General features: G+C 71.0%; 46 protein-coding genes and 3 pseudogenes (2 of these 49 cut by a window edge). 19 read left to right on the forward strand and 30 right to left on the reverse strand.

Going from position 1 to position 57,671, the window contains the following annotated elements; translation table 11 throughout:
• The 3 genes in view from WN71_RS20375 to WN71_RS20385 are tightly spaced (each overlapping or abutting the next) and all read right to left on the reverse strand, a layout consistent with a single transcriptional unit that may run on beyond the window.
• Positions 1–1,882 carry the 5' end (the start) of a TIGR02680 family protein gene (locus tag WN71_RS20375; protein WP_046581951.1) on the reverse strand. It extends 2,276 nt beyond the left edge of the window, so 1,882 of the gene's 4,158 nt are visible here — the first part of the coding sequence; its start codon is at positions 1,880–1,882; its stop codon lies beyond the left edge, outside the window.
• Complete coding sequence (locus WN71_RS20380; protein ID WP_046581954.1) at positions 1,879–3,231, reverse strand: TIGR02678 family protein; 1,353 nt, start codon at positions 3,229–3,231, stop codon at positions 1,879–1,881. The genes WN71_RS20375 and WN71_RS20380 overlap by 4 nt, the downstream gene beginning before the upstream one ends.
• On the reverse strand, positions 3,228–4,760 hold the full coding sequence (locus WN71_RS20385) for a TIGR02677 family protein (RefSeq protein WP_206300107.1): 1,533 nt from the start codon (positions 4,758–4,760) through the stop codon (positions 3,228–3,230). Before WN71_RS20385 ends, WN71_RS20380 begins: the two co-directional genes overlap by 4 nt.
• A gap of 655 nt (positions 4,761–5,415) precedes the next feature.
• Here WN71_RS20385 and WN71_RS20390 point away from each other — a divergent pair.
• Positions 5,416–6,024, forward strand: coding sequence for a hypothetical protein (locus tag WN71_RS20390; RefSeq protein ID WP_046581957.1), 609 nt, complete (start codon positions 5,416–5,418; stop codon positions 6,022–6,024).
• 498 nt (positions 6,025–6,522) lie between these two features.
• Here WN71_RS20390 and WN71_RS20395 read toward each other — a convergent pair whose 3' ends face one another.
• Positions 6,523–7,881 carry a Fic family protein gene (locus WN71_RS20395; RefSeq protein ID WP_046581958.1) on the reverse strand — a complete coding sequence of 453 codons (1,359 nt, stop codon included), beginning with the start codon at positions 7,879–7,881 and terminating at the stop codon, positions 6,523–6,525.
• Between the two features lie 250 nt (positions 7,882–8,131).
• Here WN71_RS20395 and WN71_RS39945 point away from each other — a divergent pair.
• From WN71_RS39945 to WN71_RS41965, 3 genes and pseudogenes are all read left to right on the forward strand, one after another.
• Positions 8,132–8,837, forward strand: a pseudogene (locus WN71_RS39945) (serine/threonine-protein kinase); the annotation flags it as partial.
• Positions 8,838–8,894: 57 nt separating this feature from the next.
• Entirely contained in the window at positions 8,895–10,316 is a 1,422-nt protein-coding gene (locus WN71_RS42780; protein ID WP_420856511.1) for a penicillin-binding transpeptidase domain-containing protein, read from the forward strand.
• A 578-nt stretch (positions 10,317–10,894) separates the two neighbouring features.
• Positions 10,895–11,053, forward strand: a complete 159-nt coding sequence (locus tag WN71_RS41965) for a hypothetical protein (protein WP_167382939.1) — start codon at positions 10,895–10,897, stop codon at positions 11,051–11,053.
• A 303-nt stretch (positions 11,054–11,356) separates the two neighbouring features.
• Here WN71_RS41965 and WN71_RS20410 read toward each other — a convergent pair whose 3' ends face one another.
• A complete protein-coding gene (locus WN71_RS20410) occupies positions 11,357–11,761 on the reverse strand; it encodes a hypothetical protein (RefSeq protein ID WP_240529702.1) in 405 nt (134 codons plus the stop codon).
• A 454-nt stretch (positions 11,762–12,215) separates the two neighbouring features.
• Positions 12,216–12,674, reverse strand: coding sequence for a hypothetical protein (locus tag WN71_RS20415; protein WP_046581964.1), 459 nt, complete (start codon positions 12,672–12,674; stop codon positions 12,216–12,218).
• 117 nt (positions 12,675–12,791) lie between these two features.
• Here WN71_RS20415 and WN71_RS20420 point away from each other — a divergent pair, with 117 nt between their 5' ends.
• Entirely contained in the window at positions 12,792–13,100 is a 309-nt protein-coding gene (locus WN71_RS20420) for a hypothetical protein (protein WP_046581966.1), read from the forward strand.
• An 822-nt stretch (positions 13,101–13,922) separates the two neighbouring features.
• Here WN71_RS20420 and WN71_RS20425 read toward each other — a convergent pair.
• The 11 genes from WN71_RS20425 to WN71_RS20475 form a co-directional block, all read right to left on the reverse strand.
• Entirely contained in the window at positions 13,923–16,820 is a 2,898-nt protein-coding gene (locus tag WN71_RS20425; protein WP_046581967.1) for a polysaccharide lyase family 8 super-sandwich domain-containing protein, read from the reverse strand.
• Between the two features lie 97 nt (positions 16,821–16,917).
• Positions 16,918–17,772, reverse strand: a complete 855-nt coding sequence (locus tag WN71_RS20430; protein ID WP_046581968.1) for a class II fructose-bisphosphate aldolase — start codon at positions 17,770–17,772, stop codon at positions 16,918–16,920.
• Between the two features lie 152 nt (positions 17,773–17,924).
• The gene (locus WN71_RS43355; RefSeq protein ID WP_046581969.1) at positions 17,925–18,266 is read right to left on the reverse strand and encodes a hypothetical protein; all 342 of its coding nucleotides are present in this window, start codon (positions 18,264–18,266) and stop codon (positions 17,925–17,927) included.
• The gene (locus WN71_RS20440) at positions 18,263–19,393 is read right to left on the reverse strand and encodes an ROK family protein (RefSeq protein WP_063777664.1); all 1,131 of its coding nucleotides are present in this window, start codon (positions 19,391–19,393) and stop codon (positions 18,263–18,265) included. Before WN71_RS20440 ends, WN71_RS43355 begins: the two co-directional genes overlap by 4 nt.
• A gap of 19 nt (positions 19,394–19,412) precedes the next feature.
• Positions 19,413–20,291 (reverse strand): SIS domain-containing protein, encoded by an 879-nt coding sequence (locus tag WN71_RS20445; RefSeq protein ID WP_046581970.1) that lies wholly within the window; start codon positions 20,289–20,291, stop codon positions 19,413–19,415.
• A gap of 122 nt (positions 20,292–20,413) precedes the next feature.
• Entirely contained in the window at positions 20,414–21,211 is a 798-nt protein-coding gene (locus tag WN71_RS20450; protein WP_046581971.1) for a sugar phosphate isomerase/epimerase family protein, read from the reverse strand.
• A complete protein-coding gene (locus WN71_RS20455; RefSeq protein ID WP_046582234.1) occupies positions 21,204–22,211 on the reverse strand; it encodes a Gfo/Idh/MocA family protein in 1,008 nt (335 codons plus the stop codon). The genes WN71_RS20450 and WN71_RS20455 overlap by 8 nt, the downstream gene beginning before the upstream one ends.
• 5 nt (positions 22,212–22,216) lie before the next feature.
• Positions 22,217–23,323, reverse strand: coding sequence for a LacI family DNA-binding transcriptional regulator (locus tag WN71_RS20460; RefSeq protein ID WP_052742884.1), 1,107 nt, complete (start codon positions 23,321–23,323; stop codon positions 22,217–22,219).
• 29 nt (positions 23,324–23,352) lie between these two features.
• Positions 23,353–24,246 carry a carbohydrate ABC transporter permease gene (locus WN71_RS20465; protein ID WP_046581975.1) on the reverse strand — a complete coding sequence of 298 codons (894 nt, stop codon included), beginning with the start codon at positions 24,244–24,246 and terminating at the stop codon, positions 23,353–23,355.
• A gap of 29 nt (positions 24,247–24,275) precedes the next feature.
• Positions 24,276–25,250 (reverse strand): carbohydrate ABC transporter permease, encoded by a 975-nt coding sequence (locus WN71_RS20470; RefSeq protein WP_206300108.1) that lies wholly within the window; start codon positions 25,248–25,250, stop codon positions 24,276–24,278.
• Positions 25,247–26,602 carry an ABC transporter substrate-binding protein gene (locus tag WN71_RS20475; RefSeq protein ID WP_167382940.1) on the reverse strand — a complete coding sequence of 452 codons (1,356 nt, stop codon included), beginning with the start codon at positions 26,600–26,602 and terminating at the stop codon, positions 25,247–25,249. The genes WN71_RS20470 and WN71_RS20475 overlap by 4 nt, the downstream gene beginning before the upstream one ends.
• 265 nt (positions 26,603–26,867) lie before the next feature.
• On the opposite strand from WN71_RS20475, the gene WN71_RS20480 reads away from it, so the two are divergent.
• From WN71_RS20480 to WN71_RS20490, 3 genes are all read left to right on the forward strand, one after another.
• Positions 26,868–28,328 carry a sulfatase family protein gene (locus tag WN71_RS20480; RefSeq protein ID WP_046581977.1) on the forward strand — a complete coding sequence of 487 codons (1,461 nt, stop codon included), beginning with the start codon at positions 26,868–26,870 and terminating at the stop codon, positions 28,326–28,328.
• A gap of 465 nt (positions 28,329–28,793) precedes the next feature.
• On the forward strand, positions 28,794–30,134 hold the full coding sequence (locus WN71_RS20485) for a DUF1254 domain-containing protein (RefSeq protein ID WP_046581979.1): 1,341 nt from the start codon (positions 28,794–28,796) through the stop codon (positions 30,132–30,134).
• A 221-nt stretch (positions 30,135–30,355) separates the two neighbouring features.
• Positions 30,356–31,063, forward strand: coding sequence for a S1 family peptidase (locus WN71_RS20490; protein ID WP_167382941.1), 708 nt, complete (start codon positions 30,356–30,358; stop codon positions 31,061–31,063).
• A 108-nt stretch (positions 31,064–31,171) separates the two neighbouring features.
• Here the strand turns inward: WN71_RS20490 and WN71_RS41970 are convergent, their stop codons facing one another.
• Positions 31,172–31,381, reverse strand: coding sequence for a hypothetical protein (locus WN71_RS41970; RefSeq protein WP_046581981.1), 210 nt, complete (start codon positions 31,379–31,381; stop codon positions 31,172–31,174).
• On the opposite strand from WN71_RS41970, the gene WN71_RS39950 reads away from it, so the two are divergent.
• The 3 genes from WN71_RS39950 to WN71_RS20505 all read left to right on the forward strand — a co-directional run bounded on the left by WN71_RS39950 (position 31,343) and on the right by WN71_RS20505 (position 34,542).
• On the forward strand, positions 31,343–31,519 hold the full coding sequence (locus WN71_RS39950) for a helix-turn-helix domain-containing protein (protein WP_420856512.1): 177 nt from the start codon (positions 31,343–31,345) through the stop codon (positions 31,517–31,519). The two genes, WN71_RS41970 and WN71_RS39950, sit on opposite strands and share 39 nt — an antisense overlap.
• Before the next feature lie 264 nt (positions 31,520–31,783).
• Complete coding sequence (locus WN71_RS20500; RefSeq protein ID WP_046581982.1) at positions 31,784–33,238, forward strand: basic amino acid/polyamine antiporter; 1,455 nt, start codon at positions 31,784–31,786, stop codon at positions 33,236–33,238.
• A gap of 41 nt (positions 33,239–33,279) precedes the next feature.
• Entirely contained in the window at positions 33,280–34,542 is a 1,263-nt protein-coding gene (locus WN71_RS20505) for an arginine deiminase (RefSeq protein ID WP_046581984.1), read from the forward strand.
• Between the two features lie 208 nt (positions 34,543–34,750).
• On the opposite strand, the gene WN71_RS20510 is transcribed toward WN71_RS20505, so the two are convergent.
• The gene (locus WN71_RS20510) at positions 34,751–36,259 is read right to left on the reverse strand and encodes a glycoside hydrolase family 71 protein (RefSeq protein WP_046581985.1); all 1,509 of its coding nucleotides are present in this window, start codon (positions 36,257–36,259) and stop codon (positions 34,751–34,753) included.
• A 137-nt stretch (positions 36,260–36,396) separates the two neighbouring features.
• Positions 36,397–37,593, reverse strand: a complete 1,197-nt coding sequence (locus tag WN71_RS20515) for an LCP family protein (RefSeq protein ID WP_240529703.1) — start codon at positions 37,591–37,593, stop codon at positions 36,397–36,399.
• Positions 37,594–37,947: 354 nt separating this feature from the next.
• Here WN71_RS20515 and WN71_RS20520 point away from each other — a divergent pair, with 354 nt between their 5' ends.
• Positions 37,948–39,381: an exopolysaccharide biosynthesis polyprenyl glycosylphosphotransferase gene (locus WN71_RS20520; RefSeq protein ID WP_240529704.1), complete on the forward strand. Its 1,434-nt coding sequence runs from the start codon at positions 37,948–37,950 to the stop codon at positions 39,379–39,381.
• Between the two features lie 131 nt (positions 39,382–39,512).
• Here WN71_RS20520 and WN71_RS20525 read toward each other — a convergent pair whose 3' ends face one another.
• Positions 39,513–40,457, reverse strand: coding sequence for a GDP-L-fucose synthase family protein (locus WN71_RS20525; RefSeq protein ID WP_079177990.1), 945 nt, complete (start codon positions 40,455–40,457; stop codon positions 39,513–39,515).
• 147 nt (positions 40,458–40,604) lie between these two features.
• On the opposite strand from WN71_RS20525, the gene gmd reads away from it, so the two are divergent.
• From gmd to WN71_RS20540, 3 genes are all read left to right on the forward strand, one after another.
• The gene (gene gmd / locus WN71_RS20530) at positions 40,605–41,618 is read left to right on the forward strand and encodes a GDP-mannose 4,6-dehydratase (RefSeq protein ID WP_046581988.1); all 1,014 of its coding nucleotides are present in this window, start codon (positions 40,605–40,607) and stop codon (positions 41,616–41,618) included.
• A gap of 246 nt (positions 41,619–41,864) precedes the next feature.
• Positions 41,865–44,606, forward strand: a complete 2,742-nt coding sequence (locus tag WN71_RS20535; RefSeq protein WP_079177983.1) for a LamG-like jellyroll fold domain-containing protein — start codon at positions 41,865–41,867, stop codon at positions 44,604–44,606.
• A 128-nt stretch (positions 44,607–44,734) separates the two neighbouring features.
• Positions 44,735–45,427 carry a hypothetical protein gene (locus tag WN71_RS20540; protein WP_046581989.1) on the forward strand — a complete coding sequence of 231 codons (693 nt, stop codon included), beginning with the start codon at positions 44,735–44,737 and terminating at the stop codon, positions 45,425–45,427.
• On the opposite strand, the gene WN71_RS20545 is transcribed toward WN71_RS20540, so the two are convergent.
• Together WN71_RS20545 and WN71_RS20550 are read right to left on the reverse strand one after the other, a co-directional pair.
• Positions 45,406–46,533, reverse strand: a complete 1,128-nt coding sequence (locus WN71_RS20545) for a glycosyltransferase (RefSeq protein ID WP_046581990.1) — start codon at positions 46,531–46,533, stop codon at positions 45,406–45,408. The genes WN71_RS20540 and WN71_RS20545 overlap by 22 nt on opposite strands.
• The gene (locus WN71_RS20550; RefSeq protein WP_046581991.1) at positions 46,530–47,069 is read right to left on the reverse strand and encodes a WcaF family extracellular polysaccharide biosynthesis acetyltransferase; all 540 of its coding nucleotides are present in this window, start codon (positions 47,067–47,069) and stop codon (positions 46,530–46,532) included. Before WN71_RS20550 ends, WN71_RS20545 begins: the two co-directional genes overlap by 4 nt.
• Positions 47,070–47,195: 126 nt before the next feature.
• Here WN71_RS20550 and WN71_RS20555 point away from each other — a divergent pair, with 126 nt between their 5' ends.
• Positions 47,196–48,710, forward strand: a complete 1,515-nt coding sequence (locus WN71_RS20555) for a hypothetical protein (RefSeq protein ID WP_046581992.1) — start codon at positions 47,196–47,198, stop codon at positions 48,708–48,710.
• A 119-nt stretch (positions 48,711–48,829) separates the two neighbouring features.
• Here the strand turns inward: WN71_RS20555 and WN71_RS20560 are convergent, their stop codons facing one another.
• The 3 genes from WN71_RS20560 to WN71_RS20570 are packed head-to-tail and all read right to left on the reverse strand — an operon-like array spanning position 48,830 to position 53,000.
• Complete coding sequence (locus WN71_RS20560) at positions 48,830–50,116, reverse strand: MATE family efflux transporter (protein ID WP_046581993.1); 1,287 nt, start codon at positions 50,114–50,116, stop codon at positions 48,830–48,832.
• Positions 50,113–51,798 carry an LPS biosynthesis protein gene (locus WN71_RS20565; RefSeq protein ID WP_046581994.1) on the reverse strand — a complete coding sequence of 562 codons (1,686 nt, stop codon included), beginning with the start codon at positions 51,796–51,798 and terminating at the stop codon, positions 50,113–50,115. The genes WN71_RS20560 and WN71_RS20565 overlap by 4 nt, the downstream gene beginning before the upstream one ends.
• Entirely contained in the window at positions 51,795–53,000 is a 1,206-nt protein-coding gene (locus tag WN71_RS20570) for a glycosyltransferase (protein WP_046582245.1), read from the reverse strand. Before WN71_RS20570 ends, WN71_RS20565 begins: the two co-directional genes overlap by 4 nt.
• A 269-nt stretch (positions 53,001–53,269) precedes the next feature.
• Here WN71_RS20570 and WN71_RS20575 point away from each other — a divergent pair, with 269 nt between their 5' ends.
• Positions 53,270–53,749 carry an FAD synthase family protein gene (locus WN71_RS20575; protein WP_046581995.1) on the forward strand — a complete coding sequence of 160 codons (480 nt, stop codon included), beginning with the start codon at positions 53,270–53,272 and terminating at the stop codon, positions 53,747–53,749.
• Here WN71_RS20575 and WN71_RS20580 read toward each other — a convergent pair.
• The 4 genes and pseudogenes from WN71_RS20580 to WN71_RS20600 form a co-directional block, all read right to left on the reverse strand.
• A complete protein-coding gene (locus WN71_RS20580; RefSeq protein ID WP_046581996.1) occupies positions 53,709–54,434 on the reverse strand; it encodes a CDP-alcohol phosphatidyltransferase family protein in 726 nt (241 codons plus the stop codon). The genes WN71_RS20575 and WN71_RS20580 overlap by 41 nt on opposite strands.
• A gap of 240 nt (positions 54,435–54,674) precedes the next feature.
• Positions 54,675–55,235 (reverse strand): FAD-dependent monooxygenase, encoded by a 561-nt coding sequence (locus WN71_RS40975; RefSeq protein WP_107469705.1) that lies wholly within the window; start codon positions 55,233–55,235, stop codon positions 54,675–54,677.
• Between the two features lie 380 nt (positions 55,236–55,615).
• A pseudogene (locus WN71_RS43475) lies at positions 55,616–55,765 on the reverse strand (FAD-dependent monooxygenase); the annotation flags it as partial.
• A gap of 452 nt (positions 55,766–56,217) precedes the next feature.
• Positions 56,218–56,487, reverse strand: a complete 270-nt coding sequence (locus WN71_RS20600) for a hypothetical protein (RefSeq protein ID WP_143074853.1) — start codon at positions 56,485–56,487, stop codon at positions 56,218–56,220.
• Positions 56,488–56,963: 476 nt separating this feature from the next.
• Here WN71_RS20600 and WN71_RS42790 point away from each other — a divergent pair.
• Together WN71_RS42790 and WN71_RS20605 are read left to right on the forward strand one after the other, a co-directional pair.
• Positions 56,964–57,104, forward strand: a pseudogene (locus WN71_RS42790) (cytochrome P450); the annotation flags it as partial.
• Positions 57,101–57,671 carry the 5' end (the start) of a cytochrome P450 family protein gene (locus tag WN71_RS20605; protein ID WP_046582001.1) on the forward strand. The gene runs 671 nt beyond the window's last position, so the window shows 571 of its 1,242 coding nt (coding positions 1–571); its start codon is at positions 57,101–57,103; its stop codon lies beyond the right edge, outside the window. The pseudogene WN71_RS42790 and the gene WN71_RS20605, both read left to right, overlap by 4 nt.

Genomic DNA, 57,671 nt, shown 5'->3' on the forward strand with positions numbered 1-57,671 from the left:
GGTCGCTCTCACCGCTCAGCCGTCGGACCTCCTCCTCGACGCGGCTCCGCTCGTCCCGCACCTGTGCACGCGCGGCCGTCGCAAGGGCCGCCGAGGTGGCGATCTCCTGCTCCACCGGTCGGGCAGCACCTTCGACCAGCGCCGTCACCTCCGACTCGGTCCCGGCCGAGGCCGCCAGCTCGTCGAGGTCGGCAATACGCAGTTCCGCGCAGTCGTCGGCCCAGGCGAGGAGGCGTTCCGTATGGTCGGCCAGGGCGGCGTCCCACGCCCCGGACGCCTCGTCCCGCCTCGTGATCGCCTCCGAGAGCCGGCCGCGGGCCTCTTCCAGCAGGCCCTCGGCAGCGCCCCTGTCCCGCACGGCGCGGTCGTGGCCGTCCATCGCCTCGGTGATGAGGCCCACCTGCTCGCGCCGCGCGGCGACCGCGCCCCGCAGCAACGATCGTGCCTGCCGTGCCCCGTACTCACCCGCACTGCGCGCACCGCTCGACCCCGCGGGCCGGGCCCCGCCCGCGTCCTCCTGCGCACGGTCGGCGCGTTCTGCCGCCCGGTTCGCGTCGAGCAGCGTCGTCACCTCGCGGTGGATCGACTCCATGCCCGCCGCCCGTGCCGCCCGTCGCGCCTCCTCGGCGGTTTCGCGTGCGTGCGCGTCGAGGGAGCGGGCCTGGCCGGCTGCCTCGTCGGCTTGCCTCTGGTCCTCACCTGCTCCGTTCCGGGCGGCCCGGGCAGCGCCGCGCTGCCGCCCGGCGGCGGCCACCGCCTCCTCCGTGTGCCGCCGCAGGCGGTCGAGTTCCTCACCCTGCTTGTACGCGTCGCTCTCGCGCAGAGCGTCGACGGTCTCCTGCAGGGCGTGCGCGCGAAGCTGCTGTTCCTCGTGCCGGAGCCGAGCGGACTCTCTTTCCTCCAGCGCCTGTTGGAGGTCCTCCGCGCTCTGCCGGGCGGCCCGGGTGAGGTCGTCCATCTCGGTGGTCGCCGAGATCAGGGCGGCCGAGCCGGCGCGCAGGACGCGTCGTGAGTAGGCCCGCTGGCGGGATGCGACGGTCTCCGCCGCGGCGACCTCGTCGTCGAGCCGTTTGAGGTGCTCGCGCTGGCGGTCCAGCCGTTCGAAGCCCTCGGCCAGTTCAGCGATCTCGCCGTCGCCCAGCGGAGGAAGGGCGCGGGACAGCAGCGTGGAGAGCAGGGACGGATCGAGCCGTTCGGACAGTTTGGGCTGCCGCAACTGGAGCAGAGCGGACACCAGCGACTCGTAGCGCTGCTCCCCCATCCCCCTGAACAGCTCTCGTCGTACGGCCGTACGGTAGTCGGCGGCCGAAGCGTGGACCTCGCCGCGGTCACGCAGGGACTCTGCGAGCGCTGCGCGCGTCAGCGGCTGACCGGCCTCGTTGACCAGAAGGACACCGGTGGGGTGCGCGATCCTGGCACCGGAGGTGAAGTAGTCGGCGTGCACCCCGCTGGTGTGCACACTGGCCTGCAGGCGGGCCCCGCAGCCGAACCACCGTGGTGCGCCGTCATCGTCGATGCGGCGGAACTCCATCCACACATAACCGACACGCGTTTTTCCGGACGCCCCTTCGCCCAGCAGGTTCCAGTGCATGGTGCGTTCCGAACCGCCGAACGTGGACAGGCGGTTGGGGCGCAGGCTGGCGTCGAAGAGGAAGGGCAGCAGCAGCTCCAGGGCCTTGGACTTGCCCGATCCGTTCTGCCCGCGCAGCAGCAGGCGTCCCTGGTGGAAGGTGAAGGTCTCGTCGTAGTAACGCCAGACGTTGAGGATGCCCGCCCGGTGCGGCTGCCAGCGGCTGCCCGTCGCATCGACCGTGCCGGCCGCTGCCGCGGGCGGCTGTGCGGGCTCCGGTCGCCGCGGGAAGGGCAACTCCGTCACACTCACCGCTGATCCCCTTCCAGCACATCGGCGCCGGCGGCTGCCTCGCCTGCGGTGTCCGGCGGGCGCCCGTCCCGCTCCCGCTGGGGCCCGGCGTCCGGCTCCCGGCTCTTCATCTCCGTCAGGCGATAGCGGTAGGCGGCCGGGCAGGCGACGACACGTCCCTCGACCGTGCGGACGAGCCCCACATCGCGCAGGACGCGCACCGCGTCGGCGGACAGCCGCAGGGGGCCGTCGTCGGACTGATAGGCCTTGGCCCATCGCGGGAAGCGGCGCAGCAGTCCTGTCCCGGCCTCGGCCAGCTGCTCGGGCAGCAGTCCGGCGGGCGCGGCGCACAGCGGCTCCAGCAGGAGCAGTGCGGCGACCCTGGCGGTGGATGTGTCGTCGGGGAAGCGGACGTCGGTGGCGATGCCGTCCGGGTCCACGAGCAGGAAGCCCTCCGCGCGCTCCTCCAGGAGGAAGCCGGCTTGCTCGACCGAGCGGCGCAGGATCTGACGTCCGGTCAGCGACGTGACGTAGGCCAGCTCGTCCTCGCCGAGATCCGCCCGGTAGAGCACGGGATCGTCGAACAGGCGCCGCAGCACCGAGTGGCGCAGCCGCAGATTGCGCTGTGCGTCGGTGGCGGTTCTCTCGCCGTGCGTCCCGTCGGCCGTGGCGTCGAGGGCCGTGTTCGTGCCGCCGTATCGGCGCTCCCTCACCAGTGCCGTGAGGAGCTCTCCGAAACGAGCGGGCACCTCTTCGGGCGGTACGGCGAGTCGGGAGGCGCCGACGGGCGCCGCGGGAAGGCGCATCAGCAAGGTGGTGTCCACGCGGTAGAGGACCTTGGCCTCGGCGGACTCGACGTACGTTTCGGTCGTCCCGTCCACCGCACGGAGCACGTCGTACGACTCCAGCAGCTTGAGGACGTCGACGAATGCCATCCGCTCGGACCGGTGGACCGGGTCGAACGCGGCCAGGGCACGGTCGGCGGCCGTGGCCTGCACGACGCGGTCGGCCAGCATGCCGATGGTGGTCATCGGAAGGGACAGCAACTCGGCCGCGGTGACACACAGCAGCACGTAGCGTCGCCGGTCGAACGGGGCCCGGCCGGAACGGACCCTGCGGGCCGGGCGGGAGGCGTCCGGGTCGGCGCGGACCTTGCCGAGGCGGGCGTAGCCACGGCGGGGCTCCACCACCAGGCTCCAGCCGCAGGTGTAGTCGAACCACTGGGCCAGCGGTTCCCGCCGACGCCGTACCAGCTCGAATCCGGCCGGGTCGACGGTGTCGGTGAGCAGGGGATGAGCCAGGAGCAGCCGGATGGCGCGGGCGACCTCTTCCCTTTCCGCGGCGGCCAGTTGATTGGCGAGGGTACTCATCCCGCCACCTCCCGCGAGGCGGCCCGCAACGCCGGAACGGCGCTCGGTCCGCCCGCCGCCGTGATCTGGACGACGTAGTCCGGTCCGGTCAGTGAGCCCTTCGTGGTGTGCAGCACGGCACTGCTCGTGTCGGGAGGCGGCACCAGCACGATCTCGACGCGGCCGTCCCCGGTCGTGGCGCGCCTGAGCCCGCTCGCGTCCGGCCTGGCGGCCAGGGCGCGGCCGAGCAGGTCGAGCAGGCGGTCGAAAACAGCGGGGTCCAACGATCCGAACGACGACAGGCGAACAGGTCCGCCGGTCTCCAGCACCTGCCAGGCGAGGGCGAGTTCGGTTCGCTCCGCACGGGCCCGCTCGGCGCGCTCGGCCCTGACGGCCGCGACGTCCCGCACCTTGGCCGTGCGGGTGAACCGCTCCGTGCGGCCACTGGTCCGCAGCAGGGCCGAGACCTCCACCGGCGGCGCATCGCGCCACGAGTGGGACGACGGAATCAACTCCGGGTCCAGATGGGCGAGGTGAGCATGACGTGCCGCACCCAGGCCGAAGGCCGCCGACCACAGCCGGTGCAGATCCTCTTCGCCGGGAGCCGCCTCGAACCAGCGCGCGAGTTCCCGGAAATCCTGCACGGCGCTGGACGACCGCCGCCGCGACTCGTTGATCCGCTCCAGCACCTGCAGAAGCGAGACAATGGCCCGACGGGCGATGTCGTGCAGCTGCTCGATGCGGGGCCGGGCGCCGTCGTCCGGCAGGAACCATGCCCGCAGACCCGCCCAGCGCGCCCTTCTGCCCTCCAGCCAGCCGGCCGCGGGATCCGCCCCGGTCACCGGCGGCAACTCCGCCCCACGCAGGGCCCGCTCGCGCAGTACGGCAATCCCCCGTTCCTCCACCCGTTCCACGGCCCCGGCGACGGCCTGCCCCCGCCGGTCCAGGTTGACCAGGAACTCCTGCAGATACGCCACGGTGGCGGCCTTGACCTCGCGAAACACCTCCAGATCCGCTCCCTCGGCGCGCAACAGGCGCTGCAGTTCGCCGTTGAACGCCTTGGTGTTCTCCACCAGGGCGTCCAGATGCCCCTCCAGTTCCCGCAACGTGGTGAAGACCCGGCGATCCGCCGCGGCGGGCTCGCCGCTCAGCACGCACAACTCGTCCAGACGGTCGGAGATCGCCTCCAGCACCGCCGTCTGCAGCGCCCCCGTGGAAGTGAGCACCTCAAGCGCGTGCCGCACACCGGCAAGGGCGGCCTCACCCTGGCGGGTCAGCGAATACTGCAGGTTGCGCCGCTCGTACTCCTCCGCCGTGCGGTAGTGCTCCGCGTGGTTGTGCACCACGTCCAGCAGCTCCCACTGCACGAGCTTCCTGAGCGCCTCGTGCAGATCCTCGTCCTCGACGACCGCCACCCAGCCCACCTGGCGCAGTCGCTCGCGTACCGCGTCGAGTCCCAGCGCCGTCTCCAGGTGCTCGCCGGCCACACCGAAGACGTCGAGCACCGCTCCGTAGAGATCGGACCTCTCCACCGTCGTGAACCGGAACATTTCCGGCGGCACCCTGCGCACCCCGACGCCCCTCCCTGTTGTCCCGACGCCATCTCGATCTCCACCGTAGAGGGAGGCACTGACATTCAAGGGTCATTCGAGGAAGATCGGCTTCAAACGGCCGGAAGGGGAAGGGCCCGTGTCCTGGGCTCCTTCAGAGCCGGTGACGGCGGTTCGCACTGCGCATGATCGAAGATACCGACCCGAGATGCCGACACGAAGGACGCGTTACGCGATGCCGACAACGGCCCGGGAGACGATCCGATGGTTCACCCACGCACCCGTGGCTCCGGCGTGAACGAGTACGCCCATTTCCGCCCAGGTCGGGCAACCTGGCGTCAGCCGGCTACACCGAAGTACGGATCGCCTTACCTCAGCGCCCCCAGAAGCAGATATGGGCGATACCCACCCCAAACTCCCCTTTGAATCCCCCATGCTACCCAACACGTCGAAATGCAACCGGCAGTTGATCTTCAATGCCGCGGCGGGAGACACTACGTGACCGATGCGCGTTCCTGACCGGGTGCCACTCGCTCCGACACTCTCCCGCGCCGGTCGCCAGGGGCCAATTACCCCAGGATTACCGGGCAGTTGACCTCCTGGTTTCGTGGTAGCGTCCTCATTCTGAGGGACAGTGCAACCTGAAAGGGAAATCGTGAACACGGAGAAGATCGCCGCTCGCCGCCTCTCGCTGGAAGAGGTGACGAAGCTCGGCGTGAAGGACAGGCTCTTCATATCCGCCGACACGGCAGAACTCAAGCTTCCCGGCTGCTACGTCCCTGCTTCTCTGACCAAATCCGGTGAGCATTTCGAGGGCGGTTCCGTCACGGCGAGAACTGTATTCCAGGAAGAGATCTCCTGCCTTCCCGACGACGAGAACGAAGCCGGAATCTACGTGGCCGACGAGAACGGCGCGGTGACCATCGAGGTCCTCCAGTCCGCAGGCGTCGTGCTGGACCTGGCGCTTTTCGTCCCCGGTGGGGACAAGGGGGCCCTCACGGCCCTCTACGCCGCCGCCCGGCAGGCGTTCGGCGCGGACATCGTGCAGATCTGGCGCCAGGGCCTCAAGGAGGTCCCCGACGTGAAGGTCGACATCTTCGAGGAACAGGTTTCCCGGGGGCGCAAGGGGAACGACAGCCCCAAGCGTGACCGTCGCGCGATCGACACTTATCCCACCCGTGCGGACTTCATCGAGTTCTCCGCGGGGTGGAAGCCGGTGGTCGAGATTCACCAGCCGATTGTCGACGACACCCCGACCATCTGAGGGACGACGCCACCTCTCGAACTCTGCGTGAGACAAAACCGAGAACGCGTGCGCCGGAGCCGCAGAGCTTCGGCGCAGTCGGCGTGCGTCTGTTACCACGTGCGGTGAAGGGGGCGCGAGCGGACGGCTCCTGTCTCCTGTCGCTCGCGCCACGGTGGCCTGCGTCGCCGCCCACCGTGGGGTGAGCGGGCCGACGGTGCCGGGATGATCCCCTGCGCGGCTGATGAGACAGCCACAGGTGCGGGCCCGAGTCCGGCACAGAGTGCACCCTGCGACGTGGCGACGTGGCACCGGCGGTCGGCTCCCAACAGATGACGCCGCGCACGCCCCCTGCGTGGCGGGGGCCCGACCGCGCCTCACAACTGCGGGCACACGCCCTCGCGTTCGCCGCGCCCGGGCATGTCGGTGTCCCGGGAAACGCCTGCCTCCGCCGATGCCGTCGGTCCATCAGCTGGTGCGAACCCGCCAAGCTGCCGGATTCTCAAGCGACTTCTTCGGTCAGAGGGCGTTGCGCCGGGTCTCCGCGAGGTGCATCTCGACGTACCGCGTGAGGGACAGCGCGTCCTGCGGCTCGTCGGCCTGGAACGTCACGCGGCGCAGCAGGCTGACGTCGTCGAGCGCGACACCCTCGCGCGCGAGGACGAAGACGAGGGCGAGGAAGGCGGAGCGGGCGTTCCCGTCGTCGAACGGGTGGAAGAAGCACACGTCGAGGTAGGCGCGTGCGGCCCGCGCGGTGAGCGGAAGGGGCCGCTCGATCGTGGGCGCGCTCTCGGCCAGACAGGAGTCGAGGCGTGCTCGGGTGTCCGGACCGATGCCGTAGCGCTCCCGGCCTCCCTTGGCGAAGGCCGGCTGGTCGCGGAAGGCGGGCGGCCGCTGTGTCCCCAGAACGTACCGCTGCCAGCTCCGGAGCAGCTCGAAGTCGAGTTCGGGGCCGCGCGCCGCGTCGGCCCGCAGCAGTTCCAGGGCGGCCAACAGGCCCTGTGCGCGGGCCGGGTCCAGGGCTCCGTCGAAGGCACGTATGTCTGCCGTGGCGCCGTCGCACGAGGGGAGCACCGGTTCGTCCCGGCCGTCCTCGGCAGCCTCCCGCCACGGCACGGTCTCGCGCACCGCGAGCCAGCGCTTCAGGTGGTCCGGAACCGGACCGGCGGATCGTGCGCGATCGTGCGGCCGCACCGACAGCGCGAGGCGTTCCGCGACGTCCTCGACCAGTTCCGGGTCGGGGCCGGTCCAGCTCCCGAACCGACCGCCGATCGCCTCGTCGACCAGTTCCTCCGCGCGGTCGACCGCCACGCCCCAGCGGCTGAGGAACCAGGTGAGCACTTGATGACAGTGCCCGTACCAGCCGCTGCCGCAGCCGGTCCGGTCCGTCACCTGGACGATCAGGTTGCGGGCCGCGCGCTCCCACAGGATCCGCTGGTCCTCGATGCCGTCCAGGTTCAGCGGGTACGCGTCGAACCATCCGGCCAGGCTCTCCAGCCACGCGCGCCACTCGCACAGTGCCGCGCCGACACGGTCGAGTGTCTCCTGCGGCGTGGTGATCGAGTCCCGCGGGCAGCACCAGTTCCCCACGGGGCCTCCGTCGAAGTCGCCCTCGTCGTGCGCCCAGCGCCAGCCGGCGGTCCAGCGGCCGTAGTACTCGGCGAGGGCCTGCGACATCGCGTCGGCCCAGGGCCGGCCCACGTCCCGGCTCCAGTCGCTCATGGCCGGGTCGCCGAGGGGAATGTCGGGACGGCTGGGCGCCCTGGGGGCCGGCCCGAGCGACCGCACCACCTGCGGCGCCGACGCGCTGTCGAAAGGATGACGGGCGGGGTCCACGTCGCCCCAGGTGAGATAGGAGGGGGCAAGCTCGACGATCACCAGGCAAGCCTGCCACGCCAACCCATCCGTGGTTCAAGCGGATTACCGCTCCCGCGGCATCCGAGCGACAGGCGGGAGGAACGAATCACCGGCGGGCCGGCTCGATGGTTGTAGACGTGCTCCTGATCGGCTTTTTCGGCAGCTTTTCTGCAGGATGTCAACGTTTCGTCGACGAACCGCCCGGTTCGCCTGTGCGCGCGGAGTCGCTCCCCATATCGTCTGGGATGCGGACTGTCACGAGGGGGCGTGCATGGAACCGTTGCGGCCGGATGATCCGGTCCGGATCGGCGGCTACCTGCTGCTGGGCAGGCTTGGCGCAGGGGGCATGGGCAGGGTCTATCTGGGCCGAACCGCCGGCGGCCGTACCGTCGCGGTGAAGGTGGTCCTCCGCGATCTGGCCGAGGACCACGAGTTTCGTGCCCGGTTCCGCCGCGAGGTCGACGCCGCCCACCGGGCGGGCTCGGGCCCGTGGTCGGTTGCGGTACTCGAAGCCGATACCGAGGCTGAGCGCCCCTGGGTGGCCACCAGCTACGTCGCGGGCCCCGCGCTGGACGTCGCCATACGCACGTTCGGGCCGCTCGCGGAGCAGCCCGTCCGGGCACTGGGCGCCGGTCTCGCCGAGGCACTGCAGGCCCTGCACGCCGCGGGACTCGTACACCGGGATGTCAAGCCGTCCAATCTGCTGCTGGCCGCGGGCGGGCCCCGCCTCATCGACTTCGGGATCGCCCGCGCGGCTCACCAAGAGCGGGCACGTGGTCGGCTCCCCGGGTTACATGTCGCCCGAGCAGGCCACCGGGCGCCCGGTCGGTCCGGCGAGCGACATTTTCTCCCTGGGGGCTGTACTGGCCTACGCGGTGGGCGGAACTGATCCGTTCGGACAAGGCAATGTCCAGGCCCTCCTCTACCGAGTGGTCCACGAACCCCCGAGCCTGGAGCGACTGAGCGGTTCGCTGCGCACCATCGTCGAGCGCTGTCTGGCCAAGGAGCCGGCCCTGCGTCCGACACCGCTGCACCTGCGTGATGCGCTCACCGATGGCCAGGACGCCGTCTCGATGATCCACAAGAGTTGGCTGCCTCAGCCACTGCTCGTCGACATCGGCCACAGAGCAGCCGAACTCCTCGACCTGGAGGGCGGGGCAACGGCAACCAACCCCGGGCCCGCACTGCGCCCACCCCACTTCGCACGACCGCCGATACCCCCGGACCTGGCCGGCGCCGAGACCCGGTCGTGGCCGACGAGCCCACCGCATCCTCATCCGCTCTCCACGCCCGCAGTGACCGGTGGCGGACAGCAGGCCACGAGGCCCGTCCGCGGCCGGTGGCGGCTGATCGGCGTTGCGCTGGCCGTGGTGGCCGCGCTGACGGCCGCCCCGCTGTTGATCACTCAGATGCTGACCGACTCCCATGGCTCGACGGCCTCCCGTGGCACCTCCACCCCGACTGCGGCGACCTTCGACGCGAAGGTCCAGCAAGCTGCCACGAAGGCGATGTCGGGCCGCAAAGGTTCGGTCGTCGCTCTCGACCCTGCGACCGGCCGGATCCTCGCGGTGGCGGGAAAGTCGTCCGCCACAACCACCCCGTCTCCCTCACCATTGCCGGCGGGCCTCAACCGGCAGGCTCTGGAGGGGGCCACCCGCACCACGTATCCACCCGGAGCGGTCTTCGAGTTGGTGACCGTTGCCGCAGCGCTGGAAAGCGACCTCTACGGCTCCGTCGACCAAGCCACCGGAACTCCGAATCCCTGGATCATCCCCAGCACCACAGTCAAGATGCAGGACCACAACAACAACTGTGAGAACGCCTCCCTCAGGCTGGCCATGAGGTACCGCTGCAACAGCGTCTTCGGCAAAGCCGCCGTCGACCTGGGTGCGGAGGCCCTGCGCAAGCAGGCGGAACTCTTCGGCTTCAACGCACCTTTGCTGACCACGCCGCTGCTCGCCACAAGCGCCCGCTTCCCCACCGGGACCACGGGGGCCCAGACCGCGCTGTGCGGGGTCGGCCAGTTCGACGTCACGGCCTCGCCCCTGCAACTGGCCGTCATCGCCGCCGCGATCGCCAACAACGGAACACTCTTGCGGCCGTACGTCCTGACCCAAGGCAACGACGCTGCACGCAAGGGAAAACGAGTCATGAGCGCGGCCACCGCAGCGGGGCTGAAGGCGCTCATGACCGACAGCGTGCAAGCGGGCAGCGCATCATCGGCCGCCATCAGCGGCGTCCATGTCGGCGCCAGCACCGGTACCTTCCAGAGCCTCGGTGAAGACACCGGCTCGGGCGACAACGGCATCATCAAGGACGGCAATCCGGGCACGTGGCTGGTCTCCTACGCGGCGGACGACCGCCCACGCGTCGCGGTTGCCGTACTCCTTGACGACGACGACCGCGACGGCGCGGGGACGATAGCGAAAACCATCATGCAGGCCGCCCTCCACTGAAGAAGCCCCCCTCACCACCGGCCCAGCGCTCGACGTGGGCTGCCCGGGACCTGATCACGAACGCGCGATGCCCCGACGTCCAACGATCGGGCCCGTCCAAGGCTTTGTCGTGGCGGCGGCGAGGAAGAAGCATCCCTCGGCTGAAGAACAGCACCGGCAGCCACCTGCGTGTCCGTCGAGGGCGCCGGCTGCGGGATGGTCTCGCAGCCCCGGCCGTGCTGTACCCAAGATGTCGCCGTTACGACCGTCGCTCTGGACGGAGCCGCCGCGGGCCGCCCCAGGCCAAGACCAGGACGGATCCACGCGAGGCCGGGACGAGCAGAGTGGCGGCAGGTCGGCGGCCTTCACTGCCCAGCAGGGCCAGGCGACTCCGGGCGGTGCGGAGCCGACCCTGCGCTGTTTCGGTTCTGAGGCCATGCCATGCGCTCGCGGTGGAGGGTGAGCTCGCGCCACACATCGCGCCGGTGCTCGGACTCCTGCGGCAGCAGGCGTTCCTGAGGACGGACAGAGGATGTTTGTCCGCGCTGCGGCGGAAGCCTGGGCGTGGTTGTCGCCGGCCCCGTTCAGATCAGCCCCGGTTGTACGGAGTCATCGGCGTGATCTACGGCTACGACCCGGAGCACGGCGTCCATGTCATCGCCGAGCCGGCGACACCACTGCCCTACGGGCACCCGAACCTGCCCACCTACCTGGCCTCCCAACTCGTGCGCAGTCTCTTCTCGCCATGGACGAGTTGACAGAGGAACTCGACGCGACCGGCACCCCATAGAAGCCCCGCCCAGCGGCCCGGACGCTCCCCGCGCCGGGCCACGCTCCACCGGTCGTGCCGCCGTTCGGCCGGTCCACTTCCACCAGATGGCAGAGGCGCCGTTCAGATCGCCGCGTGGCGGCTCGTGAACACCGCAACGTCAACCAGGCCGGTTCCGTGGGGAGATGCCCCATAAGCCCCCTCCCCGCAAGCGCCGTCGTGCCTGCCGTCCGGGCGGGTCGGCGCCCGTTGACGCGCACCCCGGCCTGATGGCCCGCCGCCGACAGCGGCATCAGGTCGGCTCCTCTTCGTCCCCGATCAGCAACGCCACCATCACTTCGAGGTGCTCGTCGCTCACCTGCGGAGCAGTCCAGTCGTTACTGCGCGCGTGCTCGATGAATGCCGGATCGATCTCCACGTGGTAGCGCCCCACGTAATGGGGCAGGTCGGAGTACCACAGCCAATGTCCGTCTGTGAGCAGGTGCAGCCCTTCGATGAACTCGCCGGTCCCACTCAGCACATCAGGCACAGCTGACGGTGTGGCGAACACGGTCGTGCCGGCACGTAGGTACCGAACCAGATCGCCTTCGTACCCTGGCGCAGCCATGCGCACAGCAGCCCGGATCGACGGCCCGTCCGTACAGCCGTACTCCAGCTCCCTGAACCTGCCGACGACGGGGAACCTGTCGAAGATCACCTGTCCGAGCATAGAGCAGCCCCCCGAGAGGCCACCGACCCAAATCTCGAACGCGGTTCGGTATCCCCTCCAGCGCGATCTCGCCCCGCCGGCCCGTGATCCGCTCCCGCAGGCTTCGACGACCCAATGCCGAACAAACAGCGCCAGCGAGGCTCCCGCTCCTACGCCCGCACGGCTGCCGTACGCGTCGTAGTGACACGCCCGGCCCCGAACCCAGGACGCTCTTCGACGAAAGATTCATCCGGCTCGGCCCTGCCAGTAGGTCGGGTCAGCTCGCGTCGTGACGGCGTCGGGGTGGTCAGTGCCCAGCACCCGCGCCCTGTCGCTGAGCAAGCCGGCGAAGGCGGCGATGGCGCCCGCAGCATCGCCCGCCTCTCCCTGCCAGCGCGCCAGTTGGGCTCGGGTGGCAAAGCCTCCGCAGTTCGGATGGGGGGCTCTGCCGGTACCTGCCGCCTCAGTCGCGATCGGCGTTCGGGCGCGGCGTCGTCTTGCTCTTCGGGCGGTGGATGAGGTCATCGTCGCCCGCCTGGCGCGGGACGTAGAAGAAGCCTTCTTCGGTGTCAGGTTCGTAGTGCACGACCGCATTCTCCTGCTGGATCATCTTCATCCAGTTCTTCAGACGGTTCTGGTCCGCCTCGGTGAGCTCCTTGCCAGCGCGGCGTCGGGCCTCCGCCCGGAGCATCGCGAGGGGATACGCCCAGCGGTGCTCTTCCTTCACGAACCAGGGGATGAGTTCGTCATCCCGCACGATCCGGCGGTCCAGCCCCCGGCGTCGCCGGAAGTTGCCCCACATGGAGGAGACGGTCTCGATGTCGTATTTGCGTTTGTACTCGTCGATCATCCACTGATAGGTCTTGCCTTCCTCGAACCAGCGGATGACCTCCGACTCGTTCACGATCTTGCGCTTGCCCATGCGCCTCCTTGCTCCAAGTGATCTTGCTCTGCGACACTTCCACAGCGCCGCAACCCAGTCAACACTGCACAGATATGGCGATTACGAGCAGCTCAAGATGCACACCGGGAGGGAAGCATGAAGATTCAAGTGGTCGCGTGCGACATCGACCAGCAAGTACCGGCGAAGACTTACACCATCACAGTCAGCGACGGCCGGAGCATCTCCAAGGATCTGTGCGAGGAGCACGGCGCCTGTCTGGAAGATCTGCTCGGAGAGCTGGAGGTCGGTGCGCAGGAAAGCGTCGCGGAACTCAAGGCCGAGCCCGTCGTGCCGGTCCGGCGCAGCCCCGCCGCAAGGAAGGCCCCGGCCAAGTCGGCGACCCCTGCCCGTCGCCGTGCCAGGGTGGTCAGCTTCGAGGAGATCGAAGCCAGAAAAATCAAGTGAGGCGTGTAAAAAGAGCCCCCGCCAGCCGTCAGGACAGCGGTGGCTTCTCTCATTCCGAGTCGGTCTGTTCGACGAGCCCAAACGCGGTCAACACCTGCAGGGTCTGCCGCACGATCGGGTGACATCTTGACCTGACCCGCCCCACGGTTTGAGTTCCAGCTGCCGCGCCTGCGGGTGTGGTCCCCGGTACAGCGGCGTCCTCGCGACGCAGGTCATGTGGTCCCCGCGCATGCGGAGGGTCCCAGGCCCAAATCCTGGCCATCCGCGGACATGCCGGCCCGGCACGGCCGGACTCGACCGCGAACGTCCCGAAGAGGGCGCCCATCCAGTGGTCATAAACGGGCAGACCAGTTCGCACCGAACCAAAGAGGTCCGCGCCGACGACGTCCCGTACGGTTCGCCTCGTCGGGCCCGGCGAAGGCCGACACCGTACCGCGCATGTCCCCGCCCTCGGCGGGACCGCAGCCCGCAGTGATCCGGCACCGACCAGCTCGAGCAACCATCGAAGGCGCGCCGAGACGACGCGCCCAGCCGACGCGGTCGGGACCCGCGCAGGGGACGCCGTAATACGGCATGCTCGCCTCCTGCCAGAAGCGCTCGCGCCGCACAGCGGAGATCATGGACGAAGGGTGCTTGACCACGCCGGGCGGCCAACATCCGCCGAAGGTGCGGTTGTTCAAAGCGTCGTGCGTCGTGCCGTGCCCCGGCTGCGGGCCGAAGGCGGCCGGGTGCGGGCGGCGCGGCAGGTGCAGCAGCGGTCGACTCGCGGAGAGGGTTCCGCCGAGCCGACCACTCGGAGAGGGTCACGCCTGCTCCGGTCGCCTAGGTGTTGGTCAAAGTGAGCAGCAGGGTGGGTGGATTCGTCGTGTTCTCGCGGGAGTTGAGGATCACGGCGAGGCCCGCGGTCTGCTCGGCCAGGGCCAGCGACACCCGGCCGCCCATGGCCGGGGCGACCTGAGCGGTCACGTCGAAGAGGAGCGAGCTCTTGGTCGTCGTGGCCGTGGCGGAGGACAGGATGCCGCCCAGCGCGGGCTTCGTGTTCCAGGTCAGGGCGGACTCCGTCCAGGTCGTGTCGGTGACGCCGTAGGCAGCGACAGGCGTGGTGTCGCCGCCGCTGTCCGAGACGTATCCGTAGGCCGAGAGGGTGGCGGCGCTCGCCGTGCCGAAGACCGGCGAGGTGTCGAAGGTCAGGTACGACTGCCGGGTGTAGCCGCTCCCGGTCGCGTTCTTGACGACCAGGGTGGTGCCACTGCCGTAGCCGGTCGCCGCATAGGAGCCGTCCCGGACGTATGCGTCCGCGACCGGGGTCAGCGTGGCCGAGGTGATGGTGAAGGTGGCGGCGCGGCTGGCGCCGGCCGCGCCGGACAGGTCGACGAGCAGGGTCAGGTTCGGTGTCGAGCCGGTGACGGTGACCGTGTCGTCGGCGCTCACCAGGGTTCCGCCCAGCACGAGTTGGACGGTGACGGTGGAGGCCGTACGGGAGGGGTCCGAGACCGCGATCGTGAGCCGGCCGTCGGTCTGCCGGGTGATGACGGAGCAGGGTGCCGAGACGGTGATGCCACCGGCGGACCCCGCGGCGAAGAAGTTCGCCGCGATCACACCGCTCGCGCTGTCCCGGACCGCCTGGACCGAGGCGGTGTTGGACAGCACGGTCGTGGTGGGTGCGGCGGCGCGGGCCGCCGTCTCCGCCTGACCGAGGCCGGGGAGCAGGATGTAGGCGTACGAGGCCGACGAGGGTGCGGTGCCGTGCGACAGGCACAGGGAGACGTACTGCCGGGTGAGTGTGTCGGTGGTACTGGACAGGGTGTTGATGTCGCTCCACGCGCCGGTGCGGGTCGTACGGGCCGCCTGCACGGTGGCTCCGCCCGGAAACAGGTAGCCGCCGACGTCCTCCAGATGGGCCCAGGAGGTCACGTCGAGCGTGCTCGCCCAGCCGGCGGTGGCCGGCTGGGCGGTGCCGTCCACGGTGAGAGTGTTGCCGCCGTCCTCGTGGAGGTTGCGGTTCTCCACGGTGGTGACGACCTCCGCCGCGCTTCCCCCGCTGATGCCGGCGCCGAGGCAGACGACGGAGTCGGCCAGGAAGAACCAGGACTTCTTGGCGGTCAGCGTGGAGCCGTACTGCCGGAAGTCCATGCCCATGCAGCCGTGTCCGTCGGACAGGCTCGCTCCGCCCACCCAGGTGGCGGCGGAGCGGGTACCGGTTCCGGCCGCGTCGGCGAGCGTGAGGGTGTCGACGGTGGTGCCGGGCAGCCGGTACGGGTCGATGGTGGGCCAGTAGGCGTCGGTGTAGTGGCCCGGGTCGGAGGCGAGGTAGAGGTAGCCCATGCCGTCGCCGGTGTGCCAGCCGTGCAGGTTCTCGCCGTTGCTCGACTCGTAGCGGGCGACGCGGGCCGAGGACAGGGCGAGGGCGTAGGCCCAGCCGTCGCCGCGGTGCACGGCGCGGTCCATGGCCGGGAACTGGATGTGCCCGGTGGCCTCCTCGGCCGGGACGATGGACGAGTCGTCGAGAACGGGCTCGGCCAGGGCGATCCCGGCGATCGTCGCGGTGCTCGCGAAGGGCGCGTACGCCTCGCCGCGGCTGATCCAGCCCTTCGCCAGGCTTCTGAACTGGCCGGCCTGGGTGGTGGGGGCGGACTCGGCGGCGCGCAGCACCGACTGGATGACGAGATTGCCGTCGTAGAAGTCGGTTTCGGCGACACGGCTGATCGCTCGGCCGCGTACGGCGTCCATGCACAGGCCGTTCCACATCCACGGCCGGAAGGCACTGTCGACGGATGTGTGCACGTTGGCGGCCGACGCGTCGGTGATCTCCCACTGCGAACCGTCGAGGAGTTGGAAGAGGGCGGCGAGGCCGCGCAGCAGGACCATGCCGTAGGTGCCGGTGTAGGGGATGTAGGTGTGCTGGACGAACGAGCCGTCGGCGTACAGGCCGTCGCCGGAGGTGACGTACGGGAAGACGTCGGAGAGGGCGGAGACGGCGGTGGCGAGGCGTTCGCCGGATGCGCCGAGGATGCCTCGCACGGCGACGACCTGGCACAGGTCGACGCGGTTGGCGCCGGTGGACGTCGAGCGGGAGGTGCCGTACTTGTTGAGGGTCGGGTCGGGGACGAAGTGGTCGACCGCGGCGAGGTAGTCGGCGAGTTGGGCCGACGACAGCAGGGGGTACACCAGGACGGCCGTGTTCGTCAGGGCGACGGGTGAACCGACCTCCCACTCCCACCAGTTGCCGGACTCGGCGGTGTCGGCGTTGTACACCTGCGTGTGCAGGAAGTCGAGGCCGGAGACGATCGCCGCGCCGAGGGCGGCGTCGCCGTACAGGGTGCGCCCGCTGCCGTCGGTGGCGCGGGTACCGGCTGTGGCGTACGCCGTGGCCATGGTGGCCAGCTGCTTGAAGCTGGTCGTCATGTCGGCGGGGGTGGTGAGGGTCAGTCCCGGCCACAGGGAAGGGGCCGAGGCGTCGGCGGACAGGGAGTTCCACAGGTCGGTGGCGGTGGTGGAGAGGCCGGTCAGGGCGGTGGCGTAGGTGTCGTCGGAGGGGTCGATCGGGCCGCCGGTGAGGATGTCCGACCAGCCGGAACGCAGGGTGGCGTAGGCGTCGTCGGCACGGGCGGGCACGGCGCCCGGGCCGAGTTGGACGGCGCCCGTCAGACCGCTCAGAACGATCCCGGCCGCGGTCAGGAAGCTGCGGCGGCCGAGATGCGGGACTCGGGTGTCGTGCACGGTGTTCCTCCGGTGTGAGACGGGTTTCCAGGGACGTTCCGGGGCACTGAGCGCTGGCTGGACGAAGGAAGGAAGGAAGGAAGGAAGGGCGGTCGCGTCAGCGCCGGGCCGACACCGGGGTCTCGCCCAGGAGCCGGAGCAGTCGGGCCGTCTCGGCGGTGACGGCCGTCCGTCCCGCCCCCAGGTAGCGGCGCGGGTCCACGGAGGGCGCGCCTGTCTCCAGTTCGGCCCGTACGGCCCGGGTGAAGAGCGCGTTGAGGTGGGTGGAAATGTTGATCTTCGTCATTCCGCAGGCCACCGCCTCGGCGAGATCGGCGTCACCGACGCCGGAGGAACCGTGCAGGACCAGGGGCACGGGCACGGTGGCGCACAGCTCACGGATGAGCACGAAGTCGAGGACCACATCGCGGGTGAGCATCGCGTGGGACGTGCCGACGGCGACCGCGAGGGCGTCGACCCCGGTCGCGGCGACGAACGCCGCCGCCTCGGCCGGGTCGGTGCGCGCGCCGGGCGCGTGTACGCCGTCCTTGCCGCCGATCTCCCCGAGTTCGGCCTCCACCCACACCCCGTGCCGGTGACAGCGTTCCACGAGCGCGGCGGTTGCGGCGACGTTCTCCGCGTAGGGCAGCGCCGAGGCGTCGTACATCACGGACGGCACCCCCATCGCGACGGCCTCCTCGACCAGGGCGGGCGAGGTCGCATGGTCCAGATGCACGGACACCTCGACCCCGGCGGCCTCGGCGGCGCTGAGGGCGGCGGTCGCCAGCGGGCGAAGAGCGCCGTGGTAGCGGACGGTGTTCTCGCTGATCTGCAGGACGACGGGGGTCTCGGCCCGTTCCGCGGCGGTGACGATCGCGGTGATGTGGTCGAGGTCGACGACGTTGAAGGCGCCGAGGCCGCGGCGTTCGGCGGCGGCCGTGTCGGCGAGCGGGCCGGTTCCCACGAGGGGCATGGGCGGGTTCTCCTTCTGCGGCGGGGCGGGCCGTGGCAGGCACGGCCGGCCGATCGGTGTGTGGGCTCGGGTGAGGGCGTCGTGGTGCGGGTGTCGTGGTGCGGGTGTCGTCGCCCGGATGTCGTGGTGCGGGTTCGGTGTTTGCCGGGCAGCTACGGGCCGGGCCGGACTCCTCGCCGGTCGGGCGTGATGGTCCGTCCCGGCAGCGGGTCCGGGTGGGGGCAGTCGTCGAAGTCACCGGCCGGCGGGGCCTTCACCGCTGCCGCCGGCAGGGCCACGGCCCGGCGAATCCGCTCCGGCCACGGTGTGTTCGCCGCCGGGCCGACGCCCGGCGCCGCGACCGCCGCGTCCCCTGCTCCCGTCGGGACGTTGGTCCCTTTGCCGCCCGCCCCGCCTTGGACGGCGGCGAGGCGGTGGCGGCTGCCGCCGCTGCGGAAGGGGGCCACCGTGTAGGTCACATCGCTCGACGCGCTGCGTGTGACAGTGGTGATCACAGTCCGGCCTCCACGGATGTGCCACGGCCGGTCCGGCCGTCGGCCCGCTCGCTGTCGGCGCGTTCGCCTTCGACCGGCTCGCCGTCAGCCCGTTCACCATCAGCCCGTTCGCCGACGGCCCGTTCACCGTCAGCCCATTCGCCGACGGACCGTCCGCCGTCGGACCGTCCGCCGTCCCGCGTCAGGTCGAGCGCGAGGAGCGCCGCGCCGCGGCAGCCGGCCTGGGCTCCGAGTTCCGCGGTCACGAGTTCGGGAGGCCGGTGGAAGGCGAGGCGGGCCGCGAGCGCGGAGCGCAGCGGATCCATGAGAGCGGTCCCGGCACGGGCCAGTCCCCCGCCGATCACGATCGTTCCCGGGTCGCAGTGCACCGTGTAGGCGGCGAGGCCGTCGGCCAGCGAGGCCACGGCGCTGTCCCAGATCGCTCGCGCCGCCGGTTCGCCGGTGCCCGCCCGCGCGCAGACCTCCTCGGCCGTGACGGTGTTCCGTTCCGCCGAGGTGTCCACGCCCGTCGCCCGGGCGTACCGGCGGGCGACGGCGGACGCCGAGGCCAGGGTTTCGAGGCAGCCGCGCCGCCCGCAGCCGCAGCGCGGGCCGCCGCGCCGGACCGTCAGATGGCCGAGTTCGCCGGCGCTTTCGCGGCTGCCGTCCAGTACGTGGCCGTCGCGCAGATGCGCGGCGGCTATCCCGGTGCCGAGGGCGACGAAGAGAAACTCCCGCCGGCCCCGGGCCGCACCCAGCCGTCCCTCGGCCAGCGCGCCGGCCCGCACGTCGTGGCCGAGGGCGACGGGAAGGCCGAGCCGCCGGGTGAGGAGGGTGCGCAGCGGCAGATCGCGCCAGCCGAGGTTGGCCGAGTAGCGGGCCACCCCGCGTGCGGTGTCGACGAGGCCGGGTACGGCCACGCCGACGGCGAGCGGATCGCGGCCGGTGCGGGCCCGGCTCTCGGCGGCGAGGGCGGCGGCCGTGTCGGCGACGGTGTCGACGACGGCCTGCGCTCCCCGCTCCCGGCGGGTCGCCCTGCGTTCGGTACGGGTCACGGTGCCGTCGCTCGCCACCAGCGCGGCCTTGATGTCGGTGCCGCCGAGGTCGACGGCGACCACGTGGCCGGGGACAGGGCCGCTGCCGCTCATGGAGTGCGGTTCCTTCCGGTCAGGCGAGCACGACGGAGCGGGTGAGGTTGCGGGGCCGGTCCGGGTCCAGTCCGGCGGCCTCGGCGCGGGCCACGGCCACGCGTTGGGCGAGGACGAGTTCGGCCAGCGGATCGCGCTGCGAGCCGGCCAGGAGCGCGCCCGTGCGGGCGATGTCCTCGGGCAGTCCCGCCGGTGCCGGGCCCAGGACCCACACGACCCGGCCGGGTGCGGCGATGCTGATGGGGCCGTGCCGGTACTCCATCGACGGGTAGCTCTCCGTCCAGGCGCCGGCCGCCTCCCGCATCTTCAGCGCGGCCTCGTCGGCCAGTCCGGCGGTCCAGCCGGTGCCGAGGAAGGTGAACTGCTGCGCCGCGGCCAGCCGTGGGTCGAGGGGCTCGGCCAGGGCCCGGCGGGCGTCCTCCGCGACGGGCGCGAGATCCTCGCCCAGGTGGGCGCGGAGCAGGGCCAGGGCCGTGGTGGCGAACCGGGTCTGCACCACGGAGCGTTCGTCGGCGAAGGGCAGGCTCAGCGCGTGGTCGCCCGCACGTCCGGCCGGGGTGCCCGCGTCGGCGGTGATCACGGTGGTGGCGGCTGCCCCTTGTACGGCTGTGAGCAGGTCGATGACCTCGGTGGTGGTGCCCGAGCGGGTGAGGGCGACGATGCGGTCGTAGCGGCGCCCGGTGGGGAACTGCGAGGCGGCGAAGGCGTCGGTGCGGCCGTGACCGGCCGACTCGCGCAGCGCCGCGTAGGACCGGGCCATGAACCAGGAGGTTCCGCAGCCGACCACGGCGACCTCCTCGCCCGGTGACGGGAGCGCCGCGCCGGCGCTTTCGGCGACCTCAGCCGCGCGCAGCCAGCACTCCGGCTGGGTGGTGATCTCTTCCTGGGTGAACGACACGGGCGTTCCTCTTCTTGTCTCGCGTGCGGCTTGATCTCGCGCGCAACTTGGTCTTGCGTGCGGCTAGGTCTTGCGGACGGCTAGGTCTTGCGGACGGCGGTGGTGGCGGTCCACGGGGGGACTCACAGGGCGGCGTACCGGAGCGCCTCGGACAGGGCGGGGGCCTCGGGGAACCACCGCTTCTCCCACTCCAGGCAGAGCCAGCCGCGGTAGCCCACGGCGGTGAGGGCGGCGGGCAGCGCGGTCAGGGGCACCGCGCCGGTCCCCGGGAGCCGCGGACGGAGGTCGCCGCGGGAGGCGACGTCCTTGATCTGGACGTGGTGCAGCCAGGGCGCCAGCGTGCCGGCGGACTCCTCGGGGCTCTCCCCCGCGCGCCAGGTGTGCAGCACGTCCCAGACCGCGCCCACGGCCGGGTGGCCGACGGCGTCGAGGACGCGGGCCACGTCCGTGGCGCGGGGGTGGGAGTCGTGGGTCTCAAGGAGCAGGCAGGTGCCGGCCTCGGCGGCCCGGTCCGCCGCCGCGCGCAGTCGGCGCGCCGCACGCTCGTCCGCCGCCGCCCCGGGCCGGGGCGCGCCGGGGAACACCCGCACGCCCAGGGCTCCGATGTCGGCGGCAAGGTGCAGCAGGGCGTCCAGCCGGGCCAGGCATTCGGCGTCCTCGATGGTGTCGTCCGCGACCCGTACGTAGGAGGCCAGCCACAGGGCGCGTACGCCGGCCGAGGCCAAGTGGGCCTTGACCGTGGCCCGTTCGGCGGGTGGGGAGTGCGGGGTGAGCAGTCCCTCGGGTGGTGCGCAGCGCAGTTCGACGCCGGTGCAGCCGTGGGTCCGGGCGAGCCGGGCGACTTCGTGGACGTCGGCTTCGGGGCAGCCGAGGGTGCTGAACGCGCGCTCCCAGCGCGGTGCGGCGGGCGGATCAGCCAACGGATGCCTCCGCTGTGAGCGGGACGACGACCCGCTCGCCGGTGGCGCAGGCGGCGTAGACGGATTCCACGGCCTCGATGACGCCTCGCCCGTAGGCGGCCGGGATCGCGGGCGGCGCTTCGCCGCGCACCGCGGAGGCGAACGCGGCCAGTTGGTCGCGGAAGGCGGTGGGCACGTCGTCGGCCGACTCGTCGGCCAGGACCACGGGGGCGGTGCCGTCGTCGGGGTGGAGCACCGCGCCGGTGCCGCGTGCGACACGGATCGTGCCCCGTTCGCCGATGACGGTGAGTTCGTCCCGGGCGGGCAGCCGGGTGCTGGTGACCGTGATGTGCCCGACGGTTCCGCCGTCCAGTTCGAGGCGGGCCAGTACGTCGGTCTCCACCGGCAGGTCTCCCCGGTGGACGGCTTTGGCCGCCACCGCCAGCGGGCGCTGTCCGGTGAGCCACAGCAGCCGGTCCACGCAGTGGGTGCCGATGTTGATGAACACCCCGCCGCCGGAGAGGGCGGGGTCGAAGAACCAGGCGGGCCGGCTGCCGGGGCCGTAGTCGGTGCTGCGCCAGTCGTGCACGGCCAGTACGGCGCCGACGGCGCCCGTGTCGAGGGCGGCCCGGGCGGCGGCCATGGGCGGCAGGAAGTGCTGGATGTGGCCCACGAAAAGGACGACGCCCGCGTCGGCGCAGGCCTTCTCCATGCGGGCGCAGTCCTCGGAGCGGGTGGCCATCGGCTTCTCGACCAGTACGTGCAGACCGGCCGCGGCGGCCGTGGTGACGATGTCGGTGTGCAGGGCGTGCGGGGTGTTGACCACGACGGCGTCCACCAGCCCGGAGGCGATGAGGTCGCGGTGGTCGGTGAAGACCGCCGCGTTGAGCGGCCCGGCGACGCGGCGCGCGGTCTCGGCGACGATGTCGCAGACGGCGCTCACCCGCACGCCGGGGGTGCCGGCGGCGGCGTCGGCGTGCAGCACGCCCACGGCGCCCGCGCCGATCAGGCCGAGCCTCATGTCGGTCACGTGGTGTTCTCCTCGGAGTGCGTGGAGCCGGCATCCCGCGCGGCTCCGCAGGACTGGCGGACGATGATGGTGGGGCGCAACAGGATCCGGCTGCGCGGCAGTTCGGGGTCGTCGAGGCGGTGCAGCAGGGTTTCGGCCGCGGTCTTGCCCAGGTGCCGTTTGGGGGGTGCGACCGCGGTGAGGGGAACGTCGGCGACGTCGGCGATCTCGTCGTCGTAGGCGACCAGGGCGAGGTCGCCGGGGACGGTGAGCCCGGCCCGGCGGGCCGCGCCGAGCAGGAGCGCGGCCTGCCGGTCGCCGAAGCAGACGGCTGCTCTCGCCCCGGCGTCGCGCAGTGCGGCCAGGCACCGGTCGGCGGCCGCCGGGCTCCATTCCTCGCGGGCGGCGCGGAACTCGACCGTGGCCAGGCCCCGTTCGTCGATCGCTTGGTGGAAGCCCTCGGCCACGGGGCCGGAGGTGGGGCTCGGGTGGCGCAGGACGAGGCCGATCACCCGGTGCCCGAGCGCGGCGAGGTGGCGGACGGCGTCGTAGGCGCCGGCTTCATGGTGGGTGCACACGTATTCGTTGGTGTCCCCGAGTGAGGCGTGGCGCCGTTCGACCAGCACGGTCGGCACCGGCAGCGCCGCCAGCCGTGCGAGGTACTCCCGTGCCGGTTCGGGTCCGTCGAGGGTGGGGACGACGAGCAGGCCGTCCACCCCGGCGTCCAGCATGTCGCGCAGGTCCTTGGCCTCCCGCTGCTGGTCGTAGCCGGAACAGGCGAAGAGCAGCCGGGCGCCGGCGGCGGAGAGGGTCTCCTCGATGCCCTGGAGGACCTTCGGGTAGTAAAAGGCCGTGTCGGGGACGCTGACGCCGACCAGGGCCCGGACGGGTCCCGGCGTGCTCGGCGGTGCGACGAAGGTGCCCGAGCCCTGTCTGCGGACGACGAGTCCTTCGGCGACGAGTTCGTCGACGGCGCGGCGCACCGTGCTCACCGAGGTGCCGCTGCTGTCGGCGAGTTCCTTCTCGGTGGGCAGTCTGCTGCCCGCCGGCCATATCCCTTGCAGCACCTGCTTGCGTATCTCTGCGGCGAGTTGACGGAACTTCAGGTCACGAACTCCGGTCACGACGGTCCCCGTTCTCCTTGCGGCTGTGCTCACTTGACCGAGCCGACGGTCATTCCCTCGATGATCCGACGACCCAGCCACACATAGCAGGCGAGGACGGGCAGGATGACGAGAGCCACACCGGCGAACAGCCCTCCCCAGTCGGCGCCGTTGTACTGCATCTGCTGGAGGAAGCCGAGCAGGGCGAGGGAGAGGGTCTGGTGGTCGGTGGTCTGGATGAAGACCAGGGCGAAGACCGTCTCTCCCCAGTGCTGGATGATGTTGAGGATCAGGACGGTGACGAGCCCGCCCCGCGCCATCGGCAGCATGATCTGCCAGAAGGTGCGCAGTGGTGTGGCCCCGTCCAGCGCCGCGGCCTCCTCCAGTTCCACGGGGAGGGTGGCGAAGAAGCCGGTGAGGAAGAACACCGCGAACGGCAGCGAGGTGGCCACGTAGACGATGATCAGTCCGAACAGGCTGTTCACCAGGCGGAGTTGGTTCATGACGACGAACAGCGGCAGCATCACCACCTGGGCGGGGATGCCGAGTCCGAGGGCGAAGAACAGAGTGAGTGAGGAGTTGAACCGTGTGGTGATGCGGCTGAGGACGTAGGCGGCCGGGGCGGCCAGCAGCAGGGTGGCGAGGGCGGTTCCGCCCACCACGACGACCGTGTTGACGGCGGCCTGGCCGAACAGCCCGTCGGTCCAGGCCCGTGCGTAGTTCCCCCAGTTGGGGGTGGTCGGCAGCCGCCAGGGTGAGCTGAAGATCTCGTCGCCGCTCTTCAGCGACGACAGCAGCAGCCACACTCCGGTGAAGACGTTGAAGGCGGCGAACAGCCAGACCAGCGGGACGCCGACGATCCGGGCGGCGGTGAGCCGGCGGGCGAGGGGGCCGGGCGGGCGGGTGAGAGGGCCGGGCGGGCGGCCGGGACTGACGACAGCCATCGGGGCTGACCTCCGTGACAGGGGACCGCTCAGTACTGCACCGCGTCGCGGCGCATGAAGCGGCGGATGAGGACGACGAGGACCCCGACGAGGGCGAGCATGACCACGGCGCTCGCCGCTGCGGACCCGTACCGGGGCACGCCGCCGGAGGCGAACGCCTCGCCGTAGGTGTAGAGGGCGGTGTTCCACACACCGGTGTCGGGCATCTGCCCGGCGGCGCCGGCGAAGGCGTAGACGAACTCGAAGACCTTCACCGCGGAGATGGTCCACAGCACGGCGCACACCCCGACCACCTCCCACATCAGTGGCAGGGTGACGTGGCGGAACTTCTGCAGGGCGTTCGCGCCGGCGAGTTCGCAGTCCTCGTACAGCTCGGGCGGTATCTGGTCGACGGCGGCCATCAGGATGGTGGTGTAGAAGCCGGTGGAGGTCCACACGAGGCCGATCAGGATGACCTTGAACAGGTTCTCCTGGCCGAGCCAGTTGACCGACGGGAGCCCGGCGGCCCTCGCGAGGGAGTCGACGAGCCCGTCGTGCTGGAAGAGGAAGCCCCACAGGATCGCGATGACCACGCTGGGCACGATGTTGGGGAAGAAGAGGATGGACCGGGCCGCCTTACGGCCCTTCATGTCGCGCAGCACCATGGTCAGCGCGAAGGAGCACAGGAAGGTCAGCCCGCCCGCGCCCAGGATGATCCAGAGGGTGTTGGCGAAGGAGTGCCTGAACGTCGGGTCCTGGAACAGCCGTTGGTAGTTGTCCAGGCCGGTGAAGGTCATGGGTCCGGCCCCGGCCCACTGGTTGAGGCTGAGCCAGAGGGTGAACAGCGACGGGCCGGCGAAGAAGACGACGTACACCAGGACGGCCGGCAGCAGCATCGGCCAGAACAGCTTGCGGCGGCGGGCGGCGAGCGGGCTGGGCCGGGACACCCGCCGCCCGGTGGCGGTGCGGCGCCGGGGGGTGTCCTCGTGTGCGCCGGCGCGGTGGAGGGTGTCCGTGGCCGTCACGAGGCCGTCTTCCAGTAGGCGGCGGAGTCGTGCGCCAGTTTGTCGGCGAAGGACTTCGCGGTCAGGTGGCCGGTGATGAACTTGGTGTTCAGCGGCAGGAAGACCTTGGTGTACCACTCGGCGGCGGTCTCCTTGACCCCGTCCAGGGTCTTGACGACCGTGCCCTCGGTGAGCGCCTTCTGGGCGTCGGCGAGTTCGGCGGGGGCGTCGATGTCCGCGCGGGGGGTGATGTTCTTGGCTTGGGTGGCGATGCCCTGGAGATGCTTCTTGGCCAGGAAGTAGGCGATGAACTTCTGTGCGGCGGCGGTGTTCTTGGCCTTCTTCGGGATGGAGAAGCCGATCAGGGAGATGTCCTGGGAGCTGTCCCCGCCCTCGGTGAAGGCCGGGAAGGGCATCGAGCGGTAGGTGAAGCCGGAGGTGGCGAACTCCGCGGTCTCGCTGGGCGCGAAGGTGCCCAGCAGCAGGAAGTCCGACTTGCCCTTGGCCCACTTCTGCTGGATCGCGGGCCACTTGGAGCCGTCGTAGCCCTTGGTGAAGTCGCCGCCGGAGACCAGCTTCTCGACATGGCGCAGCGCGTCGACGAAGCCGTCCGCCTTGAGCCGCGCGCCGCTCTTGTCCGTCGCGGCCTTGCCGAAGGCGCCGGGGCCGAGGCCGCGCAGGACGGCGTAGTACGTCCAGTAGGCGGCGTAGTCGGGGATGTCACCGTCGAGGGCGAGGGGTCCGTCGCCGCGCTCGGCCCGACGCCGGGCGAGCAGCTCGGTGAACTCGGCCCAGGTGGCGGGTGGTTCGGCGGCGACATCGGGCAGGGCGTGACCGTCGTACCAGAGCTGCGTGGTGATGACCTCGTAGGGGATCTGCCACAGCGTGCCGTCGGTCGTGGACAGGTCGCGGTACTTCGCGGGGACGACCCCGCCGACCGTGTTGCCCGTCTCCCCCGGGATCGACAGGTCCAGGACGGGTGTGAGGTCGAGGGCCTGGCCGGTGGCCTGGAGCTGGGCGTAGGCGAAGCGGTCGGAGGAGTCGACGAGGTCGGCGGGGACGTTCGCGGTGTTGAGGGTGGGTGCCAGCTGCTGGACGACCTGGCGGCCCTTCCACTGGATGCTGACCTTGATCCCGGTGTCCTTGGTGAACTGCGTGATCGCCGCCTGGATCACCTTGGCCTGGGGTTCGTTCTGCTTCCACATCGACCAGTAGGTGAACGCGGAGGAGCCGTCTCCGGTGGACGTCGCCGTCGACCCGCAGCCGGCGGCGGTGAGCCCGGCCGCCGCGGCGAACATCGCGCCGAGTACGGCGCGACGGGAGGGGAGACGACTGGGCTCTGTGGCGGTCGTGAACTGTCTGGCAGCGGACATACCTGCGCTCCTCGGGAGGCGAAGACCTGGTCGGGGGAAGGCGTGGCCACATGATTGCCTCTGATTCATCGGCTGAACAACAGGCCCCTGACGTAATGAATTACGAATGACTTACCCGTACACCCATCCCGCGCCACACTGCGACGCACCAGGGGCCACTGCCTCGAAAAAGTCATAGGTGATTCATGCCCTGAGGGCGATTGACTCGCCACGGCTCCGCCACCGACGATGTGGGCCATTCGACCCACCAGGCCCCGGGAGACCCATGGCAAGCCGCGATCCCGACCGTCCCAACGTGCTGTTGATCCTCTCCGACGACCAGGGCCCCTGGGCCCTGGGCTGTGCCGGCAACCACGAGATCCGCACCCCCCGGCTGGACGCCCTGGCAGCGAGCGGCGTGCTGCTCAGCCGTTTCTTCTGCACCTCGCCCGTCTGCTCACCGGCCCGCGCCTCGCTGTTCACCGGCCAACTGCCCTCCCAGCACGGCGTCCACGACTGGCTCTCCTACCACCATGCGGGCCGTACGGGCGTCGACTTCCTGGCCGAGCGGACCCTGTTCACCGACCTGCTCGCCGACGCGGGCTACCGGCTCGGCCTGAGCGGCAAGTGGCACCTGGGCGCCAACGACCGCCCCCGCAAGGGCTTCGTGCACTGGTACGCCCACGAGAGCGGCGGCGGACCCTACCGCGGGGCACCGATGTACCGCGACGGGGTCCGCACCGCGGAACCCGACTACCTCACCGACGCCCTCGCGGCGGACGCCGAACGCTTCCTGGCCGCCGAGTCCCAGCGCCCCGAACCCTTCCACCTCTCGCTCCACTTCACCGCACCGCACAAGCCCTGGAAGGGCCAACACCCCAGCCTCTACACCGACTTGTACGAGGACTGCGCCTTCGAGACCTGCCCCCAGGGCCCACCGCACCCCTGGCAGCCCCTCGACGAGAACGGCGCCCCGGTCGGCGGCGAGAGCGACACCCGCCAGGCCCTCATCGGCTATTTCGCGGCGACCACCGCGATGGACGCCGCGATCGGCCGCGTACTGGACCGCCTGGACGCACTGGGGCTCACCGGCTCCACTCTCGTGATCTTCACCAGCGACAACGGGTTCAACGCCGGCCACCACGGCATCTGGGGCAAGGGCAACGGCACCTTCCCGCAGAACATGTACGACAGTTCGGTGCTGGTGCCCTTCATCGCGGCCCAGCCCGGCCGCACCCCCGGCGGACGCGTCCACGACGCCCTGCTGTCCCAGTACGACGTCCTGCCCACCCTGGTCGAGTACCTCGGCCTGGACCACCCCGCCACCCCCGGGCTGCCCGGCCGCTCCTTCGCGGGACTCCTCACGGACACCGACGACGCCCACGGCCACGACCGAGTCGTCGTCTACGACGAGCACGGCCCCGTCCGCATGATCCGCACCCGGGACTGGAAGTACGTACACCGCTACCCTCACGGCCCTCACGAGCTCTACGACCTCACCGCCGATCCCGGCGAGGAGCGCAACCTCGCCGACATCCCGGCCCATGAGGCGACCCGCACCGACCTGGCCGCCCGGCTGGACGAATGGTTCGCCGCCTACGTCGACCCGGCCCTGGACGGCGCCCGTCTTCCCGTCTCCGGCAACGGCCAGCGCACACCGGTCACCCCGGGGACACTCGCGACGGCCTTCGAACCAGGCCGGCGTGATTCTGCGTGCCTATCCCACCCCCCGACAACAACTACGTGACCTGCCGCTACCAACTTGAGGCGGACGAGGCACCGGTCATCCGCTTCCAGCCGCCCGCCTGCCGCTACTGGGCGTCCACCTGACCAATCCCTGGTGGCAGTCCCCCGCACACGGCTTCGTCCGCGCCTCGGTCAACTCCGGCAACGCCTCACTGGAGCCGGACGGCTCGGCACGCGTCGTCATCGCCCACCGCGCCCCCACCCCCGACTGCCTGGACACCGGCGGACGGCGCGCGGGCTCGGTGCTCGTGCGCCGGCTCCTTCCGGTGCACAAGGGCGTCGGCCTCCACCCGCAGACGCAGGTGCTCCGGACGGGGCACCCGCGCCGGTGACGACGTCCGGGGCCACGCCCTTGTCCTGCCGACCGGTGGCGCGGGGCGTTGCACCGGGTGACGATGTGCCGAGAGCCACCCGCAGAGAGTCAGAGCCCAGCCGGACCCACGGAACGAAAGGCCGGTGCCTCCGCATGACCGAGCAGGAGCGCCCCGGACTGAGCGACCTGGCCGCCGAGGCCTACGTCTACGGCTTCCCGCTGGTGTTCAACCTGGAACAGGTGCAGCGCTTCACCCGCGACGGCATGGGGAGTCTCGCCCCCGCGCCCTTCAACACCTTCGCCCACGCCCGGACGCTGGCGGGACCGCAGGACACCTTCGTCACCATCAACAACGACACGCTGTACTCCATGGCGCACCTGGACCTCGCCGACGGCCCGTTGCTGCTGCGGGTGCCGGACACCGCGGGCCGCTACTACGTCCTGCAGTTCGTGGACGCCTGGACGAACAACTTCGCCTACGTCGGCCACCGTGCCACCGGCACCGCCGCCGGGACCTTCCTGATCACCCCGCCCGGCCGGCGCGGCGAGGCGCCCGAAGGCGTCAGGGTGATCGAGTCTCCGACACGGGTGTGCAGCATCATCGGCCGCTGGGCCTGCGACGGCCCTCAGGACCTCCGCGCCGTGGCCGCGCTTCAGGACGCGCTGACCCTGGAACCGCGCGGGCAGGCCGCCCCCGGCCTGCCCGCACCCGACGCACGGGTCACGGACGGACCGCTGTTCTTCGAGAAGCTGCGCCTGTGGCTCGCCGCTTTCCCGCCGGCCTCCCCCGAGTACGAGTACCAGCAGCGCTTCGCCCGGCTCGGCCTGCTCGACGCCGGCCCGTCCCCGTACGCCGGCGTGGCCGGCGCTCTTGCCGACGCCCTGCACGAAGGCCTCACCGCGGGACGGGCCAGGGTCGAGGACTGCACGACACACGGCCCCTCCCCTTCCCAGAACGGCTGGAAGCTCACCTACCACGCCTTCGACTACAACCAGGACTTCCTCGGCCCCGGAACCGACACCGACCCCCGCTGGGTCATCGCCGACCGCGCCCAGGCCCGGCTCTCCCGCGCCGCGGCCGCCCGCGCCGGCCTGTGGGGCAACCACGGCTACGAGGCCGCCTACGCCATGACCTGGATCGACCGCGACGGCGAAACCCTGGACGGCGCCCGCCCCTACACGCTGCGGTTCACCGCCCCGCCGCCGGTGGACGCCTTCTGGTCCATCACCATGTACGACCTGCCCGAGTACTACCTCGTCGCCAATCCCATCGACCGCTACTCCATCGGCGACCGCACCCCCGGCCTGCACTACGCCGCCGACGGGTCCCTCACCCTCCACCTGCGCCCCGACGCACCCAACTCACCCGAGGCCAGGGCGAACTGGCTGCCCACCCCGCCCGGCCCGTTCCGCCCGGTCCTGCGCATGTACGAACCTCACCAGACCGTCTTCGACGGCGGCTACACCCTCCCGCCCATCGAACCGGCCGACTGACCCGCGGTCCTCATCCGGGTCCGGTTTCCCATAGAGACCCTACAGGCTGTAGGGGGGCGTGCTTGAATGTGGGAGCACAGCGACTCGGCGCCGGCCCGCCACGACATGCCGGCAGAGTTCACGAGCTGGTCCAGGGGGGACACATGGCTTGGTCACCAAACATGATGAGGTTGTTGCGATGCGCGACGGCTTTCGCGCTACCCGTGGCGGGGATCGCAGGGGTGGGTGCGAGCCCGGCGGCGGCCATCGAGGGCGGATGGCCCGTGGCGAACGGCGATCTGCCCTACGTGGGCAGGCTTCTCGTCCCGTTCTCGGCGACGGCAACCGAACTCTGCACCGTCGTCCTCATTCGCCCGGACGTGGGCCTCACGGCGAAGCACTGCTTCAAGGATCACGGGTACAACCCGGCATTCGGGAATATCACCCTGCGATTCGGCTCCACCCAGGCCACGGTGGGCGGCCAGGTCCGCGCCGCTCGGGACGTGACCTTCGGCACCAACTTCGATCTCGCCCTGGTCCACTTCCCGTCGACCACCGGCATCAGTACCTTGCCCCTCGCGCGCGGAGACCAAAGGGACCTCTGGAAGAACGGCACCGTGGGTCTCGTGTCCGGATGGGGAAGCAACTCCCCTACCCTCCAGGCCGCCAATCTGAAGATCAAGGACCAGGTGTACTCGTCGGCACAAATACTGACCGGGTACAACTACCTCATGAAGGCCGAGTCGTACCGCGGTAATGTGACACCCGGCGACAGCGGTGGCCCTCTGATCAACCAGCGGTCCGTCAACGGGCAGGTCGTCGACACGCTGGTCGGCGTACTCTCCCAGAAGTCCAGGGGAAACGCGGCGGCTTACACGAAAGTGGGATCCACCTTCCCCTGGATCACCTCGACCATGAACGCTCTCCCCGTTCTGGCGCCACCCACGTGAGCGAACCTCACCACGGACGGCACACGACCGGGGCCAAGGCGGTCGCACCCGGAAGCCCCCGGACTCGTCGAGGAGTCCCGGGGCAGTCCCGGTGGCGCGGACGCCGGATCAGACGTGCGGGCCGCCGAACGGGGTGCCACCCATGACGGTGGCGCCGCCCGTTCCGTAGTAGGTGCCCACTTCGTCGCGGTAGGCCAGGTCGCCGAGGCGCTTCTCGCGGTCGAACTCCGGGGTGTCCTTGATCTGTTGCTTGGCGAGGCCGACGAAGACCTTTTCCGCTTGCTTGCGAGTGCCCGCCTTCCCGGACCGGGTGCACACGGCCGGCCGGACCAGACCTGGACCCTGTCACGGATCAAGACGCTGATCGGACGCCGGTTCCACAAGAGCTACACCGTGCAAGACGTGGCTGCCCTGCCCGAGCGGCACGGCTGGACCTGCCAGGTTCCGTGTTGTTGATCTCTGCCCCCGCACGGCGACCGGCCTGCCCAGGTCAGCGCCGACCCCGGCCGGCGGGGTAAGCACTTCCCCCGCACCGAACACGCCTCTGTCGGCATTCCAGGCATGACACCGAGCCCCGCGATTTACGCTGCGGGACATGCCGCGCGATGCGCAGGAAATACAACAAATCGGCAGATAATGCGCGCAGTGTTGTTCGTCCCGTCCCTGCACGCCGCGCGGTGAGGTCGCCGGCTGGCTGGACGGCCGTTCCGGAAGGACGCCATGCCGCAGGCCGCCACCACCGACACCGGACGCGAGCGGGCTCCGGCGGCCAAGCTGTCCCTGCTCACGCTGGCGGCCATGGTCGTCGGCTCGATGGTGGGCGCCGGGGTCTTCTCCCTGCCGCGCCGCTTCGCCGAGGAGACCGGCGTCGCGGGCGCCCTCATCGCCTGGGCCGTCGCCGGGACCGGCATGCTGATGCTCGCCCTCGTCTTCCAGCTGCTGGCCGTACGGCGCCCCGATCTCGACGCGGGCGTCTACGCCTACGCCAAGGCGGGATTCGGCGAGTACCTGGGCTTCTTCTCGGCGTTCGGCTACTGGGCCAGCGCATGCGTCGGCAACGTCACCTACTGGGTCCTGATCATGTCGACGATCGGCGCGATCTGGCCCGCCCTCGGCGAGGGCAACACCGCGCTCGCCCTCCTTCTGTCGTCGATCGGCCTGTGGACCTTCTACTGGATGATCCAGCGCGGCATCAAGGAAGCCACGGCCATCAACAAGATCGTCACCGTGGCGAAGCTCGTGCCCATCCTGGTCTTCATCGTCCTGGCTCTCGTGTACTTCGACGCGGGCGTCTTCGCGGACAACTTCCACGGCGCCGACTACACCGGATCACTCTTCAGCCAGGTGCGCGGCACCATGCTGGCCACGGTGTTCGTCTTCCTCGGCGTCGAGGGGGCCAGCGTGTACTCCCGGCACGCCAAGCGCCGCTCCGACGTCGGGAAGGCGACCCTCCTCGGCTTCCTCAGCGTGTTCGCCGTCTTCGCCTCGGTCACCATCGTCTCCTACGGCATCCTGCCCATGCGCACGATCGCGGATCTGCGCCAGCCGTCGATGGCCGGCGTCCTGGAGGCCGCGGTCGGCACCTGGGGCGAGGTCTTCATCAGCGTCGGCCTGATCATCTCGGTGCTCGGCGCCTATCTCGCGTGGACGCTGATGTCGGCGGAGGTTCTGCTCGTCGCCGCCAAGGACGAGGACATGCCCCGCTTCCTGCGCGCCACGAACCGGGTCGACGTACCCGTCCCGGCACTGCTGATGACCTCCCTGCTCACCCAGGCCGTCCTCGTCGTCACCACGTTCTCGGACGACGCGTTCAACTTCGCGCTCGACCTGACGAGCGCTCTGTCGCTCATCCCCTACCTGCTGGCGGCCGCCTTCGCCGTCAAGATCACCACTCGCGCGGATCCCCTCACCGTGGGAGAGGGGTCCTCCCGCCGTGAGATCGCCGTCGGACTGCTCGCCACCGTCTACACGGCCTTCCTGCTGTTCGCAGCGGGCCTGAAGTTCCTCCTCGTCTCCTTCATCCTGTACGCGCCGGCGACCGTCCTGTTCGTCATGGCCCGCCGGGAACAGGGCCGCCGGCTCTTCAGCCGGCGCGAACTGGCCGTCCTCGCCGTATCCGTCGCCGGCGCCCTGGCCGGTGTGCTCGCCCTCGCACTCGGCTGGGTCGAGCTGTGACCCGGCCGCCCACCTCCGCCCCCGCACCCCAGGAAGCCGACATGAACAGCAACGACGCCGTCCTCCGACCCGCCCTCGGGGTGCACTCGGAAGTCGGACGCCTGCGCAAGGTGCTGGTGTGCGCACCGGGCCTCGCCCACCGCCGCCTGACCCCCACGAACTCCGACGAGCTGCTCTTCGACGACGTCATGTGGGTGGAGAACGCCCAGCGCGACCACGCCGACTTCGTCGACCAGTTGCGCGGCCGGGGAGTCGAGGTCGTCGAGTTGCACGACCTGCTCGCCCGGACCGTGGCCGACCCCCAGGCCCGCGCATGGCTGCTGGACCGGAAGATCGTCGCCAACCGGGTCGGCATCGGCCTGATCGAGGACACCCGCAGCTACCTGGACGGACTCGACCCTCGTACGCTCACCGAGTACCTCATCGGCGGGCTCGCCACGAGCGACCTCCCTGACGCGTTCCGATCCGAATATCTCGCCCTCGCTCGTGAGTCCACCGGCGGGCGTGAATACCTGATGCCGCCGCTGCCCAACACCCTCTACACCCGCGACACCACCTGCTGGCTCTACGACGGCGTCACCCTCAACCCGCTGTACTGGCCCGCCCGCCACGACGAGACCCTGCTCATGAAGGCCGTCTACACCTTCCACCCCGACTTCAAGGAGGCGACGGTGTGGTGGGGCGACCCCGAGCTCGACTGGGGACAAGCCACCTTCGAGGGCGGGGACATCATGCCGATCGGCAACGGGGTCGTCCTGATGGGGATGAGTGAGCGCACCTCCCGCCAGGCCATCACCCAGGTCGCCTCCGCGCTCTTCCGTCACGGCGCGGCCCAACAGGTGATCGTCGCAGGCCTGCCCAGACTCCGTTCCGCCATGCACCTGGACACGGTCTTCACGTTCGCCGACCGCGACCTGGTCACGCTCTACCCCAAGATCATGGACGCCGTGCGCACCTTCACGCTGCGTCCCAGCGACCGGACACCCGGACTCGACATCACCGACGAAGGCGCCACGCCCTTCGTCGACGTCGTCGCCCGCGCCCTCGGTCTGCCCCGGCTGCGCGTGGTCGAGACCGGCGGGGACGAGTACGCCTCCGAACGGCAGCAGTGGGACAGCGGCAACAACGCGGTCGCCGTCGAGCCGGGAGTGGTCTTCACCTACGACCGCAACACGCAGACCAACACGCTCCTGCGCAAAGCCGGCGTGGAGGTCGTCACCATCGTCGGCGCCGAACTGGGCCGCGGGCGCGGAGGCGGTCACTGCATGACGTGCCCCCTCCTGCGCGACCCCGTCAACTACTGACACGGCAGCCGGGCAGGACGCGTGCACCGGCGCCTGCCCCGGTCGACGCGACCCACGCCGAGGACGCCCGGCGCCGCTGCCGGGCACACAGCCGCCTCGGCCGGGGCCGCCCCGACGCGGGGCACCGGGCCACGGCAGCGTTCGGCCGTCGCGGACCGCCCGCCATTCCGGGAACAGCCGCCGACGCGGCGCGCGGGACGGTCACCGCTCAGCGTCTGCTGGAGACCCCGTAGTACTGCAGATCCTGCACCTCGACCGTGCGCCGCGCGGGATAGCGCGTGGTGGCGGAGGCCACCTGGGTGCCGGCCCGGCGGACCGAGGCCCGGCTGAGGCCCGGGCCGAGCGGCAGGTCCTCCGCGTGCACGCCGATCGGCGCCCGGTAGACCCGGGGCACGCCACCCACCCGCGCGGAGACCGTGGCGGGCGCGGTCAGGAAGGTGAGGAACTCCACCTGGTCGCGCGGAGGCGCGGTGCCCTGCCGGGGCCGCATGAGCTGGGGCTGGAGCGGGGCGGAGGCGTCAGCGAACTGGACCCGTGAGGTGATGTATACGGTGTCGCGGACTATCCTCGGCCAGTTGCCGGTCTTGAAGCGTGTGAGGTAGTACGAGGAGATGTCCAGGTAGGTGTGGCCGTTGTGCAGTGAGGGCGCGAACTGGCTGCCCTCGGAGTAGTCGTTCCACGTCGTCAGCTGCACCCAGTCGGCGCCGTCGGAGATGGCGTGGTTCCAGGTGGACCGCAGGGTCGCGGTATTGCCTGCCTCGTCGTAGACACCCTGGTTCGGCCGGACGTCCTGTACCGAGACGGCCTGCATCCACTTCTTGCCCAGCGAGTGGGCCAGCCGCACATCGCCGGCTACGCCCGTCTGGCCGGTGTAACTGCGGTTGCCCCAGGACGAGAAGGCGTGGCTGATCGGGGCGAACGCCGCCGCGTGGGCCCGGAAGTCGAGGAAGACCGGGACGAGGGCCGTGCCGATTCCGCGTTCGCGCAGCCTGGCGATGACCTGGCTCCACCACGCGGGGTCGTGGGCCTCGGCCTTGAACGGTGAGACCACGAGGCGTCCGTCGTCGAGCCGGTAGGCGGACGGAGACTCGGCGAGAACGGCCAACTGGTCGGCGAGGGTGCGCGGGTCGGTGTGCAGGGAGGTCATGTCCGGCATGAGGACGATCCGGAAGTGCGGGTCGACGCGGTGGGCGGCGCGCAGAAGAAGGTCGACGCGCTGCCGGTTGGTGCCGGTCAGGGAGAGGATGTCGACGGTGAATCCGTCGATTCCCGCGTCCCGTGCGGTTCTCACCTCCCGCTCCAGGTCGGCGAGTTGCCAGTTTCCGGTGGCGGGCCGCACGGGCAGGGGACGGTCGCGCAGCAGTCCGCCGTAGGCAGCGTGCCTGCCCTGCTCGCCCTGCGGGGTGAGGTAGTTGCGGGTGTAGTAGTCGCGGTCGGCGGGCTGGTTGTCGAGCGAGAGCGGGTACGGCGGGAAGTAGTGCGCGAACACCAGGTGTGGACTGGATCGCAGTTCGGACGCGGACGGCAGGTCGAAGGGGAGCGCGGCGGAGGCAGTGCTCCCGGTGCCCGGTGCGGACGTCCGCCGGTCCAGCGCCAGGCCCGAGCCGGCGACCAGGGCGATGAGCAGCAGCCCGCACAGGCTGCCGAGCACGGCGCGGCGCCGCCGGCTGGAGGGTCTGCGGTGCGGTTGCGGTGGATGGGCGCGATGATCGGTCATACGTGTCCTCCGCGGACGCCGGGGCCGTCTTCGTCAACCCTGCCATGAGGGGCGTCCGTTGCGCGGCCGCTGCGGGAACGGGCGCCCCCGCGGGCGCCGGTGCGGGCGCCGGTGCGGGCGCCGGTGCGGGCGTCGTGTCAGGGTGTCGTGCTGCCGAGCAGGTCGGCGTCGTGCGAGTTCAGATAGACGTCGACGGCGTCCTCGCGCATGGAGCGCCACAGGTCCGCACCGGCCTTGTCGTCGAGCAGCACCACGGACTGGCCGGAGATGGTGTCGGTGCCCTTGGCGGGGGCGTTCATGAAGACCATGTCGCCCGGGCGCACGCTCTTGTTGTCCCACAGCAGATTGCGCAGATCGCTGTCGCCCAGGGTGTCGTCCACGCTGACCGCGGCGGTGAGGTCGTCGAGCACCTCGGCGCCGTGGACCGGGTTGGTGAAGGTCGACGGGCGCATGACCTTGGCCAACAGGGTTTTCAGGAAATACTGCTGACGGTGTGTCCGGTCGAAGTCGCCGCGGGCCAGGTGGTGCCGCTCGCGCACATAGGTCAGGGCCTGGGTGCCGTTCATGTGCCGCTTGGTGCCGTCCTCGACGAGGTCGACCCCGCCGACGGAGTCGGTGAGCTTCTTGAACCCGTCCCAGTCGATGACGGCGAGATGGTCGACCTTGACCTTGGTCAGCCGCTGCACGGTGTCGATGAGCAGCGGCGGACCGCCCCAGGAGAAGGCGGCGTTGAGCTTGGCCTTGCCGTGGCCCGGAATGCTCACCCAGGCGTCGCGGGGCAACGAGACGACGTAGGCGCCCGAGTGGTCGGCGGGAAGGTGGACGAGCATCATGGTGTCGCTGCGCTGGGCCCCGTACGTCCACTCGGGGGCCTTCGCGTCGCGGCCGGTGGTGGGCAGGTCGGAGCGGCTGTCGACGCCGACGAGGAGGAAGGTCTGGCCGCCCGCGGCGGCCGAGGGCTGGTCCGCGGCCGGCACGTTCGTCGGGAAGACGCCGGAGATGCGGTCGACCTTCCCGGTGTAGTGCCTGACGGCCCACCAGGCGAAGCCGCTCACCATGAGCAGCCCCAGGGCCAGCAGGGCGAGCGTCGCGAGGAGCACCCTCCTGGTGCGGCTCGCGCGGCGCCGCGGCTTCTCGTCGGCGGGCGGGGCATCCGCGGGCGGAGCGTCGGCGGGCGGGGCATCGGCAGGCGAGGCGTCGGCCTCCTCGGCGGTGCGGGCGTCCGCGTCCTCCTGAGGCGATGCGGCCGGCCCGGACTGCCCGACGAGGCGCGGACCCTCCGCGTCCGCGTCCGCGCCCTCCGACCGGTCGGCGATCTTGTGACGAGTCGTCACATCGCCTGCGGAGTCGCTCTTTTCCACCACGCACACCCCCATGTCGACGCGGCGCGGCCCCATCCGCACCGGGCGCACACTGTAGCCAGCATGTTCGAAGTTCGGCCACATTTCCCGGCAGTTCATGCCTGCGTGGGCCAACCACCGCGCACCGAAAGGGTTTTGACACGACCGGGGACTTCTCGGTGACGTTCACGTAAACGGTCGCTTGCGTACACAAGTTTGCCGTAGTGTTCACGATCGTGCCGCATGTACAACGCACAGGTGTTCGAGTCACCCGTTAATTCGTGTCACTGAATGTGCCTGGGGGGGTACATGGGGGATGTTCAACTTTCTGCGTCCGACACGCGCAGGATGCGCTCACGGGCGCACTCCTCGCTCTGGGTGGGACGCAAGTCCCCCTGGTATCTGCCGGTGTCGGTGCTCACCGATCTCCTCGGTGCGGGCGCGCCCGTGACGCTGCTGGTGCTCGCCACGCACCGGCCATGGGCCGTCCCGATCGGCGCCGTCGCGGCGCTCGCCTGGGCGGGTGTCCAGTTGTTCCGCTCGCGCTACACGGCCCGGGTCCTCGGCGAGAGCCGTGGAACCCTGCCGGTGCTGCACGACTGGTGCATCCTGCTCGGCGTGCTCGCGGTGCTGCACGCCGCCGCCGGGGTGCGGCTGCCGGCTCCGCTGTGTCTGCTGGCGCTGCTGCCCGCGCTGGTGCTGACGTTGCTGTGCCGCAAGGGGGTGCACCGGCACCTGTCGGCCGTACGCCGGGAGGCGCAGGCGGTGATCAGAGTGCTCATGGTGGGCGAACCGACGGCCGTGGACGGCGTCACCGGGCACCTGGCCGCGCGCACCGACCATCCCTATGTCGTGGTGGGGGTGGTCCCGGTGGGGCCGGGACCACTGAACTCGGTCGTCAGGGCGGGCGAACCGCTGTCCGCCGAAGCTCCCGAATCCGCCGCGCAGGACAGCGAGCAGGTCATCGACGCGGCCCGCCGGATCGGCGCCGACCTGGTGCTGGTCGTGCCGGGCGCCGCGACCTCCGGGGACCGCCTGCGCCGCCTGTCGTGGGGGTTACAGGACGCCGGCATCGAGATGTTCGTGGCGCCGGGACTCGTGGAGGTCTCGGTCAAGCGGCTGGAGACCTGGTCGGCCGGCGGGGTGTCCCTGCTGCGGATCGCGCCGCCGGTCCGTGACGGCATGCAACCGCTGCTCAAAGCCGCGCTGGACCGCTGCCTCGCGCTGACGGCCCTGGTCGTGCTGGCACCGGTGCTGGCGGCCGTCGCGGTTGCGGTGAAAGTCTCCTCACGAGGCCCCGTCCTCTATCTGCATGAACGTATCGGCAGAGACGGACGGCCCTTTGTGATGTGGAAGTTCCGCACCATGCGGGTCGGCGCCGACCGGCAGAAGGCCGACCTGGCCCGGGACAACGACCACGACGGCCTGATGTTCAAGATGCGCCGCGACCCCCGGGTCACCCGGGTGGGCCACTGGCTGCGCCGCACGTCGCTGGACGAGCTGCCGCAGCTGGTCAACGTCCTCAGGGGTGACATGTCCCTGGTAGGTCCGCGACCGCCGCTCGCCGAGGAGGTCGCGCACTACACGCCCGTCGAATGGCGCCGGCTGACCGTGCGACCAGGGATGACCGGGCTGTGGCAGATCAGTGGCCGCTCGGACCTGTCCTGGGACGAAACGGTTCAGCTCGACCTCAGCTACGTCGACAACTGGTCGTTCACCAGCGACGTGGACCTCATGGCCCGTACGTTCCGCGCCGTCGTCGACGGCCGCGGGGCGTACTGAGGGGGCCGCCCGTGGCCGCGTGGCACCCTGGCCCGTGCCCCACCGCGCCGAAACCCCGCGCGGAGAGCGTCTCGCCGGTCCGCCGGGGCCCTCGGGAACCGGGGAGACGCTCCCCTGGGTACGGCGGAACGTCAGCGGCCGAGCCCGGCACGCCAGTGCGCGTAGGTGGCGGCGATGCCGTCGCGCAGCGGAATCACGGGCTTCCAGCCGAGGCTCTCGATCCGGGAGATGTCCAGCAGCTTGCGCGGGGTGCCGTCGGGCCGGGTCGTGTCCCAGGCGATCCGGCCGGTGAAGCCGGTGACATCGGCGACCGTCTCGGCCAGTTCGCGAATGGTGAGGTCGCTGCCGCAGCCCACGTTGACCGGCTCGTCGGCGTCGTAGGAGCGCAGCAGCACCGCGCAGGCGGCGGCGAGGTCGTCGACGTGCAGGAACTCGCGGCGCGGGCTGCCGCTGCCCCACAGGACGACCTCGTCGCGCCCCTCGGCCACGGCCTCGTGAAAACGGCGGACCAGGGCGGGCAGCACGTGCGAGGTCTCCAGGTCGAAATTGTCGCCGGGGCCGTACAGATTGGTCGGCATGGCGCTGATGTACGACGCGCCGTACTGGCGCCGGTAGGACTGCACCTGGACGATGCCCGCGATCTTCGCCAGGGCGTACGCCTCGTTGGTGGGTTCCAGCGGGCCCGTCAGCAGCGCGTCCTCGCCGATGGGCTGCGGTGCGTGCTTGGGATAGATGCAGGACGAACCGAGGAACAGCAGGCGGTCCACGCCGGCGGCGTGGGCTCCGGCTATCACGCTCAGCTGTATCTGCAGGTTCTCCTCCAGGAACTGCACCGGCCGGGTGCTGTTGGCCATGATCCCGCCGACCTTCGCGGCGGCGAGGACGACCGCGTCGGGACGCAGGACGGCCAGCTCGGCCGCGGTGCGTCCGGCGTCGCGCAGGTCGAGTTCGGCACGGGAACGGGTGAGCACCTCGTGCCCGTCGGCGGCGAGGCGGCGGGCCACGGCGGATCCGACCAGGCCTCGGTGGCCGGCGACGAAGACACGGGCGCGTTCGGGCAGCAGGGATGCAGTCATGAGCCGGATCATGCCAGCCGCAGCCCGCCCGATCCGGCCGTATGACCAACTCCATGCAAATTTCCGGTAATTCACGACATACGTCCGCCCGACGGGCGTAGGGCCGGCACCCCGTGTCCCGGGGCCGGTCGGGGGAGGGAAACAGCGATGACCAAGACCGCACTGATCACCGGTGTGACCGGACAGGACGGTTCGTACCTCACGGAGCTCCTGCTCTCCAAGGGCTACCAGGTGCACGGCCTGCTGCGTCGATCGTCGAGCTTCAACACCGAGCGGATCGACCACATCTACCAGGGACCGCAGGAGGCCGACCGCAACTTCGTGCTGCATCACGCCGACCTCTCCGACGGAGTGGCGCTGGTGAACCTGCTGCGGGACATACAGCCCGACGAGGTGTACAACCTGGGCGCCCAGTCCCATGTGCGGGTCTCCTTCGACGCGCCGCTCTACACCGGGGACGTGACCGGCCTGAGCACGCTGCGGCTGCTGGAGGCGATCCGGGCCAGCGGCGTGCAGACCCGGATCTACCAGGCGTCGTCCTCGGAGATGTTCGGCGCCACCCCGCCCCCGCAGAACGAGACCACTCCTTTCCATCCGCGCAGCCCGTACGGCGCGGCGAAGGTCTTCGCCTACTGGACCACCGTCAACTACCGCGAGGCGTACGGCATGTTCGCGGTCAACGGCATCCTGTTCAACCACGAGTCGCCCCGCCGCGGCGAGACCTTCGTGACCCGAAAGATCACCCGTGCCGTGGCCCGGATCAAGATCGGTCTGCAGGACCGGCTCTACCTGGGCAACCTGGACGCGGTCCGGGACTGGGGCTACGCGCCCGAGTACGTCGAGGCCATGTGGCGGATGCTCCAGCACGACGAGCCGACGGACTACGTGGTCGCCACCGGCGTCGCCGCCACCGTGCGCCAGTTCCTGGAGACCGCGTTCGCCCACGCCGATCTCGACTGGAACGAGTACGTGCGCTACGACCCCAAGTACGAGCGGCCGAGCGAGGTGGACGCGCTGATCGGCGACTCCTCCAAGGCGCGGGAGACGCTGGGCTGGCGCTCCACGGTCCATGTGGAGGAGCTGGCCCGGATCATGGTCGACGCCGACATCCGGCAGGTGGAGAAGCAACTCGCCGGTGCCGCGGTGCGGATCGACCGCTAGGACGCCCAGGCCCCGGTCACCCAACTGCCCTTTCAGGGCGGGGTCGTTGCTCGACTTCCGTCACTGATGCACCGTCAATCTCCCGCAATTTCCTACTAGATGAGTCAAGTGCGCACCATCATGTGTCATGTACTCGTATGGTTCGCGAGCAAACCGTTCATGACGACCGCCCGCACCGAGGGGAAACGGGTGGTCTCGCACCGAGGCGAAGGGTCCGTGCGGGCCCGGAGGCCGGGGGGGTACACCATGCAAAAAGTGAGAGTCAGACAGAGATCCAGGGGGCTCAGCGCCGCTCTGGTCCTGTGCACCGCGGCCGGCCTCGGGGTCGTGGCCCTGCCCCAGCCGGCCGCCGCGCTCACCGCGCCGGTCGCCTTCACCGCCGATGATCTGCCGACCTGGCAGACCAACGGCATCGTGTGGGCCCTGGCGGAGGCGGGCGGCACCGTTTTCGCCGGTGGCACCTTCTCCCAGGTGCGGCCGCCCGAGGGAGGCAGCGGCACCGCCCAGGACGCGGTGAACTTCGTCGCGCTGAACGCGGCGACCGGCAATCCCACCTCGTGCAGCCTGTCCTTCACCGTGGGCAGCGGCACCGCGACCGTCCGGGCACTCGCCGTGTCCCCCGACAAGAAGACGCTGTACGCCGGCGGCTACTTCGGCGCCGTGAACGGCACGCCGGTCAGCAGCCTCGCCGCCATCGACATCGCCACCTGCACGCCCAAGGCCTCCTTCCACCCCAGCGTCTCCGCCACGGTCCGCGCCCTCGCGGTCACCAACGACACCGTCTACCTGGGCGGCGACTTCAGCTCGGTCGGCGGCAGCGCACACGCCAGGTACGCGGCGGTGGACGCCACCAGCGGCGCCGTCAAGCCGTTCCAGACGGACGTCGACGAGCCCGGCCGGGCCGTCGCCGTCACCCCGGACGGCCAGGACGTGATCATCGGCGGCGACTTCTTCACCGTCAACGGCGCGGACTCCCACGCCCTGGCCGTCGTCGACGCGACCACCGGCGCCAACGTCCGCACCTACCCGGGGTTCATCGAGACCAACTCCGTGGTCAAGGCGCTCGACACCGACGCCACCGGCTTCTACACCGGCAACGAGGGCACCGGCGGCGGGGTCTTCGACGGCCGCATCGCCCTGGACCTGTCCACGCTGAACCAGCGCTGGCGCGACACCTGCCTGGGAGCCACCCAGGCCGTCAAGTCCTACCAGAGCGTGCTCTACAGCGCCTCGCACGCCCACGACTGCTCCAGCGTCGGAGAGTTCCCGGACGGCCGCCGGCACCACCTGCTCGCGGAGCCCACGACCGGCACCAACAAGCTGGGCTGGTTCCCGGACACCAACGACGGCCTGGGCGAGGGCATCGGCCCGCGGGCCATGGTCGTCTCCACCACGTCCGACAACAAGTACATGTGGGTCGGCGGCGAGTTCACCACCGTCAACGGCGCCGCGGCCCAGGGCCTGACCCGCTTCGCGGCCTCGCCCGACACCGGCGCGCCCACCGTGCCGTCGGTCGGCGCCGAGTCGGTCAAGCCCACCGAGGCACACGTCCGCTGGCGCGCGAGCCTGGACACCGACGACACCACACTGACGTACAAGGTCTACCGCAACGGCGGCTCCACACCCGTCTACACCGTGGACGGCGACTCCGTGGAATGGTCCCGCCCGCAGTTGTCGTTCACCGACAAGAACGTCACACCGGGCTCGACCTACAGCTACCGGGTGACCGCCACCGACGGCGCGGGCAACGCCTCCGCGCTGTCCAGCACCGCCACGGTCACCGTGCCGACCTCCGCCGAGCCCTACGCCTCCAAGGTGCTCGGTGACGGCGCGAGCCTGTACTGGCGCTACGACGAGTCCACCACTCCGTTCGTCGGCGACACCTCGCCCAGCGACCAGAGCGGCATCCACGTCAACGCGCCCTCCCTGCGCCAGACCCCGGGCGCGGTGAACGGCCCGTCCACCGCCATCGGCTTCAACGGCAGCAACCAGTTCGTGTACAGCGACAAGCGCACCACGGTGCCGTCGGCGTACTCGATCGAGACCTGGTTCAAGACCACCACCACGCAGGGCGGCAAGCTGGTCGGCTTCGGCAACAACACCACGCAGGCCAGCAGCAATTACGACAAGCACGTCTACATGCGCAACGACGGCCGGCTGGTCTTCGGCGTGTGGACCGGCAGCGCCCGCACCGTGACCTCCTCCGCCGCCTACAACGACGGCAACTGGCACCATGTCGTCGCCACCCAGGGATCCTCCGGGATGGCGCTGTACGTCGACGGCGCCCAGGTCGGCACCCTCGACGAGACCACCAACCAGAGCTACAGCGGTTTCTGGCACGTCGGTGGCGACAACCTCAACGGGTGGCCGAACCAGCCCACCAGCAGCTACTTCTCCGGGCAGATCGACGAGACGGCGATCTACTCCTCGGTGCTGAGCGCGGCCCAGGTGCAGAGCCACTACGCCGCGGCCACCGCCCCGGCCGACACGGTGCAGACCGTCCAGGCGAGTGACGACACGTACGTCAACGCCGGTGCCGCGAGCACCAACTACGGCACCTCCACCTCGCTCGCGGTGCGCGGGAGCACGGCCTACGAGACGTATCTGCGCTTCACCCTGCCGGCGGCGCCGGCCGGGACCGTGCTCAAGAGCGCGCGGCTCGCGGTGAAGACGACCACGCTGAGCACGGCCGGCAGCCCGGACGACTTCGCCGTACGGCCGGTGACGGGCAGCTGGACCGAGTCGGGGACCACCTACACCTCCCGGCCCGCCCTCTCCTCCACCTCGATCGGCACCCTCAGCGGGGCGACCGACATCTCCACGGTCTACTCGGCGGCACTCGACACCACCGCACTCACACCCGCCCTCGGCGGCAGCTACGATCTCGCGCTCACCAGCACGGGATCGGACGCGCTGTGGCTGTGGTCCAGTGAGGCGTCGGCCGCGGAGGGCACTCCGCAGCTGGTGCTGACCTTCGGGGCGCCGTAAGCCGGGCGAACGCGCGGGGCACCGGACTCCACCGGTGTCCCGCGCATCCGGCCGGGCCCGCACCCTCGTGCGGGCCCGCATCCCGTACCAGCCCACGCACCCAGGCCCCCGAGGCCTCAGGAGTCACCATGCGCACTGCCCATCCCCGTGCCCTCCGCCGCGCCACGGCCGCCGGGGCACTCACCGTCCTGCTCGCGCTGGCAGGCTGCACCTCGGGCGGTGACACCAAGGCCGCCTCCTCCGCCCCGCAGCGCGTCTCCGACGACCAGGCCGCCGCCGTCCCCGACGACGAGGCTAGCCCCGCCCCGCAGGGTTCGTCCTCGCCGTCGAAGGTCCCGGTCCTGCCCGACGCCCAGCTCACGCCGGCGACCGGCTCCTTCACCGCGAAGGAGAAGAAGTACCTGCACGGACGCGTGCCCAAGAACATGGATCCGGCCGCCGTGCTCCAAATCGGCCAGGAAAGCTGCCAGCGGATCGAGCGGACCGCCGCACACGACAAGAACGCCGCGATCGGCGCGCTGATCGCCGGGGAGATCGAGGGCGCGGACGACGCGATCATCCATCTCTGCCCCAAGCAGCGGCCGCTGCTCGACGCGGCGGCCACCGGCTTCCCGGACGGCACCCGCAAGAAGCCGAAGCCGGGCACCTACCAGGCGTTGACCGACGCCAAGGGCTGTACCTGGAAGGCTCTCGGTGCCGGCGGAAGGGTACTGGGCTCCGGCCCCGGCCCGGGCAACGGCACCAAGAAGGTGACCGCGAAGGTCCCGGCCGGGACCACGTCGTTCGTCTCCTCGGGCTGCTACGCCTGGCTTCCCGTGTAGACGTCCTCGTACACACCGAGCAGGGTGCCCAGGACGGCGTCCATCGAGAAGGTCCCGGCGGTGAGTGCCCGGGCCGCGGCCGAGGCGGCCCGGCGCACGGGCGGTTCGAGCAGCCCGAGCACCGCCGGGGCGATGCCGTCCAGGCCGTCCACCACGCGCCCGGCCCCCGCGCGTTCGACGTCACGGGCCAGCCCGTTGGACTCGGTCACCACCACCGGGGTGCCCACCGCCATCGACTCCAGGACCGACATCGGGAACGGCTCGTCCACCGAGGGGAGCACGTACACATGCGCCCGGCGCAGTTCCTCCGCCATGCGCGCGCCGGTCAGCGGACCCGGGCAGCTCACCCGGTCCTGGAGCCCCAACTCGTCGATCCTGCGCCGCACGGCGGCGAGTTCGCCCTCGTCGGGACCGGCGACGACGAACGTCGCATCCGGCCGCCGGGCCAGGATCGCGGGCGCCGCCTCCACCAGGTCGACCGGACGTTTGCGCGCCTGGAGCCGGGCCGCGTAGAGGACGCGGGGCGGTCCGTCCGGGGCCGGCCCCGCCGGCTGCGCGGGGACGCCGTTGACCAGTCGCACCGCCCGGCCGAGGTCCGCGCTCCCCACCACGGCACGCAGATCGCGCAGTTCACGTGAGGTGAGGTGCAGCACGGCGGCGGCCCGGCGCAGCACCCGCCGTACCGCGAGCACGTCGAGCAGCCGGGCCGCGGCCCGCTCGCTCGGATCGACCATGCCGTGCGTCTGGAGCACCAGCGGCCGCCCCGCGCGCAGCGCGGCGAGTGCCACCGGCAGGGTCACCAGGTCACGCGCGAGATGGACATGGACCACGTCGGCGGAGCGCACCAGACGGTGCGCCCCGGCCAGCAGGGACGGCGAGGTCAGGCCGCTGAAACCCAGCGGCAGGACGCGGCGCGCCTGGTGCAGCCGCGCCGGCACGCCCTCCACGTCGTCGGGCAGCGGATGCGGGAAGCCGGCCGCGAGCGCGGTGAGTTCGGCGTCGTGCCCGCGTTCACGCAGGCCCTGGCAGAGGTTGAGGGCGACGCGGACCGGGCCGCCGAAGGCGTGGGTGGTGCTGTGCAGGGTGACCGCGTGCAGGACTCTCACGCCGGCTCCCCCACGGGCCGACGCCGGTTGTCGACGGTGTGCAGCATCAGTTCCGGCAGATCCTGGTGGACCACCGCGCCGGCGCCCACCACGGCGCAGCGGCCGACCTCGACGCCCGCGAGCACGGTGGCGCGGGCGGCGATCCAGGCACCGTCGGCCACGGAGATGGGCGCGTTGCGGTACCTGAAGTCGGCGGCGCGGTGATCATGGCTGCCGGTGCACAGCAGGGCCTCCTGCGACAGGCACACATGGGAACCGAGGGTCACCGGTTCGAGGTTGACGATCCACACGCCCTCCCCGATCCAGGTGTGGTCCCCGACCTTCAGCTTCCACGGCCACAGCACCCTCACCCGGTGCCGGATCAGCACCCCGGTGCCGATCTCCGCGCCGAACGCCCGCAGCAGGGCCACCCGTATCCGCGCCGGGGTGAACCACGCCATGAAGACCAGGTTCAGTACGGCGAACCACAGCGCCTGGACGAGGATGCCACGGCCCTTGTCGTATCCGGCCAGTGTGAAGGCCCGTAGATCACGCATCGCTGCCTTTCCCCCAAAGGCGCCTCCCCTGACGCCACTTGGTCACACTCTAGTGGCCAGAGGTTCACCGAGGGCGAGCCACCGGTACACTGCGCCGGGGGATCTTGACTCGGGGGCGGGGGCGCCATGACGCAGCAGACCGGACCTGTCGCGGACGCGGCCGCGCCGCCGTCGGCGGGCCCCGCCGAGCCCCGGGTGGCGCAGGCCCCGCGGTCCCTCTCCCCGCGCGCCCTGCTCTCGCGCGCGCTGTCCGTGCCGCTCGTCCTCGGCTTCGCCGTGTTCCTGCCGCTGCTGGTGCTCGTGCAGCAGGGCACCGGCCCGCACGACTCGGCGCTGTGGCTGCAGCTCGCGCTGACGATCTACGCGGGCGTGCGGATGTCGGCGATGATCCTCACGAGCCGCCGCAAACTGCTGGCCGGTTCGTTCTGGCTGTTCGTCTACATGGCCATGGGGGTGGCCCCGCTCGTCCAGGACGTGCTCGGCCGTACGCCGACCCCGGTGGTGGGTACCCGCAGCGATCTGACCGAGGCGGTCGCGCTGGTACTGATCGGCTGTGTGGCCTTCGACGTCGGCGCGCTGCTCGCCAGGCACCGGCCCGAGCGCCGACGCGAGGCGGCGACGCGGCCGGCGCTGGTGCACCGCCGTCGGCTGTATCTGCTGACCGTCCTCGCCTTCGCCGGGTCAGCCCTGCTCGTGGTCAAACTGGGCGGTCCCGCGGTGTTCTTCACGAGCCGTCAGGAGATCATCAGCAGTGTCGAGGAAGCGGGCCTCTCGCAGGCGGACTCGCAGGCGGGGCAGGCGATGGTGCGCGGCTTCGGCACCGTGCCCGCGCTGATCGCCTGGCTCGCCTACACACGCTGGCTGGTCACCTCCCGGCGCGCCCGGCGTTCCGTCGTGGTCATCGCCGTGTGGCTGGCGCTGGCCGCCCTCAACGCCGTGGTCAACAACCCCATCTCCAACCCGCGCTTCTGGTTCCTGACCGTCCTGTTCTCACTGCTGTTCACGCTCTTCCCGGTGAGCGCCGCGCTGTACCGGATCGCGCTCAGCCTCGGCGTGGTGGTCGCGCTGATCGTCTTCCCGTTCGCGGACCGGTTCCGCTACGACGACGCCAACTACCGTCCGCTGGAAACCACTTCGCCCTTCGAACCGCTGGTCCTCAAGGACTACGACCAGGTCGGCATGTTCGCCAACACCATCACCTATGTGGGATCGGGGCGCGGCCACACCTACGGCCGCCAGCTGGCCGGCGCGATGCTGTTCGCCGTCCCCCGGTCGATGTGGCCGGGCAAGCCGCTGGACACCGGCGTGGTGGTCGGCCAGTGGATGGGTGCCACCAACACCAACCTGTCCTCGCCCGTCTGGGCCGAACTGTGGATCGACTTCGGCCCGGTGGGCATGACCGCGGGGTTCGTGGCTCTGGGATACGCGGCCGCGCGGGTCGATCGCCGCTACGCCCGCCGCGCCGTGCGCCGGGCGCCGCCGGGCAGCCTGATCGCCGTGGTCGTACCCCTGGTGGCCGGCTACTCCTTCATCCTGCTGCGGGGGCCCCTGCTGCAGGCGTCGGGGCGGGTGGCGATCGCGGCGTGCTGCATCGCGCTCATCACCACGTTCCGGCAGGACCGGGCGACCGGGCTGCGCTGAGGCGCGAGGCGGGGGCGGCCGGGCGGCGGCACCACCCGGATCCCCCGGGCGCCGGTCACCGGGAGCCCAGGCGCCCGCGGAAGGGACCCGGCCGCCCGTGCGGGAAACTTGCGGGCGGCTCAGCCCGCGGGTACGACCGGGGCGGGCGCCGCCGCCGGCTCCTCCGCCGCCGGCAGCCGTACGACACGGGTCCAGGCCGCGACCGCCTTCAGCCCCGAGCCCACGGCCAGTCCCCAGGCCGCACCCAGGGCAGACGCGGTGAGCAGGTATCCGGCGAGCATCAGGACGACCGAGAGCAGCGAGAACAGCACCTGCACCGACAAGGTGGCACGCGGACTGAGCACCCGCAGTGTCACCAGGGCACAGGTCCCCAGGCCCATCACCGCGTACTGGGCGCCGGAAGCCGGCAGCAGCGAGGAGGCGGACTCCCAGGTGGCGCCGAGCAGTTGGTGTCCGACGGCGTCCGGAAGGCCGTACAGGACCAGTCCCCAGGCGAGGCCGACGGCACAGAGCACGAGACCGAGCCCGGCGGCGGCGCGGGTGGTGGCGCGGCGGCCGCCGAGCCCGCCGAGCAGCGGCGGGCCGAACGCGTTGACCGAGTTGAACAGGACGTTGAGCGGCCCGAACAGCGTGGTGGCGCCCCGCAGCGCGCCCACCGCGAGCGGCGCGGCGAACAGTCCGAGGCCGAGCACGGCGATCTGGCTGGAGGCGTTGCCGACGGCGAACTCGACCACGAATCGCTGCCCCAGGTGACCGCGGCGCACATAGGGGCGCACGTCGGCCCGCGCACCTCGCACATGCGGGCGCAGCAGGCGCAGGCCGAGCAGCAGCGCGGGCAGGGCGGACACGCCCCAGACGGCCACGAGCAGGCCCGGCGCCGCGTGCCGCGGCTGCACCAGCAGCGCGGGCACCACGGCGAGCAGGCGCAGCGTGTCGGCGGCCAACGCCAGGGCGGGGCGGCGCAGGGTGGAGAAGGCGTAGCGCAGCCCGTCCTGCACCAGCGCCGCGGGCAGCACCAGGCCGAGGGCGAGGAAGGCGCCGCCCGACCCGCCCCAGCTGCCCGAGACCGCGGCGGCGACCGCTCCGGCCACGGCCAGCAGGGCGCCGACCGCGGTGGAGGCCAGCGCGGTGAAGGCGATCGCCGACCTGCAGGCCGCCCCGGTCGCGGCGGGATCCGCCCGGGTCAGGACGACGGCCTGCCCGACGTAGGACATGTTGAGGCCGAGCAGCACCGTGAACGTCAGGTACACCATCGAGAACGTGGCGAAGCCGTGCGCGGTGGAGACCCGTGCGGCGATCACCAGCACCGCGATGTTGGTGAGGCTGGAAGCCGCCTGGTCCAGCACGGAGGCGAGGGCGGCCCCGGATCTGCGCGGTACGCGCGGCGGATGGCCCGGGGCGCTCACCGGTCCCCCGAGCCCACGGTACGCAGCGCGACCGTGTCGCTGCCGTCGCCGTGCCGCTCGGGATCGGTGCGGGGCCGGACCTCGGGGACGGCCGGACCGCCCTCGGTCCGGCGGGTGCGCCGGCCGCGGCGCGCGGCCGCCCCTGCCTCGGCGCGCCGGGACTCGGTGTGCGTGACGGCGCCGAGCACGGTGCCGCCCGCCCCCACGATCAGCTCGCGGACACGGACCAGGTCCGCCCGGTGCACGGTGCGCGGGTCGCACACGATGAGTACGCCGTCGACCCGGTCCACCAGGGCCAGGGCGTCGGCGTAGGCGAGCACCGGCGGGGCGACGACCACGAGCGCGGCCCCGGGATCCTCCGCCTCGGCGATCAGGCGCGTGGTACGGGCGGAGGTCAGGGCGCGCGGGACGTTGAGCACGCGCTCGCCGGGGACCAGACCGAAGGTGCCCGACCCGCCCGCGTCGACCACGAGGTGATCCTGGCTCGGCCACTCGCCGTCGGAGAGGTCCGCGGTGCGGCTCCAGCGGGGCCGGGACGCGGCCGTGACCTCGAGGCGTTCGGACAGCGACGGTCCGCGCAGGTCGGCCTCGACCAGCAGGACGTTCTTGCCCGTCTCGGCGAACGACGCGGCGAGATTCACCGCGACGGCGATGCTGGAGTTCATCGAGCCGCGCGGGGCGACGACGAGCAGGCGGCGCCGGTCCGCGAACCGGTCGTCGTAGGCGAGACGGAAGGCGATCGAACGGTACTCCTCCGCCGCCCGGGAATCGGTGTGCCCCACCACCAGGGCACCGGCCGAGCCCCGCGGCAGGACCCCGAGCACCGGTCCGCGCACCGCGCGTGCGACATCGCCCGCCGAGCGGGGCGCGGGGTCGAAGACCAGGCGCACCCAGGCCCCGAGCAGGCCGAGACCCACGCCGACCAGGCCTCCGAGGCCGAGCGAGAGGGGCAGCCCCGGGCCGTCGGACGCGGTGGGCGGGGTGGCGTTGCGGATCACGTTGCCGGGCGTCATGTCGAGCGCCTTCAAACTGGTGATCTTGGAGCGGAGGTCGGTGATGCGGTTGAGCAGGTTGGCCTGCACCGCGTACGCGGAGTCCGCAGCCGAACCGTCCGGAAGTGCCTTGAGCCGCTTGGTGAGTTCGTCGTTCTGCTTGGCGACCGGATCGAGCTGGCCCTGCAGGCTCTTGAGCATCGAGCCGCGGACGGACTCCCACTGCGCCTTGCGCAGGTCGATGTAGGCCTGGGTGAGCGCGTTGGCCCGGCGCGCAGCCTCCTTCGGGTCCGAGGCGGTGTACGTGAAGTGCAGCACCAGGGTCTGGGGCGGGTTGGTGACCTGGAGTCCGCGCTGGAGGCGGTCGACCTCCCCCACGCCCATCCCGAGCCGCTCCGCCGCCCCTTCGGCGACCTTGCGGCTGAGCGCGGTCTGGCGTTCGGAGCCCATGTTGAGGACCTTGTCGCTCGACAGGGTCGGGGCGAAGGGGTCGCTGGTCGGGGCGCGCAGCACGATGTCGGTCGTGGCCGCGTAGCTGTCCGCCCCGGTGACGCCGAGCCAGGCTCCGCCGAGCAGCCCGACGCCCACCCCCGAGCCGATCAGCCAGCGGTAGCGCAGCAGTTGGCGGAACTGCTCGCGCAACTGTTCCGGCTCGTCCTCCGCGCGTGCGGGACCGTGTGCCTCGCTCACCTGCCGGTTCCCCCCAAAGCTTCGTCGATCAGCGCGTCGATACGCGCCAGACCCGCCTCACTCGACAGATGAGCGGCCACATGGCGCGGGCCCGCCGCGCCCAACTCGGCCGCCATCAACGGATCTTCGGCGAGTCTACGCACCGCTGACAGAAAATGATCGGGATTCTCCGGTTCCACCAGCACCCCGGCGCCCGAGCGCAGCACCTCACGGGCCGTGCCGCCCTCGGCCGCGACCGAGGCCACCACGGGACGGCCCGCCGCGAAGTAGGACGTGAGCTTGGAGGGGACGCTCATGTCGAGGACGGAGGCCCGCTGGGTCACCGCGAGCACGTCGGCGGCGGCGAGGACGGCGGGGAAGTCGGCGTCGGCGGCCGGGGGCAGGATGTCCAGGTTCGGCAGGCCCTGCGCGCCACGGGCCAGGTCCGCGCGCTGACTGCCGTCGCCCATCAGCACGATCCGCGTGCCGGGATCGCGGCGGGCCGCCTCCACCAGGACGTCCAGCCCCTGCTTGAGGCCCATGTTGCCCGAGTGCAGGACCACGGTCTGGTCCGGCCGCCAGCCGAGGCGCTCGCGGGTGCGCGCCCTGTCCGCCGAAGTCGGCTCGATATGACTCCAGTTGGGCACCAGACGAATGCGTCCGGAGTCCACACCCATGGCCCGCACCCGCTCGACGAACGTCTCGTGGATGACGCCGACGAGCGTGGCCTGCCGCAGCACCCACGACTCGGCGCGCTCGGCCAGTTCCGCCGCCCGGCCGCCGCCCTGGATGCCGGACTGGGCCGCGGCGGCGCCCATCAGGTCCTGCACGACCGGCACGTACGGCGCCCGGTGCCGTGCCGCCAGCCGCGCCCCGAGCACTCCCCCGGCCAGGCTGGGCAGTTGGGCTAGCACGGCATCGACGCGGCCGGTGCGGGGCGGGGCCACCAGCCCGTGCAGCAGGATGGAACCCTCGAACACGCCCCGGCGCAGGGCGCTCTGACGGGCCGGAACACTGTGCCGGCGCCGGTGCACGGTGACTCCGCGGCGCCGCTCGGTGGCCCGCCAGACACGGCGGTAGCCCGGGTCCAGCCGCCAGGACGGATAGTGCGGGAGCCCGGCGAGGACGTGCGTGTCGTGGCCGCGGGCAGCCCAGTGTTCGGCGATTCCGGTGGCGTACGGCCCGATCCCGGTGTGTTCGGGAGCGTAGTTGGTGGACACCAGGAGCAGCCGGCGCACGGGACGCGCCTCACGGTCGCGACCCTCCTGGTCATTGTGTGTCACGCGTGGAACCTTCCCCCCGGACCGTCACAGCGGTCTCAACTGCGCGATGTGTCAGGCGAGTCGGCCGATTCCCCACCCGATCGCAAGCGAACATGGAAGCACACTCATTGTTCACCCTCGCTGCACCGTGCATGAACGCTATCTTCAAAGTCCGCGCTTTTCCGTAAAGGAAGGCGCATCGGGGGACATCGCCGATCGAGGGGGAATCTGTGCCACCGAGCAAGCCGTATCGCGTGGGCTACGCACCCGGCGCCTACGATCTGTTCCACATCGGGCACCTGAACATCCTGCGGCACGCCCGCGCCCAGTGCGACTACCTGGTGGCGGGCGTGGTCTCCGACGAGATGGCCGAACGCGCCAAGGGCAGGCGACCGATGATTCCGCTGGTCGAACGGCTGGAGATCGTCCGCAGCATCCAGTACGTGGACGCCGCGTTCGTGGAGACCGTGCCGGACAAGCTCCAGACGTGGAAACAGGTCCGGTTCGACGTCCTGTTCAAGGGCGACGACTGGCGGAACACCCCCAAGGGAGAGCGCCTGGAACAGGACTTCGCCACCGTCGGCGTGGACATCGTCTACTTCCCGTACACGGTGCACACCTCCAGCACCCAGCTCAGGCGCGCTCTTGACGCGCTGAGCGAGCCGCGGCTCAACGACGAACTGCGGACAGCTCCCGGAACCACTTGGTGAGAAAGGCCGCCAGGAACACCGCCGCGGCCACCGCCAGCGCCGTGTAGGCCCACCGGAAGACGCTGCCGGCGCCGAGCAGCAGGAACACGAGGCAGAACACCCCGTGATCGACCGGGAGCAGGGCCACGGCGCGGACCGTGGACGGCGCGGACCGTTCACCCACGGGCACCTTGGGCTTGAGCTGCTCGGTGAGCAGGCCGCCGAAGAAGGTCACGACAGCGGCGAACTGGAAGCCGAGCGGCACCAGCAGCCAGCCCTCGGAGGTGAACCCGAAGTGTCCGGGGCTGCGGTAGAAGGAGATCAGCACGGCGGTGTGCAGCGCGGTGATCTTGGCACAGTCGACGACGTGGTCGAGCCATTCACCCACGGCGCTGCCACCGCCGCGCAGCCGGGCGAGCTGGCCGTCGGCGGAGTCGAAGGCGAATCCGACGGCGAGGCCGAGCCACACGACCAGCCCGGCCGTCCAGCCCGGATCCGCCAGTGCCGTTCCGGCCACCGCCGCGAAGCTGAACACCGCGCTGATGAGCGTCACATGATTGGGTGTCAGTCCCAGGCGAAAGGCGCCCGCGGCCAGATACCGCCCCACCGGGCGGTTCACGAACCGTGAATAGAGGGAGACGCCTTTGGCGCTCTTCTGCGCGGACTTCAGCCGAGTCAGCGCCGAAACCGTACCACTACCGCTCATCGATCCCCCCGGACCTCGTCACTTGGCTGAGCCAACATCATCACAGCACAGGACGGCCGATGGTGAACTCTGGGTAAACTGCGCGGTGTTGTCGGGACCCGCGGTCCCGGACATCGCGATGCCGTCCTCGATGACACGCCGGCCGCAGCGGCCGCCCGCTCTCGAACCGGCTCGCGGCCTGCTCACGCCCGATCCGACCGAAGGCGCCCAGGCGGGGCGGGCCCTGGATCGGCGTGATCCTCACCGCGCTCGACGAGCGCAGCGTCGCCGGAAGGCGTCGGGGTCGTGGTGGCGGCCGATCAGCACGAAACGGCCCTGCCCCAGAAGGCCGTCGAAGCGTCCGGTGCGGTCGTTCACCCGGATCCGTCCCTGGACGCCGAGACGGCCGGCCCAGGGATCGCCGGCGAACCAGGTCCCGTTGCCGAGCCACCACTGGCGTACGGCGCCGGGAGGCAGGGCGTTCTCCCGTGCGGCACGAAGTTGTTCGTCGCGGCCGAGTAGGCGTCGAGAAGACTCGTGCCTGCGAGTCCGCGCAGGACGAGGTCGAGCTGCCAGGAGACGACGACGGCGTCGCACACCGGAGTTGAAGTCCTCACCGAAGAACGGCGGCATCAGGTGCGCGGAGTCGCCCGCGAGGACCACGCGGCCCGCGTGCCACGACTCGGACCAGTGCGCCCGGAACGTGTAGACGGCGTGCCGCTCCGGTGTCGCATTGTCGGGGGTGACGTCGAAGGGAGCCAGCAACCGCCAGGCCGTCTCGCGGCGGTTGAGGTCTTTCGTCGTCTCTCCCTCCAGGCGCATGAACTCCTTACGCCGGCGTCCCGGGCCGCCCAGGACGAGCGTGGTGGGACGGGACGGGCCGAGGATCTGGCCCAGGCGCGGAGTGAAGGTGCACTGCGGATCGTGCGGGACGACGTCGACGACGAGCCAGGGATGGGCGGCGAGCCGTGCGTCCAGATGCGTTCCAGGTCGGGCCGGCAGAAGCTGGCGCGCTCCGGCCAGCCCGACGGAGACGTCGCCCGATCGTGCCGGACGCCGAGGATCTCCCCGTCCGCCGAGCGGATCTCGGCCACCCGGCTGCCGTCGTCGGAGAAGAGGAGCTGCGGTGCCAGGCCGACGATGACCCGGGCGTTCTGCAGAGCGCGCAAGGTCTCGTGGCTGATGCCGACGGCCCGTGGGAGCGCGTACGGCTCCCGCCAGTTCTCGATCCGAGCGACCGAGGGGCCACGGTCGGCCAGCAGGAGGGCGCTGATCAGTCCGGTCGGGCTGGCGCCCACGACGACCACGTCGGCGACGGCGTCCGTGGCCGGGTAGGGGTCGGGGTACGTCATCCGTGCACTCCCCCAGCTCCAGGCGCGCCGGGCGGAGCGGCGGTGACAGGGTGGGACCGCTGGGTGCCTCGGATCCTCATGGGGCTGCTGCCGGGGCTTCGCCGCCTGCGTGGTACAGCGTCGGCATGCTCGAGGTCACCCCGGATGCAGCAAGGCAACGCTGTACCCCAGATGGCCGAACACGCGGTGCACCGTGGAGAGATCGATCCGGACTGCCCGGCGCTCACCTTCCTTCCGACCATGATCGTGGGGGCGGTGATCGCCCACGACCTGTCCGTCCCCCGGACACCGGCGCCGGGGGCGCTCGCCTCCTCCATCACGGCCGTCGTCCTCCCGGCTCTCGGACAGGCGCCTTCGCCGGCGGCGGCAACGACCGTTCCCGGCCGGTGGGAGACGTACCGCACGAGCGCTCCTCCAGGGACGACCGGCGAGCGGCCGAGGCGCTGACCGGCTCAGCCTTCGGCGGCCGCGCGGTCGCAGTCGCGACACACGACCTTCTCGTCGCCCCCTGGCGGGTACCACGCGTCGGAGCGTTCCTGCGGCATGTCGTAAGGGACGCGGATCATGTCACCCGTCTCACGGCCGCACAGCGTGCTCGACCCCGGCAGCCCGTCGGCGTCCGCGAGGGTCGCGTGCATGGTCCCGCGCTGCTCGGCGCGGCCGGCCTCGCCGGCTGCTCCGTGACCCTCACCTGGTGCGTAGACCGCAGCAATTCCATTCATGATCACGACGCTAGAGCTCCCAGGGCCCGGCCGCACCCGGAAAATCCGGCAAGGAGCCCGGGCGATCGGCGTCAGCCGCTCCTCGGTACGGCGGCGTCAGCCCCCGACGCTGAAGAAGGCAGGTTCGTCGCGACCGCGACGGTCGCAGCGGCCCCGGCGAGGGAACCCGATGGCCGACACCGGGCCGTCGGCGCCCAGGCCGGATCCGTGACGTTCGTACCGGGCGACGAACCCGCAGGAAACACCGTCCACGTCCTCGCCCGCGCCTCGAACGGCACCCTGAGCGCAGCGAGGACCGGCGCCAACTGCCCTTCCACGCCTATCAGTTGCTCACACACCACGCCGTACGTAATCGATTAGAGAATCCCCTCCCGCACCGTCGACGAGTTCTCATATAGTGGCGCCCACTGAGCAGACCGCGACCGATGTCGACTCAAACCCTGTCACTCAAACGATGACGAAGGCTGTTCCGTGCCGTCCTCCACCGGCTGGCCGACATCGACCTCGCGGTGTCCGCCGACTTCCTCGTCCGTCGCCCGTCACTCTGGCTGCGGGGACTGACCGAGCTCCCCGTTCGGTGCACCCCCACCCCTTCACCGAAAGGCACACGGCATTGACGACTTCCACCGGCGCGAGCCGGATCGCGCTGGATCCGTTCGTCACCGACCTGGAGGGCGAGAGCGCACGGCTGCGCGCCGCGGGGCCGCTGGCCGCCGTGGAACTGCCCGGCGGCGTTCCGGTCTGGGCCGTCACCCATCACGCGGAAGCGAAGGCTCTGCTGACGGACTCCCGCCTGGTCAAGGACATCAACGTGTGGGGTTCCTGGCAGCGGGGCGAGATTCCCGCGGACTGGCCGCTCATCGGCCTGGCGAACCCCGGCCGGTCCATGCTCACGGTGGACGGCACGGACCATCGGCGCCTGCGCACTCTCGTGGCACAGGCGCTGACCGCGCGCAGAGTGGAGCACATGCGCGATCGGATCACCGATCTCACCCACCGGCTGCTGGACGAGTTGCCGACCGACAGCAGGATCGTGGATCTCAAGGCGGCATTCGCCTACCCGCTGCCGATGTACGTGATCGCCGATCTCATGGGGCTGGAGGAGAGCCGACTGCCGCGGTTGCAGACGCTGTTCGACAAGTTCTTCTCCACACAGACGCCTCCCGCGGAGGTTCTGGCGACGC

Source organism: Streptomyces mangrovisoli (assembly GCF_000974985.2).
Lineage (GTDB): Bacteria > Actinomycetota > Actinomycetes > Streptomycetales > Streptomycetaceae > Streptomyces > Streptomyces mangrovisoli.

Excerpts from the sequence above, each read along its gene's own strand:
- WN71_RS20465 (WP_046581975.1), bottom strand. The coding sequence starts at position 24,246 with ATGGCTGTCGTCAGTCCCGGCCGCCCGCCCGGCCCTCTCACCCGCCCG.
- WN71_RS20440 (WP_063777664.1), bottom strand. The coding sequence starts at position 19,393 with ATGAGCGGCAGCGGCCCTGTCCCCGGCCACGTGGTCGCCGTCGACCTC.
- WN71_RS20475 (WP_167382940.1), bottom strand. The coding sequence starts at position 26,602 with ATGTCCGCTGCCAGACAGTTCACGACCGCCACAGAGCCCAGTCGTCTC.
- WN71_RS20535 (WP_079177983.1), top strand. The coding sequence starts at position 41,865 with ATGCAAAAAGTGAGAGTCAGACAGAGATCCAGGGGGCTCAGCGCCGCT.
- WN71_RS20555 (WP_046581992.1), top strand. The coding sequence starts at position 47,196 with ATGACGCAGCAGACCGGACCTGTCGCGGACGCGGCCGCGCCGCCGTCG.
- WN71_RS20520 (WP_240529704.1), top strand. The coding sequence starts at position 37,948 with ATGCGCTCACGGGCGCACTCCTCGCTCTGGGTGGGACGCAAGTCCCCC.
- WN71_RS20500 (WP_046581982.1), top strand. The coding sequence starts at position 31,784 with ATGCCGCAGGCCGCCACCACCGACACCGGACGCGAGCGGGCTCCGGCG.
- WN71_RS20420 (WP_046581966.1), top strand. The coding sequence starts at position 12,792 with ATGAAGATTCAAGTGGTCGCGTGCGACATCGACCAGCAAGTACCGGCG.
- WN71_RS20600 (WP_143074853.1), bottom strand. The coding sequence starts at position 56,487 with ATGAATGGAATTGCTGCGGTCTACGCACCAGGTGAGGGTCACGGAGCA.
- WN71_RS20480 (WP_046581977.1), top strand. The coding sequence starts at position 26,868 with ATGGCAAGCCGCGATCCCGACCGTCCCAACGTGCTGTTGATCCTCTCC.
- WN71_RS20580 (WP_046581996.1), bottom strand. The coding sequence starts at position 54,434 with ATGAGCGGTAGTGGTACGGTTTCGGCGCTGACTCGGCTGAAGTCCGCG.
- WN71_RS20430 (WP_046581968.1), bottom strand. The coding sequence starts at position 17,772 with ATGCCCCTCGTGGGAACCGGCCCGCTCGCCGACACGGCCGCCGCCGAA.
- WN71_RS20540 (WP_046581989.1), top strand. The coding sequence starts at position 44,735 with ATGCGCACTGCCCATCCCCGTGCCCTCCGCCGCGCCACGGCCGCCGGG.
- WN71_RS20510 (WP_046581985.1), bottom strand. The coding sequence starts at position 36,259 with ATGACCGATCATCGCGCCCATCCACCGCAACCGCACCGCAGACCCTCC.
- WN71_RS20525 (WP_079177990.1), bottom strand. The coding sequence starts at position 40,457 with ATGACTGCATCCCTGCTGCCCGAACGCGCCCGTGTCTTCGTCGCCGGC.
- WN71_RS20415 (WP_046581964.1), bottom strand. The coding sequence starts at position 12,674 with ATGGGCAAGCGCAAGATCGTGAACGAGTCGGAGGTCATCCGCTGGTTC.
- WN71_RS20485 (WP_046581979.1), top strand. The coding sequence starts at position 28,794 with ATGACCGAGCAGGAGCGCCCCGGACTGAGCGACCTGGCCGCCGAGGCC.
- WN71_RS40975 (WP_107469705.1), bottom strand. The coding sequence starts at position 55,235 with ATGCGCCTGGAGGGAGAGACGACGAAAGACCTCAACCGCCGCGAGACG.
- gmd (WP_046581988.1), top strand. The coding sequence starts at position 40,605 with ATGACCAAGACCGCACTGATCACCGGTGTGACCGGACAGGACGGTTCG.
- WN71_RS20550 (WP_046581991.1), bottom strand. The coding sequence starts at position 47,069 with ATGCGTGATCTACGGGCCTTCACACTGGCCGGATACGACAAGGGCCGT.
- WN71_RS20505 (WP_046581984.1), top strand. The coding sequence starts at position 33,280 with ATGAACAGCAACGACGCCGTCCTCCGACCCGCCCTCGGGGTGCACTCG.
- WN71_RS20380 (WP_046581954.1), bottom strand. The coding sequence starts at position 3,231 with ATGAGTACCCTCGCCAATCAACTGGCCGCCGCGGAAAGGGAAGAGGTC.
- WN71_RS20385 (WP_206300107.1), bottom strand. The coding sequence starts at position 4,760 with ATGTTCCGGTTCACGACGGTGGAGAGGTCCGATCTCTACGGAGCGGTG.
- WN71_RS20455 (WP_046582234.1), bottom strand. The coding sequence starts at position 22,211 with ATGAGGCTCGGCCTGATCGGCGCGGGCGCCGTGGGCGTGCTGCACGCC.